This is a genomic window from Streptomyces yangpuensis, from assembly GCF_001005295.1.
In the GTDB taxonomy this organism is placed as follows: domain Bacteria; phylum Actinomycetota; class Actinomycetes; order Streptomycetales; family Streptomycetaceae; genus Streptomyces; species Streptomyces yangpuensis.
Map to the genome: position 1 here is coordinate 1489952 of NZ_LBMK01000002.1, position 57671 is coordinate 1547622.

Consider the following 57671-nt stretch of genomic DNA (forward strand, 5'->3'; position numbering starts at 1 on the left):
TTCGAGAACGGGCCGACCACGTGCTTGCCGATCTGGCGCGGGTCGCTGTGGGTGATCGTGCGACCGTCGAGCGTGTAGACGTTGATGCCGTCCACCCCGGCGATCTTCCGGGCCGCCTGGGCGCTCGGCTGGAGCAGCGCGCTCGGGTTGGGGCTGCGCAGGGCGGCGACGATCCCGGGGGACTCGGCGAACGTGCCGGCGGCGGCGAGCGTACGGTGCCGGGCGTCCAGCATGGCGTCACTGCGGGCCTGCACCACGAGCGCCACCACCGCGGCGGCCACGAGCAGCACCACGACGACGAGCTGGAGGAGGAACACCTCGCCGGCCACGCTGCGCGCGCTCAGCAGCGAGGACAGCCGCTGCGGCCGCCGGACCCTGCCCGCCCGGGGCTGGGCGGGCTCCCGGTGCTCCTGATGGTCTTCCGGGCGGGAACCTCCGGAGCCTGCGGAGGAGCGCTTGGCCGAGCCGGGCAGCACGCGCCGCAGATGTCCCAGGAAGACGCTCATAATCCATCTTCTAACCTCTCCGGCCCGTCGGCAGCGGGGAGCGGCACGCACCGACCCCCGTCCGCCGCGTCCCCGGCAGCCGTCCGCGCAGGTCAGACCCATGCCGCAGGGGTCCCGGCCGCGAGCGCTCCAGCAGGGCGCCCATCGCAGAACCGGGCCATGTCCCGGGCGCCCGCGGGGGCGCCGTCGGTGGTGATCCGCACCGTGCCGTCGGCCGTGACACCGGCCCGGATCCGGCTGCCCGGTCCTGCACCACCCCGCGACCTGGCCGCCTTCATGGACCAGGGTCACCCGGGCCCGGCCACCACCCGGCGAACCACGCGGACCGGGCCCCCGGCGTGACACCGATGTCCCGGCACCACACATCTAGGAGGCGCCCGGCCCGGTGTCCGGGGCGGGCGGCGTCTGGGCCACGGCGTCGAGGCAGCGGGTGGCCTGGGCGCGGAGGGCCTCGGCGAGGCCGGGCGGGGCGTCGGTGAGGGTGAAGTCGGTGTCGACCGAGGTGATCATCCAGGCGAGGTCGCGGCAGCTGTCGGCTCCCAGGTGCAGCACGCACCGGTGGTCGTCCACGGGCTCGACCACCCCCATGCCGGGCCAGAGGCGGTCCGCGACCGCGGCGGCGGATTCGTGCAGCGTGACGGTCGCCTGGAACGGCCAGGTCTGCGCCGACAGACGGCGGGCCAGGTAGGCGGCCGCGTCGTCGCCCGGAAGTGCGCGGGGCGTGAACCGCGGACCGGCCGGAGTGCGCGGGACGAGCCGGTCGACGCGGAAGGTGCGCCAGCCGTCGCGGCCGGTGTCCCAGGCGACCAGGTACCAGTGGCGGTCGAAGCTGACCAGGCTGTGCGGCTCGACCGTGCGGACACTGGGGCCGAGCCGGGGGCTGGTGTAGTCGAAGCGCAGCCGCTCGTGTCGGCGGCACGCCTCGGCGATGACCAGGAGCGTGTCCGCGCAGACCTTGGGGGCGGGAGCCGTGCCGGCCCGGACGGTGGCGGTGTGCAGGGTGGTGACCCGGTGCCGCAACCGTGACGGGAGGACCTGCTCCAGCTTGGTCAGGGCCCGCAGTGCGGACTCCTCGATCCCGAGGACCGACCCGTCGGCTCCGGTGCGCAGGCTGATGGCGACGGCCACGGCCTCCTCGTCGTCGAGCAGCAGCGGTGGCAGCTTGCCGCCGGGGCCGAGCCGGTAGCCGGCGGCGCCCTGGGTCGCGTGGACCGGGTAGCCGAGGTCGCGCAGCCGCTGCACGTCGCGGCGCAGCGTACGGCGGCTGACGCCGAGGCGTTCGGCGAGCTCGGCCCCGGACCACGCGCGCGGGGTCTGCAGCAGGGACAGCAGTTTCAGCAGCCGTCCGGCGGTGTCCAGCATGGCACCAGAGTGCCGCACGCTTAGGAAGGGAACCGGCCTAAGCGATCCGTAGCGTCACGGCCATGACGAACACGATCCCCGAGATCCCCGAGATCCTCGACATTCCCGGCGTCCCCTCGTTCCGTATCGATGTCCCCGGGAGCCGGCTGGACGACCTCCGCTCCCGGCTCGCCGCCACCCGCTGGCCGGAGGAACTGCCCGGTGTCGGCTGGAGCCGCGGCGTACCGGTGGCCTATCTGAAGGAGCTGGCCGATCACTGGCGCACCGCGTACGACTGGCGGGCGCACGAGGCGGCGCTGAACGCCCACCCCCAGTACCTGGCCGACATCGACGGGCAGAACATCCACTTCCTGCACGTACGGTCCCCCGAGCCCGGTGCCACGCCCCTGATGCTGTTGCACGGCTGGCCGGGCTCGGTGGCCGACTTCCTCGACGTCATCGGTCCGTTGACCGATCCCCGGGCACATGGCGGAGAGCCGGCCGACGCCTTCCACCTGGTCGTTCCCTCACTGCCGGGATTCGGCTTCTCCACTCCGCTCGCCGGGCCCGGAATGGGCGCGGCCCGCATGGCGTCGGTGCTCACCGCGCTGATGTCCCGTCTCGGCTACGCGCGGTACGGCGTCCACGGCTACGACACCGGCTCCTGGGTCGCACCCCGGATGGGCACGCAGGCCCCGGAGCAGGTCATCGGCGTCCACGTCAACGCCCTGCTCACCTTCCCGTTGGGGGCGGAGGGCGAGACGGACGGCCTCACCGAGGCCGACCAGGAACGCTGGCAGGCCATGCAGAACGTCAACGACGGCTATCTCCAGTGCAACTCCAAGCGCCCCCAGACGGTCGCCTACGCCCTCACGGACTCCCCGGTCGGCCAGCTCGCCTGGATCGTCGAGAAGTTCAAGGAGCTCACCGCCCCGGCGGACGGGCTGCCCGAGGACAGCATCGACCGGGACCGCATCCTGACCGCGGTCTCGCTGTACTGGCTGACCGGTACCGCCGCCTCGGCCGCGCAGATCTACTACGAGGAGGTCTCCGCCGCCGAGTGGGGCGAGCCGGAGCGCGGGACCGTCCCGACCGCGGTCCTGCTCTCCGCCCACGACGTGACCGTCCGCCGCTGGGCCGAACGCGACCACAACGTCGTGCGCTGGACCGAACTCGGCCGCGGGGGCCATTTCCTCGCGATGGAGGAGCCGGAAGCACTCGTGGACGACGTCCGCCGCTTCTTCGGCGAACTGGTCCGGCCCGTCCCCTGAGCGGAGGCGGAAGCGGCGCCGGCCGCCGGCGCCCAGGCCGGGCGCCCCACGGGCCCGGCCTGACGCGGCTCAGGGCGCCAGGCGGTGGTACGCGGACCGGGCATGGGCGAGCCGGGCGAGAACGGTGCCCGTGCCCGCGGCCGCGAGGAGGCAGATGATCCGGCCCAGGTCGTACGGCGCCTCCCAGGTGAGCGCACCGATGGGGGCGGTGGCGAAGACATTGAGCACGAGCCAGCACAGCAGGGCGGTGCCCGGCGCCGCGGTGAGGCGTGCTCCCGTACTGACCACCGCCACGGTGACGGAGATCGCGACCAGGTCGAGCGTGGGGTCGCCCTGTCCGTCGAGGAAGTTGAACACGGCGACCAGGGCGAAGGCGGTGAGGGCCGCGACGGCCCAGATCCTCGATGTCGCGGCCGGAGCGGGCACGGGACGGATGCCGGAGCGGATCTGCTTCCATTCGAGCATGCAAAGCCTCCTTCGCGCGGTTCCCGCCCCCTTGCGGTCGAACCGACTGACGCCGTCGCTACTGTAACGGCGCCCATAGGGTGCTGATTTCATCCGGATTCGGAAGGATTCGTCCTGAGAGGAAGTCCGCTGCCCTCCCGTGGCCCGTTCCTGCCCCGGAACATCAGCTCTGCCTCAGCCGGCGCTCGTTGTGCGTGACGGCCCAAGCCTCCAGCGCCGTTTCCTCGGCATGGAGGTCGCCCAGTTCCCGGAAGACGGTGGCGGCCCGGGTGTGGGCGTCGATGGCTTCCTCGAAGCGCCGCACCTGCCTCAAGGCGGCGCCGAGGTTGCCCAGTGCGGATCGGGGAACGCGGACGGCGTGGTGGGCGTTGGTGCTACTACGCGAGGACGATGGGCGGAGCCGCCTTCCGCCGACCTTGATGGGGAGGATTCATGAGTACGGCCAAGGACCTGTTCATCATCGCCATGGACCAGGAGCCGGACCGCCTCGTCGGACAGGGGGACCTGTCACTGGCGCTCGCGGGCGCCGAGCTGATCGACCTCCTCGGTGCGGAGGCCGCGGCCCTGGACGGCGACCGCATCGTGCCGGGCGCCGAGACCGAGCCACACGACCCCCTCCTGGTCGAGGCGGCGGTGACGCTCACCCGGCAGGTGCCGTACGAGCGGATCGAGGACTGGCTGTGGCGTCGCGGCCGGGACCTTGCGGCGACGTACCAGGCCGCCCTGGAGGAGGCCGGCCAGCTGACGCGGGGGCGCCGCGGCCTGCTGCCCTTCGGCAACGACCGGCTGAAGCCGGCCGATACACCCGTCCGGCGCCGGGCCCACGGGCGGTGGGAGGAGGGCGAGCCCGTCCTCGCCGCCCTCGGCTCCGCCGTGGGAATCGGGGACACCGGAGCCGGAGCCGGAGCCGGAGCCGGAGCCGGAGCCGGAGCCGACGCCGAAGACCGGACCGGGCCCGGCCTCCCTGACGAGGCGGTGACGACCGTCCTGGCTGTCGTCAACGACGCGGTGATGGAACTCGCGGCCGTACAGCAACGGCGGTCCATCGAGAACGCCGCCTTCGCCAACCTCTGGCGCGTCCCGTGAGGTGACCTCGGTGCCGGTGCCGGTGCCGGTGCCGGCCGCCCGGGCTGACCGGACACGGCGGGCCGATCCGATGCGCCGAGGAAGGGCGCTGAGGCGGGATCCTCAGGTCCAGGGAAGCGTGCGCCACGGGCTGGCCGGGTCCGTGGTCAGCGCGCGGTGGGTCGCGAGGACCGTCTCGTACCACTCGCCGAACTCCTCCTCGTCGAAGTGGAGGCATCGGCCCAGGACATAGGCGGCCGAGAAGTCCTCCCACGAGCGGTAGTTGACCTGGACGAGACGGCCGGCCCGCACCACGGCCGTCTCCGCCTCCTGCAGGGAGCACAGGCGGGCGGCGAGTCCCCAGCGGGCCATGGCGGAGGCCCGGCCGTAGTCCCAGGCTTCGACGCTCCGTATGAAGCCCCCCTCGGGCAGCAGGCCGTCGGCGCGGAACCGCGCCTCGTAGCGGGCGATGCGCCCGATCAGCCGCTGAACGCCGCTCACTTGGCCCTCCAGCTCCGCGGCGCCGACGGTGCGGCCGGGGGCGACGCCGTCCGCGGTCAGGCGGGGTTCGGCGGCGGCCTCGGCGCGCCGGCGCACCACGTTCCCCGCGGCCTGGCGCCAGTGGTCGACATCGACGGGGCCCGCGAAGTCCAGGGCCATGGAGCGGCGAAGTTGCAGGACGAACTCCCAGACCTCGCTGACCATTCCGGCACGCAGCAGCTGTTCCTGCGTGTCCTTCCACTCCTCGCGGGTGGTGACGCCCCACCAGCGTTCCAGCGTGCGCTTCTCGTCGCGGTAGCCGCAGCCGTGGTAGGCCATCGAGTTCCAGTAGCGCCCGTTGCGCACGTTGATGTGCGCGCCGGCCGCGAGACCGAAGGCGACGGGGCCGGTGAGGGGGCCGCCCACCTCCAGGGTGTGGACCACGTCCTGGGCCAGCCCCGGCCGTTCGACCGGGGCGGAGTGACGCTGCCACAGGGCGCGGCCCTCCGGCCCGGCCGGCAGGACGCCCTCGCAGGGGCTGCCGGGGTTGACGACGAGGTACGGCGGGTCGTTCAGGTTCCAGACCTTCGCGAACCAGCCCAGGTCATAGCAGTTGTAGACCGGGTCGGCGACGGGCGGCGGCAGCATGCCGCCGGTGTAGACGGCCAGGCACATGGTCCGGGTCTGCGGGTTCCAGTACGGGTGGAAGCGGGTGTTGCCCGCGTTCGCGTCGGCATACGCCCGCGACTGCATCATGTACAGGTCGGCCCGTGCGACGAGGTCGTAGTACGCGGGCCAGTCGCCGCGCACCTTCGCCTCGTACAGCCCCCGCTCGACCGCGCTCGGCGCCTGCCAGCCCCCCGCCGATGCCGTCGGACCGGGCAGGGCTCCCCCCTCGTGACCTGCTGTCAAGCTCATGGGTCAACCCTAAGGGCTTGTTCGGCTCGGTCGGCGTGCCGGTCCTGTCGGGCGGAGTCGACCGGGGAGCGGCAGGGGAGCGGCAGGGGTGCGCCGCGGCCCGGCCGGCCGTCCTCAGCCCCTGGGCGAAGGCGTCACGCGCGGTCCGGTCGCGGTACCGGCGGTTCGCGGTACTGGGCGGCGTACTCCTCGCTGGGCGGGACGACGGTGATGACGTCGATCAGCACGCCGTCGGGCGCGGCGACGATGAAGTGGCGCTGTCCGAACTCCTCGGTGCGCAGCGGCAGTACGGCGGGCAGGCCGGCCTCGGCCACGAGTCGCCGGTACTCGCGGTCCACGTCGTCCACCTCGAAGTTCAGCAGCAGGCCGCCCTCGACCGCCGACCGGTGGCCCTCGGGGACGCTCGGGTGGGTGTGGTCGAGAAGGGCCAGCTCGTACTGCGGTGCGTCGGGGCGGCGCAGGCTGACGTACCAGTCGGCCTCGAAGGTCACCTCGAACCCGAAATGGCGGGTGTAGAAGTCGCGGGAGGCGGCGACATCGCGTGTGGCCAGCACCGGATAGAAGCCGCCGAGCCCGACGGTGGTGGGTGCGGTGGTCGGTTCGTTCGTCATGGCGGGACCTCCGGATCCGTTTCGCATACCCGGGGTATGTGAACTGTGGAGTTAGCATACCCCGGGTACGCGAAATGGGAAGGGCGGTAGCGCGATGGCGGTCAACCGGGCGGAGCAGCGAACGGCCACGCGGCGGGCGCTGCTCGCCGAAGGACAGCGGCGGTTCGCCGCCGACGGCTACCACCACGTGGTGCTGGCCGAGGTGGCCCGGGCCGCCGGGGTCACCAAGGGCGCCGCCTACCACCACTTCGACAGCAAGGCCGGGCTCTTCCGGGCCGTCGTCGCCCAGGTCCAGCAGGAGCTGGGGGAACGGGTCGCGACCGCCGCCGAGCGGCACGAGGACCTCTGGGAACAGCTCCGGGCCGGCTGCCGGGCCTTCCTCGCTGCGGGGACCGACCCGGCCGTGCGGCAGATCCTGCTGGTCGACGCGCCGACCGTGCTCGGATGGGACGAGTGGCGGACCCTGGACGAGGAGTCCTCCGCCCGGCACCTCGCCGAGGCCCTGTCGGCGCTCGCCGCGGCTGGGATCATCGCCGACCAGCCGGTGGAGCCCCTGGCCCGGCTGCTCTCCGGGGCGATGAACGAGGCCGCGCTGTGGATCGCGCGGGGCGGAGACCCGCAGGGCGCGGAACAGGCACTCGACCGGCTCCTGACGGGGCTGCGCACCCCCGTCTGACCGGCCTGCCCCGCCCGCGACGGGCCGCCGCGAAGAGCTCCCGGCGGATACTGCCGACCGACTGCCCGACGCCTCCGGGCTCGCAGATCCTGTGCACGCATCCCCGGCGGCCGGCAGCCGCAACGACGCCACGGACCGGCGGTCGCAATCGGCGCGGTCTGCCGAACCGGGCGAGCGCCGCTGAACTTCCGCCTGTGACCCCGTAGCGGGCGGTGGCCGTCCCTACCCGTCGCCCCGGGTCGGCAACGGTCACGAGAAGGTCGTGCTGCCCGAACGCCGGAGCTTCCGCAAGCCCGTCGACGGCCACCGGGACACCGGGGAAGCCAGTGACGGCAGCGCGGGAAACGCGGGCAGCGCCCTCATCAGACGGTTCGCACCGGCCGCGTACGCGATGCCGAAGACGAGCGCGACGAGGAAGGCCAGGTGCCGGGAGAATCCGTCGATGAGCGGGAAGATCTGCCAGTGGGTCAGGTAGATGTAGAGCGAGCTGGTGGCCAGCAGGCCCGCCAGCCGGTTGAGGCGCTCCCGGCTGGGCAGTGTGGGCACCCACACCAGCAGGGAGATGCCCGCCATGATGATCACTTCCCTGCCCGGGTCGCCGGGGAAGAACCCCGCCCCCGTGGCCAGCGTCACCGCCGTGACCAGCAGGCGCTCGCGCACCGTGCCCGCCTTCGCCCCGGCCCAGCCGAGCGCGAACAGCCAGAACACGGTGACGGCATCGGGCATTTCGGTGCGGCTCGGGAGGCCGGCGAGGTCGTAGCGGGTGAGGAGCCCCAGGGCGGCGAGGCCCATGGGCAGGGCGTAGGGGAAGCGGCGTTCGATCCGGTCCACGAGGGGGAGGCCGAGGAGCGCGACCGCCGTGATCAGGATGTAGACGAGCGCTTCGATGAACCAGAAGTGCATGCCGGTCCTGAGGTCTTCCGGCCCGATCACACTGTCCAGCAGGAAGAGATTGGCCGGCGTGTAGTCGTCGTTGAGCAGGAGGATGAAGCCGATCCAGATCATGCTCGGCACCGCCACACGGGCGATGCTGTTCCCCACGCGGCGCACGCGCACGCGCCGGTCGGCGTCGGTGAGGTGGAAGCGGGCGAAGTTGTACCCGGCGACGGCGAGCAGGATGTGCGCCCCGCCCTTGATGCCGAACACGTGGATGTGCGAGCCCACGATGCAGAAGATCGCCAGGGCGCGGAGCGCGACGCTGGTCTCCAGCCTGCGTGAGCCGGAGGCGCGCGCGGGCTGCCCGGATGCCCGGAGGTCCCTGATCGGTGTCGTGTGCCAGTCGGCCGGCAGGTGGCCGAGCCGCTCCTCGAGGTGGAGCGACATCTCGACGTACGAGAGCGAGTCGCCGCCCAGGCCGACGAAGGAGCTGTCCTCCGTCACCTCGGCCCCGTCCAGTACCTCGGCGTACAGCCGGCACAGGTCCTCCCGGCTGTTGCCCGGGGGGAGGGGCCGTTCGGCCCGGGATGCGGCGACGGGCCGGCTCAGCGCGCGTACGGCCCCGTAGTCGGGCTTGCCCGTGGGCAGGCGGGGGAGATCCGCCACGAGGTGGACGTGGACCGCGCGTGCGGGCAGGCCGCATTCGTCGGCGACGAGCCTGCGCAGCCGGCCGGCCTGGGAGTCGTCGGTGCCCACGGCGGCAATGGACAGTTTCTCGTCGTCACCGGTGCACAGGGCGGTGACGCCCTCCCGTGCGAGCATCGCCTCGATCTGCTGGGGGTCGATGCGCAGGCCGAGGATCTTGGTGAACCGGCTCAGCCTGCCGGTGATTTCGTACAGCCCGTCCGGTGTGCGGCGCGCGGTGTCGCCGGTGTGGAGTTCGTGCACGGTCCGGCCCAGCCGGAGGTCGTCCGGCGTATGGGCGTAGCCGAGCATGACGTTGGGGCCGCTGTAGATCAACTCGCCGGTGCTCTCGTCGGGCTGGCCGGCTTGGCCGGGTTGGTCCGGCAGTGGCCGGAGCCGGAAGGAGCCGCCGGGTATGGGCATGCCGGTCGCCTCGGGGCGGGTCTCGGCGAGCTCCGGGGGCAGATAGGCCATGCGCGCGGTCGCCTCGGTCTGGCCGTACATCACGAACAGCTCCCAGCCGGCGGTGCGGCCCAGCGCGGCGTACCGCTTGACCCGGTCGGGCGCGAGACGGCCGCCCGCCTGGGTCACGTACCGCAGGTGCGGCAGTTCCATCGAGGCGAAGCCGACCCGGTCCAGCAGGTCGAAGGTGTACGGGACGCCCGCGAAAGCCGTGCCGCGGGCGGTACGGAACAGGTCCCAGAAGCAGCTGTCGGCGACCGACAGGTCGGTCAGGATCAGCCCTGCGCCGCGCAGCAGGTGGCTGTGGATGACGGAAAGGCCGTAGCAGTAGTGCATGGGCAGGGTGGTGGCGGCCCGGTCCGTGGGCCGGATGCCGAGGTACTGGGCGATCGACTCGGCGTTGGACTGCAGGTTCTCGTGCGACAGCCGTACGAGCTTGGGCGACCCGGTGGAGCCGGAGGTGCTCAGCAGCAGCGCGAGGTCGGGGTGCAGGGTGTGCGCGGAGCCCTGGCGGCGCTCGTCGAGCACCCACGCTCCGCCGTCCTGGTGTGCCACCACGTCGGGGTCGTACGCGTCGATCAGCGACCGTACGGCCTCGGGGTGGTCGCCGGGCACGAGCAGAACGGGATGCCCCGCTGACAGTGCCGCCAGGTGGACCACGAGCGCGTCGAGGGTGTTGACCCCGCACAGGAGCACCAGGCGGCGTTCCCGGCCGAGGCGGCGGGCCGTGGCGTCCACTCGTGCGGCGAGCTCGCCGTAGGTCACGGGTCCGTCGGCGGCGATGACCGCGATGCGATCGCCGTGGGCCGCGAGGGCATGGGCGAACGGGACGGTCCGGGTGCCTGGAAGCAGGTCGGGAATAACGCTCACGGGCGCATCTTAGGAAAGCCTTACCTCGCCGGATAGTCACAGGAAAGTCACAGGAGACCCATTGAAGATCCATAAGAAAGCGCCAGGTAGGGTCGGCTCCGCCGAAGCCGCGGCGGAGCCGGATTGTTGCGTGCGTCACCCTTGACCTTTAGGTTAGCTTTACCTTACTTATGATGCGTTCCGTTTCTCTGCTGCACCCGCAGGAAGGCTCCTGATGCGACGCCCCTTGGCCCAACGCCTGACCGTGCTCTTCGCGGCGGCCCTCCTCCCCACGGTCGCCGCCTGTGGAGTCGACGAGGACGATGCGGGACTCGTCATCTACTCGGGGCGCAACGAGAAGCTGATCAAGCCCCTCCTGGACGACCTGGAGAAGGCCGTCGGCACCACGGTCGCCGTCCGGTACGGCGAAAGCGCCGAGCTGGCCGCCCAGATCCAGGAGGAGGGCGACAAGACCAAGGCGGGTCTGTTCTTCTCCCAGGACGCGGGAGCCCTCGGCGCCCTGTCCACCAAGGGCATGCTGGAGAAACTGCCCCAGCCGTCGCTCGACAAGGTCGACCCGGCCTTCCGGGGGGCCGCGGGGGACTGGGTGGGCACCTCCGGGCGCGTCCGCGTCATCGCGTACAACCCGGAGAAGGTCTCCAAGGCGCCCGACAGCGTGCACGACCTGGTCAAGCCGGAATGGAAGGGCAAGATCGGTTACGTCCCGACCAACGCCTCCTTCCAGGCGTTCGTCACCGGAATGCGCGTCCTGGAAGGCGACGACGCCACCCGCGCCTGGCTGAAGGGCCTCAAGGCCAATGATCCGAAGGTCTACGACAACAACCTGAAGGTGCTCGAAGGCGTAGGAAAGGGCGAGGTCTCGCTCGGCCTCGTCAATCACTACTACTGGTACGAACAGGTCGCCGAGAAGGGCGAGTCCAAGGTCAAGTCGAAGATCCACTTCCTGTCGGGCGGCGACCCGGGCGGCCTCGTCAACGCCGCCGGAGTCGGCATCGTCAAAAAGGGCGCCCAGAACCCCGCGGCCCAGAAGGCCGTCGATTTCCTGCTCTCCGAAAAGGCGCAGAAGTACTTCGCCGACGACACCAAGGAATACCCTCTGGCCGCCGGCGTCACCAGCTCGGTCGACGGCCTGCCGCCGCTGGCCTCCCTCGACGCACCGAAGATCGACCTCGGCAAGCTGGAATCACTTCAGGAAACCCTGAAGATGCTGCAGGAAGCCGGGATGGTCTGACCGGCATGACCCCCACGGATCCCGTCCCGCGGACGGATCCGGCCGCCCGTCCGGCCGACGTCACCACGTCGGCCGGACGGCCGCGCGCCGGAGCCCGCCCGCCCGCCGTCCTCCTGCTCCCCGCGGCCGTTGCCGCCGTGTTCGCGCTCCTGCCCCTCGGCTACCTCGCCGTCCGCTCCCTCGAACGCGGACCCGCCTTCGCCTGGGACGTCGTCGCCGACGAGCGCACGGCCCAGCTCCTCGGACGCAGCCTCGCACTGGCTGCCGTGGTCGTCATGGCCTGCCTGCTCCTGGGCGTCTCGCTGGCCTGGCTCACCGTACGCACCGATCTGCCCGGCGCCCGGGCCTGGTCGGTACTGGTCACGCTGCCTCTGGCCGTCCCCAGCTACGTCGCCGCGTTCGCCTGGCTCTCCGCCTTCCCCGACCTCGAAGGGTTCGCCGGAGCCGCCATCGCCCTGACGCTGGTGAGCTTCCCGTACGTGTACCTCCCGGTCACCGCCGCCCTGCGCGGCACCGACCCGGCACAGGAGGAGGTCTCCCGCTCGCTCGGCCACGGGCCGCTCACCACCTTCCTCCGCGTCACCCTGCCGCAGCTGCGCCCCGCGGCCGCCGGCGGATCCGTGCTCGTCGCGCTGTACGTGCTCTCCGACTTCGGAGCCGTCTCGCTGATGCGCTACGACACCTTCACCCGCGGCATCTACACCTCCTACCGGGCCAGCTTCGACCGCACCCCGGCCGCCGCCCTCAGCATCGTCCTCGTCGTGATGACGATCGCACTGGTCGCGGCCGAGGCGCGGACCCGCGGCCGCGCGGGCCATGCCCGCACGGGCACCGGCACCGCACGCCCCGCCGTCCCCGCGGCGCTCGGCCGGTGGCGCACCCCCGCTCTCGCCTGGTGCGGCGCGGTGACCGCGATCTCCGTCCTGACCCCGCTGGCCACCCTCGGCTACTGGCTCGCCGTGGGGAACTCCGCGACCTGGGACCCCGGCTCACTCCTCGACACCGCCGGCACCACCCTCGCCGTCGCCGCCGCGGGCGCCGCGCTCACCACCCTCCTCGCCCTGCCGGTCGGGGTGATCGCCGCCCGCCACCGCGGCCGCACCGCCACCCTGCTGGAGCAGTCGGCCTACGCGGGCCACGCCCTCCCCGGCATCACCGTCGCCCTGTCCCTGGTCTTCTTCGCCGTCCGGTACGCCGAACCGATCTACCAGGAACTCCCCCTGCTCGTCTGCGCGTACGCGGTGCTGTTCCTGCCCGTCGCCGTCGCCGGCACCCGCGCCGCCGTGCTCCAGTCCCCGCCGGTACTGGAGGACCTCGCCCGCTCGCTCGGACGGAGCCCGCTGAGAGTGCTGCGCGAGGTCACCGTGCCGCTGGCCGCCCCGGGTGTGGCCGCCGGAGCCGCCCTCACCTTCGTGGTCTGCATGAAGGAACTCCCCGCGACCCTCCTGCTGCGCCCCACCGGCATGGACACCCTGGCCACCCGCCTCTGGACCGAGACCGGCACCGGATCCTTCGCCGCCGCCGCGCCCTACGCCGCCGCCCTGATCCTGCTGGCCGCCATCCCGTCCTACCTCCTCGGAAGGCACCGCACATGACCGACCTGCAGATCACCGGCCTGGTCAAGGCGTACGGCCCCGGTGCGCCGGTCCTCGACGGCCTCGACCTCACCGTGCCCGCGGGATCCCTGGCGGCCGTACTCGGACCGTCCGGCTGCGGCAAGACCACCCTGCTGAGGATCATCGCCGGATTCCTGCGCGCCGACACCGGCACCGTCACCATCGGAGGGCGCACACTCAGCGGTCCCGGCCTGCACCTCCCGCCCGAGCGCCGCCGCATCGGCATCGTCCCCCAGGAAGGCGCGCTCTTCCCGCACCTGAGCGTGGCCCGCAACGTCGCCTTCGGGCTCACCGGCCTCGACCGTCCCACCCGCCGCCGCCGCACCGAGGAGATGCTCGAACTCGTCGGTCTCGGCGGCTACGGCGACCGCATGCCGCACGAGCTCTCCGGCGGCCAGCAGCAGCGCATCGCGCTGGCCCGGGCCCTGGCCCCGGAACCGGCCCTCGTCCTGCTCGACGAGCCGTTCAACGCCCTCGACAGCGCCCTTCGCACCGGCGTGCGGGCCGATGTGTGCGCGGCACTGCGGGCCACCGGCGCCACCGCCCTGCTGGTCACCCACGACCAGCAGGAAGCCCTCTCGACCGCCGACCTCGTCGCTGTCGTCCGCGGCGGCCGTGTCGCCCAGTGCGGCACACCCCACGAGGTGTACCGCAGGCCCGCCGACCCCTGGGTCGCCGCCTTCGTCGGAGACGCGGTCCTGCTCCCCGGAACCGCCGACCACGGTGCGGCGGCCACCGCCCTGGGGCGCATCCCGCTGGCGGGGGTGCCCGACCCGGTACGCGAAGGTCTGGTGTTGCTCAGGCCCGAGCAGCTCCGGCTGACCGACCCCGACGCTGCCGAAGCCAGGGGCACCGTGACCGACGTACGTTTCTACGGGCACGACGCCATGGTCACCGTCGCGGTCGACGGCATCGACCAGGCGATCGGCGTCCGTGTCCCGGGCCCGACCTCCGCCACCCCCGGCGAGCGGACGGGCATCGAGGTGACGGGGGAGACCACCCTGCACCCCACCGCCGTGTGACCCGCCGACAGCCGTCCGAGCGGGACGGCGGAGCGGATCCGGCGACTGCCGCCGGGCCGGCATCCCGCGTCGGGATCTCCCGCCCGGGCCCGGTGAGCGCCGGAAGAGGCGGGCGCACGCGGGCAGCCTGTGCGATGAATGGCGCCCCCGTGCGCCCTTGGCCGAAAGTGGCGCTGCCCGTACGTTTGGCCCGGTCACGTGACAGCGTGCGGAAGTCCGGTGCAACTCCGGCACGGTCGCGCCACTGTGTACCGGGACCGGCGCCCATACGGGCCGCTGGTGATCGGTGAGTCAGACCCCAGGCTGTCCGCACATGCTCAGCCGAACGGGACGCGTGTTCCCCCGGGAGGGCCAGTGTGCCGCTGCCCACTGCTGTCAGCACCGTTCGCCCACTGCATGTTCGGGCCAGGTCGCGCTCGTTGCGCCCGCGCACGACAGACTGGCTGTGTCCGGCCACCGCTTTCTCTGAGCGCAGCGGACGCTTGACGTTCAGCCGCCTGCGTCGGACGCCGACCGATGACGTGACGCGGATCCGTCCAGCCGGAGGCTGACCCGCCCGCCCGAGGTGAGACCGGCAGGTCCTGCCGCCCCGACCCGGGGCGCTCAGGCATGTCCTGGACAACCATGTCCTGACCAATTCGGCCGGCGGTGGGCAGGCTGCCGGCCCAGGGGGCTTGTCGGCGCGCCGTGACGGCCTGTGCCACCGCGCCTGGTTGCCGACCGTCGCCCCGCAGGGCCGAAGGGCCCTGCGGGGCGACCGAACGGGTCCTCCCGGCGAGTGCCGACCGGCCCGCCACCAGGGACTGTTGCCGCCGGGCACGAGGGGACGCGAGTGACAGAGTTCAAGTGCTCCCCGAGGCGCCCCCAGAGGATGCCCGGCCGGGCGCACGTCCCGATACCGCGCCCGCCGAGCGCACCTTCCTTCTCACCCACGGGGGACCCCATGACCTTTCACGTCGACTCCGAGACCGGCCGGCTGAAGCAGGTCATCCTGCACCGCCCCGACCGCGAACTGACACGCCTCACACCCACCAACAAGGACGAGCTCCTTTTCGACGACGTGCTGTGGGCCAAGCGCGCCCGCGAGGAGCACGACGCCTTCGCCGACGTCCTGCGGGACCGCGGAGTGCGCGTGTACCTCCTCGCCGACCTGCTCACCGAGACGTTGGACGGCATCGAAGCGCGGCAGCTCGTGCTGGACCGGGTCTTCGACGAACGCGAGTTCGGCATCCTCGGCACCGACCGGCTCCGCACGTACTTCGACTCCCTGGAGCCGGCCGCACTGACCGCCTGCCTCATCGGCGGCGTCACCAAGGCCGAACTGCTGGAGCACACGGGCCCGATACCGAGCGTACGACTGCACGCCATGGCGCCCGACGACTTCCTCCTCGCTCCGCTGCCCAACCACCTGTTCACCCGCGACACCTCGTGCTGGGTGTACGACGGCGTGAGCGTCAACCCGATGAACAAGCGGGCACGGCGCCGCGAAACGGTTCACTTCGAAGCCATCTACCGACACCACCCCCTTTTCGAGAAGAGGGAGTTCCACCGGTGGACCGACGGGCAGGAGGCTTATCCCGCCACCGTCGAGGGCGGCGACGTCCTGGTCATCGGCAACGGCGCGGTGCTCATCGGCATGAGCGAGCGCACCACACCTCAGGCCGTGGAGAATCTCGCCCTGCGCATGTTCGCGGCGGGTTCCGCCCAGCGGGTCGTGGCCGTCAGCCTGCCGAAGAGCCGCAGCTTCATGCACCTCGACACGGTCATGACGATGGTCAGCGGTGACACCTTCACCCGCTACGCCGGCCTCGGCATGCTGCCGTCCTCCACGATCGAGCCGGGCACCGGCGGGGAGGGGCTGAGGGTCACCGACCACGCCCCCGAGGACATGGACCGGGCCATCGCCGACGCGCTGGGTCTGCCCTCCATCAACGTCCTCACCCCGAGCCAGGACCTCCGGTCCGCCGAGCGGGAGCAGTGGGACGACGGCTGCAACGTGCTGGCCGTGGAGCCCGGTGTGGTCGTCGCCTACGAGCGCAACGTGACCACCAACACCCACCTGCGCAAGAGCGGGATCGAAGTCATCACCGTGCGAGGCAGCGAACTCGGCCGGGGCCGTGGTGGTCCGCGGTGCATGACCTGCCCCATCGAACGCGAGGCCGTCTGACCGCCCCTCCCGCGCCCCCCGAGTCCCCGTCATCCGCCCGCCGCGCACACCCCGTACCCGTCAAGGAGCCCGCCATGCACGACGACCTGCACCAGCGCCCGTTCGTGAAGGAACTCGACTTCACTCCCGAGGAGTTCCGCCACCTGCTGGAACTCTCCGCCGACATCAAGACCGCCCGCCGCGAGGGGCGCGAGGAACAGCGGCTGCGCGGCAGGAACATCGCGGTCATCTTCGAGAAGACCTCGACGAGGACCCGGTGCGCCTTCGAAGTGGCCGCGCACCAGCAGGGCGCGCACGTGACCTACCTCGACCCGGCCGGATCCCAGCTCGGGCACAAGGAGTCCATCAAGGACACCGCACGCGTCCTCGGCCGCTACTACGACGGGATCGAATACCGGGGCAGCGACCAGCGCCTGGTGGAGGAGCTCGCCCAGCACGCCGGCGTTCCGGTCTGGAACGGCCTGACGGACCAGTGGCACCCCACCCAGTCGCTCGCCGACGTGCTCACCATGTGGGAGCACACCGACAAACCGCTGAACCAGGTGTCCTTCGCCTACCTGGGCGATGCCAGGAACAACGTCGGCAACTCCCTCCTGATCGTCGCGGCGATGCTCGGCATGGACGTACGCATGGTCGGCCCGCGATCGCTGCACAACGCCTCCGACGTCGTCGACCAGGCGCGGCGGGCGGCGGCCGTCAGCGGTGCGCGCATCACCCTGACCGAGGACGTGACCGAAGGCGTGGCCGGCGTCGACTTCGTCTACACCGACGTGTGGCTCTCCATGGGAGAGCCGCCGGAGATGTGGGACGAGCGCATAGCCCTGCTCAAGCCATACCAGGTGACGACGAAGACCCTGGAAGCGACGGGCAACCCGGCCGTCAAGTTCATGCACTGCCTTCCGGCCTTCCACAACAGCGACACCACCGTCGGGGCCAAGATCGCTGCGCGGACCGGCATGACCGCGCTGGAGGTCACCGACGAGGTGTTCGAGTCCTCGCACTCCATCGTGTTCGACCAGGCCGAGAACCGGCTCCACACCATCAAGGCCGTCCTCGTCGCCACCCTCGGCGACTGAACCGGCATCCCCTCGACCTCCGGAGAACACGTCATGCGTGTAGTCGTCGCACTGGGCGGCAACGCCCTTCTGCGCCGCGGGGAGCGGCCGGACGCCGCCGTGCAGCTCGCCAACATCCGCGCCGCCGTGTCCGCGCTCGCCCCCCTCGCGCACGAGCACGAACTCGTCATCACCCACGGCAACGGACCACAGGTCGGCGTACTCGCTCTCCAGAGCGCCGCCGACCGCTCCCTGAGCAGCCCCTACCCCTTCGACGTCCTCGGCGCGGAGACCCAGGGCATGATCGGCTACTGGCTGCTCCAGTCCCTGCAGAACGCCCTGCCGGGACGCCAGGTCTGCGCCCTGCTCAACCAGACCCTTGTCTCCGCGGCCGACCCGGCCTTCGCCGACCCGGCCAAATTCGTGGGCCCCGTCTACGACCGGACCGAAGCGGAGCGACTGGCTGCCGAACGCGGCTGGACGGTCAAGCAGGACGGCGTCCACTGGCGACGCGTCGTACCGTCCCCCCGTCCACAACGCGTCGTGGAGACCCGGCTCATCCGGCTGCTGCTGAACTCGGGAGCGGTGGCCGTGTGCGCCGGAGGCGGCGGCGTGCCGGTGATCCGTGACGAACAGGGGCAGCTGACCGGCGTCGAAGCCGTGGTGGACAAGGACCTCACCGCCGCCCTGCTGGCCGAGGCGCTCGACGCCGACGCGCTCCTGCTGCTCACGGACGTTCCCCACGTCTCGCTCGGCTACGGCACCCCCGGCGCCGAGCCCGTCGGACGGACCACGCCCGCGGCCCTGAGGGCCCAGCAGTTCCCCGCCGGATCCATGGGCCCCAAGGTCGACGCCGTGTGCCGGTTCGTCGAGCTCACCGGCGCAATGGCGGCCATCGGCGCTCTCGAAGACGCCCGAGCCATCCTCGACGGAGCCGCCGGCACCGTCGTCACACCCAGCGGCAGCTACCGCGAAGCCCGCCATGACGGAACACAGGACCTGACATGACTCTGCAGAGCGCACCCGCATCCCCGCAGCCGGCCAGAGCCAGAACGGACTCCGGCGCGCCCGACGCCCCACCGCGGCGGCTTCGGTTCCCGTCCGCCTTCACCGTCCTGATCGTCGTCACTGTCGCGGTCTGGGCCCTGACGTTCGTCATCCCCGCCGGCCGCTACGACACCAAGGACGGCAGCCCCGTACCGGGCACCTACCACTCCGTGGAACTGACCACCGGATTCTGGGAGCGGCTCAAAGACCTGTTCCTCGCCCCGGTCAACGGTCTGTACGGCGTCACCGAGACCGGGACCGGCCTCACCGCACCTGGCGGGACCGGCTCCTTCGCGGGCGCGGCGGGCGTGTTCCTCTTCATCCTGGCCGTGGGCGCGTTCATCACCGTCACGATGCGCACCGGGGCCCTCACGACGGGAGTGGCGCGCCTCGCGCAGCGTCTGCACCACCGCAGGACCCTGCTGCTGGTGGTCCTGCTGACGGTGTTCTCCCTCGGCGGGACCACGTACGGCATGGCCGAGGAAACCCTCGGCTTCTACGGGCTGATGATCCCCCTGATGCTGAGCCTGGGCTACGACCGCATGGTCGCCGCGACGGTCATCATGGTGGGAGCCGGGGTCGGCACCCTCGCCTCGACCGTGAACCCCTTTGCCACCGGTGTGGCTTCCGACAGCGCCGGCATCGGCACAGGAGACGGCATCGTCCTGCGACTGGTGATGTGGGCCTGCCTGACGGCCCTGGCAGCCGCTTACGTCGTGCGCTACGCCCGCCGCATCACCGAGGACCCCTCCCGGTCGCTGACACCCCTCACCGAGGACGACCTCCGCATCAAGGCCGAGGGTGGCGAAGCGGCGAAGCTCACGAGTCGCCAGCGCACGGTCCTGTGCCTTTTCGCGGCCACCTTCCTCTTCATGATCTTCGCCGTGGTGCCCTGGGCCGATCTGCACGTCACCTTCCTGCCCACCCTCGGCTGGTACTTCCCCGAACTCGCCGCCCTGTTCATCGTCGCGGCGGTCGCCGTGGGGCTGGTCGGCGGCCTGGGCGAGAAGGGCACGGTGAACGCCGTCACCGCCGGCGCAGGGGACTTCATCGGAGCGGCGGTGATCGTCATGCTGGCCCGGGGAGTCACGGTGATCATGAACAACGCCAGTGTCACCGACACCATCCTCGACGTCCTGCGCAGTGCGGTGGCCGACACGTCCTCCGGCGTGTTCGCCGTCCTGATGTTCCTGGTGAATCTCCCGCTGGCCTTCTTCGTCCCCTCCTCGTCCGGCCACGCGGCCCTCGCCATGCCCATCCTCGCTCCCCTGGCCGACTTCGCCGGAGTGAGCCGGGCCCTGGTGGTGACCGCGTACCAGTCGGCTTCCGGATGGGTGAACCTCGTCACGCCCACCTCGGCCGTCGTCATGGGCGGCCTCGCCCTGGCCAAGGTCCGCTACGACCAGTACCTGCGCTTCATGGCACCACTGATGGGCGCCCTGCTGGTGGCCGTCGCCGGATTCCTCGCACTCGGTGCGGCCGTGCGCTGAATCGCCACGGGTCACGCAGGAGGCCGGCTGGTCGGGACATCGACCAGCCGGCCACCGTCGTGCGCCCGGTACGACGCGGGCCTCACGGCTCTGCCGGGCGCGGCCGACCGGCCCCTGGGCGCCCCCCGCTCATCCGCGACAGCGAGATCCGGCGGGGCAGGGTGCCCGTTACCCGCTCAAGGAGATGGGCCTCATGCCCGGACTGCCGGCCATCGGAGCCGCTGCAGCCATCGGCCTCGGCGTGATTCTCGCCTTCGCGGTGGACCGGCAGTCGGACGGTGCCGACCGGTCACTGGTGGGGCTGATCATGATGGCGGCCGGGACGCTCGCCCTGTTGCCGCCACCCACATGTCCGCCACGACTCCCCTATGGGGAAGAGGCCGTGAGGCGGGACGCGCCAGGTCGAGGGCGCTGAGCCCCGCCGGGAGACGGGCGGAGCCGCTCAGGCAGCCGTCGGGTGGGGCGCCTGCCCCGGCGGACGGCTTCTCGCTGCGGATGGCCCGTGGACGCGGACCGGTGTCGCGCCCTCCGGACACGCGCCCCTCGCCGCGCCGGCGGCCGTTCCTTCCGGCCGGCATCACGAGCAACCCGCCGACCACTGCGGGCACAGCACACAGGAGTCCTCGTCGCGCGGCTGCGTGACGAGGACTCCTGGTGCAAAGGGGACGACGGTGCCCGCCGAGGGGCCGCGGCCGCGGCGGGACCGGCCTGCCGTGGCTGGTCCCGCGTCCGCGGTGCGGCCCGTGACGGTCAGAGGTGAGGGACGACCGCCACGGGCGTCCTGACGTGGTGCAGCACCGCATGCGTGACCGGGCCGATGTGCGCTCCGATCGCCGCCCGGCGTATGCGCCGTCCGACGACCAGCAGCGAGGCGTCCTTCGACGCTTCCGCAAGATGGCCCGCGGGCCGGCCCACCATGCACTGCTCCTTGACCTCGACCTGGGGGAACTTGCCCCGCCACGACCGCAGTACATCGGTGAGCGTGCCCGCCTCACGGAGTCCCAGCGCGACACCGTGGCCGGGGTCGGCCGCCGCGGGGTCGTACCCGTCGACCACCGGTACGCTCCAGCCGTGCACGACCCGCAGGGTGGCCGCTCGGGCAGCGGCGGCTTCGAAGGCGTACGCGAGCAGTTCGTCGCACGGCCTGGAGAGGTCGAGGCCGAGCACCACGTCGCGGTACTGCCCCTTGTGGTCCCCGTCGTCGCCGCTCCCGGGCCGCAGCTCATCCTCGGCCCGCTCCCCGGCCCGTACGACGACGACCGGGCGCTCGGCGTGTGCGATGACGGGGAGGGACACCGATCCGGCCAGGAAGCCGGCCACGCTGCCCAGCCCTCGTGAACCCACGACCAGGATCTCCGCCTTCTCAGCGGCGGAGAGCAACACCTCCGCAGGGCGGCCGTTCACCTGCTCCACGGTGATCTCCAGACCGGGGTGTCCCTCCCGCAGCCGGTCGGCCGCGTCGCGGGAGACCCGCTGGGCCCACTGCTGTGTGGTGGTCGCCCCCTCACCGGGCGTGGTGTCCACGCCGGTGAACGGGGCGTGGGCGAACGCCGGTGACCAGTCCTGCCAGACGTGCAGGATGTGCAGGGGCAGACGGCGTATCCGCGCCTCGCGGGCGGCCCACTCGGCGGCGGCCAGCGATTCGGCCGAGCCGTCCACGGCGGCGATGACGGTATGTGACATGTTTCCTCCGGGTGAGGGGTCTTCGGATGGTGTGGCACCGGTCCGGGGACAGGCGGGCGGGCGGTGTCGCCCGGAACGTGTCAACGGGACGGAGTGATCAGCCCGTAGTGGCCGTCGTAGCGGTGGTAGAGGACGCAGCCCCGGCCGGTGGCCGTGTCGCTGAAGAAGACGAAGGGCAGCCCGGTGAGGTGCAACCGTGAAACGGCCTCGGCCACACTGCTCGTCGGCACAGGAACCAGGCTCACACCGAGCAGACCGTCGACTTCCCGTTCCCGGCCCAGGGATGCCAGCGAAGCCATGCGGTGCCGCCCGGTGCGGACGTCGCGGTAGACGATGCTGTCGCGCCCGGAGGCCAGGTCCGTGAAGAGCCAGAAGTCGTGGTCCATGGCTTCCAGGTCGATCACGGCGTCCTCCGGCGTCTGGTGGACCAGGCTGAAGGACTTGTGCCGCACGATCCGGCGTTCCTCGGCGGGGAGGTGATGACGGTGCGGGCGGTGGTCGTGCCCCGCGCTGTCCCCCTCTGCCCGTGTGCGCGAGCCGCTGCCGTGGAGGCTGCGCGCCCCGAACCGCCGTGGCCGGGCGAGCCGGGCGGCCAGACGCTCCTGCAGGAGGTCGACCGCCTCGAACATGGTGCTCGCGGCCACGTGGGCGCGGACGGGCAGGCCGTTGACGTCCACCACGGCCTGAGCCGTGGCCGGACGGTTCGCCGAAGTGCTGACGGCTTGCGTGAGCTTCACCCGCACGGCCAGCACAGGTTCGCGCACGCGGCCGATCACCGCGAGTATCTTTCCCTGGGCGTACACGTCCGCGCCGTCGGGCACCTGCCCGCGGTTGCGGACCTGAACGTCGGCTGTCCGGCTGGTCTTGGGACCGCTCATGAGAACTCCTCCTCGATCGCTCCCAGCCTGTACGCCGGCGGTCGCTCCGGGGCAGAGCCGTCCGGGCCCCGTCACAGCGCCATTGGTACCCGCAGCACCCACGGGCCCTGGGACCTCAGGACGGCCGGACAAGGCCTTTCGGCCTACAGACCACGGACGGGCGAGTCGACGAGCCCCGGCCCGGCATCGCGTGGCGTCCCGGCCGGGCAGCACGGCTCGGGCCGGCGGCCCGGGTCGGCGCACAGGGCGGCGTGGAGCGAAGCGCGGCAGCGAGCGGGTACTTCCGCTGCAGCCCAGCAGCCCAGCAGCCCAGCACCCCAGCACCCCACGGCGCCCGGCCGCCCACCTGCGACGGCAGGGCAGTGGCCGGGGAAGGTGTGCGCGAGGAGCCGTCCGGCGAAGGGGCGTACCGGCCCGTGAGCGTCGCGGCTCGGTCGGCGCAAGAGCGCCGCGGTGTCCCGCCCCGGTGTCAGTGATCGCTCTCGCCGCGGGCCGTCAGCTGGTTCACCACACCGACCACGCCGTCCACGCGCCATACGGCTCGGAGCAACACCGCTGTATCGAGCACTGGTTCAGGCGAGCCCGACAGGGTGACCGTCCCGTCGCGGACGTCGATGCGGAGCCCGTCGATCCGGTGCGCGGCCGACGCCCGGCCAAAGACGGCACCGGCGACGTCCGCGAGGATCTCTTCGTCCGTCCTCAGGAAGACGCGCAGCAGATCACGTCGCGTGGTGATGCCGATGAGGCGGTCCTCCTCGTCCACCACCGGCAACCGGTCGACGTGGCGGCGTTCCATGATGCGCGCGGCGTCGACGACGCGCTGTTCCGGATGCACGGTGACAGCCGGGCTGGTCATCAGCTCGCCGGCCGCCGGGGAAGGTCCCGCGACGGGGTGGGTGCCGGCTGGCCGCCGCAGTGTCGGCACCATCCGGCGCCGCCCCGATCCGTCCTGGCCGAGACCTGCCCGGTGTCCGGTGAGGTCTGCAAGGGAGACCACTCCCATGACCTTGTCGTCGTCGTCCACCACCGGCAGGCCGCTGATCCGGTAGGTGGTGAGCATGCCGGCCAGTTCCTCGAAGGAGGTGTCCGGGCGTGCCTGGACCACCTCGCTGGTCATGACTTCGCCCACCGTCCGCTTTCCGATCACGGCACTCAATCTCCACTCGTTTCGCAGGTTTCCGGGTACCGCCGAAGACGACCCGAGCTCCGACTGCGCCGACCGCTCTGCGCAGAGCGCCGGGCCGGAAGCCACGGAGCCGTCCGCTCTCCGTGCTTGCCGTCGCTTCCAGCGTGGTGCGCAGGACGGGCAGGGGACAGAACCGGTCAGGACCCCTACGCCGGGCCGTTCGGCCCGTGACAGGCCGGGCAGGGCGGTGCCCGTCGCAAGAGGGCCCAATGGCCCTGGGGCGCCCCCCGTTCGACCCCTGCCCCCGGCGCGGCAGGGCCCTCAGGCTGGCACCACTCGCATCGGCACCTACGGGCGCCACCCATACCCAGGGAGCTTCCCATGACTCAGCCGACCAGCGTCTCCCGCACCACCCCCGACGCCGCCCCGTCGGACACACGCATCGCCGTGAACCTCCTGGTCGACAACGCTTCCAAGGCGCTCGCCGACTTCGATTCCTTCACACAGGAGATGATCGACCACATCGTCGCCAAGGCGTCGGTGGCCGCCCTGGACCAGCACACCGCCCTGGCGCGCCTGGCGGTGGAGGAGACCGGGCGGGGTGTTTTCGAGGACAAGGCGGCGAAGAACATGTTCGCCTGCGAGCACGTCACCCACAGCATGTCCCGGGTGAAAACGGTCGGCGTCGTCGGCCGCGACGACATCGAGGGCATCATCGAGATCGCCGAGCCCGTCGGCGTGCTGTGCGCGGTCACGCCCGTCACCAACCCGACGTCCACCACCATCTTCAAGGCGCTGCTGGCGCTGAAGACACGCAACCCCGTCGTGTTCGCCTTCCACCCTTCCGCGCAGGTGTGCAGCACCGCGGCCGCGCGCATCGTGCGGGACGCCGCCGTCGCCGCCGGAGCGCCCGAGCACTGCGTGCAGTGGATCGAGGCCCCCTCCATCGAGGCCACGAGCCTCCTCATGCGCCACCCAGGCGTCGCGCTGATCCTGGCGACCGGCGGCAACGCCATGGTCAAGGCCGCGTACTCGGCCGGCAAGCCCGCAGTCGGCGTGGGCGCCGGCAACGTGCCCGCCTACGTGCACCACAGCGCGGACGTGCGCCGGGCGGTCAACGACCTCGTCCTGTCCAAGTCCTTCGACAACGGCATGATCTGCGCGTCCGAGCAGGCGGTCATCCTGGACACCGACGTGTACGACGAGGCGCTCGCCGAGTTCCGGCGCCTGCACGCGTACGTCGCGACGGCCGAGGAGAAGCGGAAGCTGGAGACCTATCTGTTCCCGCCGGACCCGGCCGGCCGACAGGGCCGCGTCAACCCGGCGGCCGTCGGGCAGAGCCCCGACCGGATCGCGGAGCAGGCCGGGTTCACCGTCCCGGCGGACACCTCGCTCATCCTGGCCGAGGCGAGCCACGTCGGGCCCGACGAGCCGCTGACGCGGGAGAAACTCTGCCCGGTCCTCACCGTGCTGCGAGCCGAGTCGACGCAGGAGGGCTTCGACCTCGCGGCCGACATGGTCGACTTCCACGGACAGGGACACAGCGCGGTGATCCACACCGGTGACCCGGCCCTCGCCGAGCGCTACGGCCGCCGTATGAGGACCGTACGGATCATCGTCAACTCGCCGTCCTCGCAGGGGGCGATCGGCGGCATCTACAACCGTCTGGTTCCGTCCCTGACCCTGGGCTGCGGTTCCTGGGGCAGCACGTCGGTCTCGGACAACGTCTCGGCTGCCCAGCTGCTCAACATCAAGCGCGTCACCACCCGGCAGAACAACATGCAGTGGTTCAAGGTGCCGCCGAAGATCTACTTCGAGCCCCAGGCCATCCGGTACCTCGCCGCGATGCCCGAGGTCCACCGCGTCACCGTGGTCACCGACGCCACCATGACCCGGCTCGGCTACGTGGAGCGCGTCAGCCGCGTCCTGCAACAGCGGCAGCAGCCCGTGACCATCCAGGTCATCGACGACGTCGAACCGGAGCCGAGCATCGACTCCGTACAGCGCGGTGCCGCCCTCATGCGCGGCTTCCGGCCGGACACCATCATCGCCCTGGGCGGCGGATCCCCCATGGACGCGGCGAAGGTGATGTGGCTGCTGTACGAACAGCCGGATGTCGACTTCGCCGACATGCGCCAGAAGTTCTCCGACATCCGCAAGCGCGCCTTCCGCTTCCCCGTGCTCGGCAAGCAGGCCCGCCTGGTCTGCGTCCCCACCACCTCGGGCACCGGTGCCGAGGTCACCCCCTTCGCGGTGATCTCCGACCCGGCGACCGGCAAGAAGTATCCGCTGGCCGACTACGCCCTGACCCCCAGCGTCGCGATCGTCGACCCCGCCCTGACCGCCGAGCTGCCCTCGTCGCTCGCCGCCGACAGCGGCTTCGACGCCCTTACCCATGCCACCGAGGCGTACGTCTCCGTCTACGCCAACGACTTCACCGACGGTCTGGCGCTGCACGCCATCAGGCTGGTCTTCGACCACCTGGAGGCTGCGGTCACCGGCGAGGCGGCACGTCTGAGCCGGGCACGGGAGAAGATGCACAACGCGGGCACCATCGCCGGCATGGCCTTCGGCAACGCCTTCCTCGGCATCGTCCACGCGATGTCCCACACCCTGGGCGCCACCTTCCACATCGCCCACGGGCGGACCAACGCGATCCTCCTGCCGCACGTGATCCGCTACAACGGGACCGTTCCCGGCAAGCTGACGGGATGGCCCAAGTACGAGAGCTACCGGGCGCCCGAGCGCTTCCAGGACATCGCCCGTGCCCTCGGGCTCCCGGCATCAACTCCCGCCGAGGGTGTGGCCTCGTACGCCGCCGCGGTGGAACGCCTGCGGGACGCCGTGGGCATAGAACCGTCCTTCCGCGCCCTGGGCCTCGACGAGACCGCCTTCATCGGTGCGCTGCCGCAGCAGGCACTGAACGCCTATGAGGACCAGTGCGCCCCGGCCAACCCGCGCATGCCGATGCTGGACGACATGGAGGACATCATGCGCACGGCCTACTACGCCGGGCCCCGGCCACTTCCCTCCTTCTGACCGCAGGTTCACCCGCGCGGGCCGATACCCTGTCCGCGTCAGCGGGTGATCGAGGTCAGGAGGCCCAGTGGGGGTGCAGGAGCCGTTGTCGCGGATGCCTCAGATGCGGCTCGACGAGCTGCTGGAGGAGCTGCAGGCGCGTATCAACGCCGCCCGCGGCACCAGGGACCGGGTGCACAGCCTGCTGGAGGCGGTCGTCTCGGTGGGGCGCGAACTGGATCTCTCCCAGGTTCTGCGGCGCATCGTGGAAGCCGCCGCGCTGCTGGTCGACGCACAGTACGGAGCCCTCGGGGTCATCGGTCCCGACGGCAAAACCTTGTCGCAGTTCCTCACCTACGGGCTGACGGACGAGGAGATCGCCCGGATCGGGCCACTTCCCGCCGGGCACGGGATCCTGGGAGAGCTCATCCGTGATCCCGAGCCGCTCCGGCTGACCGACCTGGGCGCGGACGAGGCGTCGTACGGATTCCCTCCCCATCATCCGCCCATGCGGACGTTCCTGGGTGTGCCGATCCGTGTACGGGACGAGGTGTTCGGCAACCTCTACCTGACCGACAAGCGCGGTGGCCAGGACTTCGACGCCGAGGACGAATCGGTGATCTCCACCCTGTCCGTCGCGGCCGGAGTCGCCATCGACAACGCCCGGCTCTACGAGGGCTCCCAGCGCCAGCAGCGGTGGCTGCAGGCGAACGCGGAGATCACCAACAGCCTGCTTTCCGGTAGTCCGCGCCTGGAGGTGCTGGAGCTCATCGCCCACCGCGCCCAGGAGATCACGGGTGCGGCACTCGCCGATGTGTCCGTCCCCGTCGCCGGGACCGACGACCTCGTCGTCGAGCTGGCCATCGGTGCGGACGGTGCGGACGGTGCGGACGGGAAGACCCGCCGTGGCCTGGTGATCCCGGTGGAGGGCACCCTCTCCGGTGCCGCCTATCAAGCCGGTGCGCCCGTGACCACGGCCGGCCTCGCGGAGGACGACCGGTACACCTCCGGTCCCGGCCGCTTCGACGGCCTGGGTCCGGCGGTCGCCGTTCCCCTGGGCACCGCCGCCAAGGACACCCGGGGCGTGCTGCTGCTGGCCCGGCACCTGGGAGAGCCCGTCTTCACGGAAGGTGAACTGGAGCCGCTGCTGGCCTTCGCGGGCCAAGCCGCACTCGCTCTGGAGCTGGCCGAACGACGGAGCGGCGCCGAGCAGCTCGCGCTCCTGGAGGACCGCGACCGGATCGCCCGGGACCTGCACGATCTGGCGATCCAGCGGCTGTTCGCGACGGGGATGACCCTGCAGAGCGCCGGCCGGCTCGTGCAGAACGAGGGCGCCGCCGAACGCATTTCCCGCGCCGTGGGGGACCTTGACGAAACCATCAAGATCATCCGCTCCACCATTTTCGGTCTCCGCGCGCGCGAGGAGGACACCCGGCCGAGCCTGCGGGCACACGTGGCCCGCGCCGTGGGCGAGACGGCGACCACGCTCGGTTTCCCGCCGCGTCTCAGCATGGAAGGGCTCCTCGACACCGACGTTCCGGCGCAGGTGGCCGAACACGTCGTGGCGGCCCTCACGGAAATGCTGAGCAACGCCGCCCGCCACGCCCACGCGACGCGGGTCGAGGTCTCCTTGCAGGCCACCAGCGACGAGGTCATCCTCACCGTGACGGACAACGGCCGGGGCATACCCGCCGAGGGCAGGCGCAGTGGCCTGCGCAACCTCGAAGAGCGGGCCCAGAGCCTGTGCGGCACGCTGGACATCGCGCGCCCGGACGAGGGCGGCAGCCGACTCGTGTGGCGGGCGCCGCTCGCTGCCGGCGTCGACACCCCGTGACGTCGTTCCCGGACAGCGCCGGCGCATGCGGAGGAAGAGCGCGACGCCGGAGCTGTCGCAGGAACATGGCGGCGGCCTCTCTTCGTCCCGGCAGGGCCCGGGGTACTGATCATGCCGGCCGTGCCGGTCCATGGCAGTCCATCAGAAAGCGCGCGCAGGCAGCAGATCCGGCCGGTCCCTCCGCGCGGGGGTCGAAGGTCCCGCGCCGACGGCGCCTCGCGCGCGGGCGGGCAGGCCCGGATCCGAGCTGCCGTCAGCGCCGGCCGCGGGGTTCCCCGTCCGCACCCGCGCGGGGCCGCCGTGATCCCATGCGACCTGGTGGCCCTGGGCAGCCATATGGGGGTGCGGCCGCGTATGAGGGCCATCCGGCCCTGGCTGAAGGTCCCGCTCGTACGGCACGATGCGGTGGATCCGCCGGCGGGCGGAAGAACCGGCGAACACGGAGTGTGCGATGACGGACAGCAGCAGCGGCCCCACGGGGAAGGAACCGGTCAGGGTCTTCCTCCTCGACGATCACGAGGTCGTGCGCCGCGGTGTGCACGATCTGCTGGACGCCGAGCCGGACCTGACCGTGGTCGGTGAGGCGGGCACGGCCGAGCAGGCGCTCATCCGCGTGCCCGCGCTGCGCCCCCAGGTCGCCGTCCTGGATGTGCGTCTGCCGGACGGGGACGGCGTGAGCGTCTGCCGGGAGCTGCGCTCCCGCATGCCCGACCTCGCCTGCCTGATGCTGACGTCGTTCGACGACGAGGAGGCGCTGCTCGACGCGATCATGGCCGGAGCGTCCGGCTACGTGCTCAAGCAGATCACCGGCACCGACCTGGTCAATGCCGTGCGGACGGTCGCTTCCGGCCAGTCCATGCTGGACCCCGGCGCCACGGCCCGGGTGATGGCCCGGCTGCGCGGCGGGCCTGCCCAGGAGGAGCTTCCGCAGGGTCTGCTGCCCGGCCTGACGGAGCGCGAGCGCGAGATCCTCACCCTGGTCGGGGAAGGGCTGACCAACCGCGAGATCGGTCAGCGGCTCTACCTGGCGGAGAAGACGGTCAAGAACAACATCTCCCGGCTGCTGGCCAAACTGGGCGTCGAACGGCGGGTGCAGGCTGCCGTCATCGCCACCCAGGCCCTGGCCGCCCAGGGCGATCAGAGCGGGCGGCTCGGCAGGGTATGACGGCCGTCCGGAGGACCTGAGCGCGCAGGTCCACCCGCCCGCGAACCGGCCGAACGGCCAGGCCCGGCGTCCTTCACAGGCGCCGGGCAGGGCCGTTTGCGCAGGTCCGCCGGAGAGGCCGGCCGTGCCGGGTTCCCGTCGGACACCGCAGCGCGCGCACGAAGGAGCTGCGCCGCGCCGGGGGCGGGCAAGGCCGTCCCCGGCGCGTGGCGGAGCCGTCAGGCGTGCGGTACGACGGCGACGGGGCAGCGGGCGTGGTGCAGCGCGGCGTGGGCGACCGACCCGATGCGGGTACCGACGGGCGTGTGGCGCGCCCGGCGGCCGACCACGAGCAACCGCGCGTTCGAGGCGGCCGACAGCAGCACCTGCCCGCCGCTGCCGATCTCGACGTGCTCGACGACCGGCACGCCGGGGTACCGCGCGCGCCACGGAGCGAGTGCCTGCGCCAGCGCCGTCTTCTCGAACGGCTCCAGTCCTCCGGCCTCGTCGACCAGGCGCATCGAGCCCGCCCCGTAGGCGTAGAAGGGTGGCAGGCTCCAGGCCCGTACCGCCCGAACGGCGGCGCCGCGTGCGGCCGCAGCCTCGAAGGCGAACCCGAGTACGGCGGCGCAGTCCTCGGGCGTGCCCTGCTGGCCCACGACGACCTCGCCGCCCTCCGCGGGAGGCGTCCGCTCGTCCCGGGGCCGGACGGACACCACCGGCCGGGTCGCGGAGGCGATCACCTGCTGTCCGTACGAGCCCAGCACGAAGCCCATCAGAGCGCCGTGCCCGCGTGAACCGAGCACCAGCATGTCGGACCGTTCCGCCTCACGGAGCAGTGCGGCGACCGCGGTGTCGTGCACCACTTCAGCCGTGACGGTCAGGTCCGGGTACCGCCCGGTCACGTGCGTCTCGGCCTGACGCAGCACGGCGTTGGCGGACTCGGCCTGGGCCTTCTCGTCCTGGACGACGGGTACGTCCAGCGGATGCCACAGCCAGGCGTGCACGATGCGCAGCGGGACCCTGCGGATCTCGGCCTCGCGTGCCGCCCAGTCGGCCGCTGCCAGGCTCTCCTGTGATCCGTCCACTCCGACCGTGATAGCGCGGGTCATGGGGCTGCCTCCCTGTGGTTCGACGGGCACGGCCGGGCCGTCCGGGCCGCCCCTTTCTCCTCCCCAGCATCGGCGGGGCGGGCACCCTCGGCGCAGGGCCACTTGGCCCTGCGTCCCCGNGTGACATGTGTCACGGCATTCATTCAATCGGACGGAAGCCCGCGGCCCGAGCTCACCCGAGCTGGGCGCTCGGCGAGACAAGGGTGGAGCAGGGGTGTTGGACAGCGTCAGCGGCCACGGGTTCTAGCGGTGGGCGGTGGGCCGGCTGTCGGTCAAGGACGCACGCAGGTCTGCCGTGACGGTTTCTGCCAGGTCACGTGCCAGATCAATTCCAAGGTCATGGACGGCGCGTACGGCTGTGGTGAATTCCGCGATGGATCGGAAGGTGTGGCCGTACGCGCGTTGCTGGTCGATCGGTGGCAGCGGAATCCGTACTCGGCGTGGATCAACCCGGTAGCGGGTGCTGGGGGAGCTTGTCACGGAGGCTGCTTGCCGGCCGCCCTCGGCGCTGGACAAGAACCCGGCGAGATACCACGGGTCGACCAGCTCGGGGTCGGTGACCCGCAAATGGTGGACACCGGAGCCCGCGTACGTCCCGACGTCCTCCCCGGTGGCGACCCGTGCCACGACCTCGCGCGCCAGCACGGGGAGGAGGACGTCGCCCGCCCGGATGAGCGGGTACAGCAACGGCTCCTCCGGCGCCGGTCCGATGCCGGAGGCGGGGCGGCCCGAGGCGATGTCCCGGACGAGGAGGTAACGGGCTTCCTCCGGCTGGGCGGGTGCCTCGTCGGGGCCGCTCTTCGGGCCCGGGCGGTGGTGGACGATCGCGCCGCTCTTGATCAGGTCTGCCGCACGCCCTCGTCACCTCCGCCGGCACGGCCCGGGCCACGGCCCGGAGGACCGCGGCCGAGCTGCCAGGCCCGAGGTCCGGGCGCGCGGGCGCGGTGTCCACTCCTCAGACTCCCCTTCCGAACCTTGAATATTGGTCTATATTGCGCAGCCGAGGGGGTGACTTCGTCGACCCCGGAGAAGACGAGAAGCAAGGACCAGTGTGACGATTGCGGGCTCCTTCGGTGGCGGTGACGAGCTGGAACAGCTCAAGGCGAAGCTGGCTCAGTACCGGACTTCGCTGGTGGATCTGAGCGGTCGCAACCGGCTGCTCAACTTCCGGCACACCAGGGCCTCCACGTTGGAGATTCTCCACCCGGTGGCGGAAGAGCTGGTCGCGGGGCTGGAGAAGGGGTGGGAGTTCGCCCCACTTCCCGATGATGAGCCTGACGACGACCGCGAGTTCCCGGAAGATGCCGACGGGATCCTCACCCAGCGGAAGACCACCCCCGCCCTGCAGCGGGCGCTGCTCCAACTGCGGCGCAAGTCTACGCAGCTGTTCAACGACTACGGTCTGTGGACCCTGCAGCTCGGCGTCGGCATGCTCAACTGGAGGGAGGACGGGGCCCTGTCGGGTAGCGATGCCCCGCTCGTCCTAGTGCCCGTGAACCTCGAGCGCACCGAGGACGGCAGGGTCCTGCTGACGGCCAACACCGACGAAGATCCCCGGCTCAACCCGGCCCTGAAGGTAAAGCTGGAGCAGTTCCACATCGACTGGTCGACCGTGGCCGCCCAGGATCCCACCGACATCCGCGCCGTGTTCCGTGCGGCTGCCGCCTCGATCGCGGGCAAGACCGGCTGGACACTCGAGGAGCGGGTGGTCGTCGCGCTCTTCGCCTCCCACAAGGAGGCCATGTACCAGGACTTGCTGGAGAACGAGGGCCACCTGCTGGCCAGCGATCTGGTGCGCGCCGTCGCCCTCGGGCGCAAGGCGGGCCTGGCATCCGACCGGTTCGACTTCGAGGAGGTCGAGCTGGACAGGATCGACGAGCTCAGCCCGCCCGAGGACAGCCCGCTCGTGCTCGACGCCGACGCCTCGCAGCGCCAGGCGGTCGCCGCGGCTGTGGCCGGCCGTTCCTTCGTACTCGACGGGCCGCCCGGAACCGGCAAGAGCCAGACGATCACCAATATGATTGCCGGCCTGATGCACTCCGGCCGCAGCGTCCTGTTCGTGAGCGAGAAGGCCGCGGCCCTCGACGTCGTCCTGGACCGGCTGCGCTCCGTCGGCCTGGATTCGTACGCCCTGCCCCTGCACAGCCACAACACGAGCCGGCGGGCCGTCGCCCAGGAGCTGGGCCGGGCCCTCGTCGAGGAGCCGCGCGCCCCGCAGCTCAGCGAGCAGGTTGTGGCGCAGGCCCGGGATTCCCGCGAGGCGCTCAGCCGCTACGCGAGCGCGATGAACGAGGTGCGCGAGCCGTTCGGGCAGACCCTGCACGATGTCATCGGCCGCGTCGGACACCTGCACAACGCCCCGGTCGCCTTCCTGCCGACGCGGTCGGAAGACTCGGAGGAAGACGGGCCGAAGGACGGGCCGAAGGACGGGGACAAGGGCAGAGGGGAGCGCGGTGAGAAGGACGGGAAGAGGAACGGCGAGAAGGCCGCGTTCCGGCCCGAGGCCCTCAGCAGCCGGGACCTCCAGGACATCGTCGGCGCGACCAAGGCGATCTCCAGGGCCTGGAACGCCGTGGCCGACCCCACCTTCCCCTGGCGGCAGTTGCGCGCCGGCCTGCCGCATCCGCGCGCGGCGCTGGATCAGGCCATGGCCGCACGCGACGGGCTGGCCGCGGCCATCGCCCCCTACCCGGACCTCGCACCCGCCGGTGAGGCCGTCGATGACGAGGCGGGCGTCTACCGGCTGGCCGCACTGCTCAAGCTGATCGATTCCCGCAGGCCCGTGCCCGAGGAGTGGCTGACGAGCGAGCAGTTCGCCGACGAGGTCGAAGGGCCCGTCGAGGTGTTCGCCTCGCAGCTGCGGCGGCTGAACCGGGCCCGGATCGCTGCCCGCAGTGCCGGCGGACCCCGCTGGGAAGAGCTGTCGCAGCGCTGGACCGCGGAGACCGGTGAGGCGGAGCGCGCGCTCGCCGCGCTCACCCCTCCCGGGCTCGACCCCGCCGCCCTGACCGAGGAGCGGGCGGCGAAGCTCGCGCAGGAGTTCCAGAGCACGGCCGAGGATCTGGAGCGGACGCACGGCGCCCTCGCCGGGATCGCCCGGACGGCCGGCCTCGACCTCGCGGCAGGCGCCGAGGCCGCCGGATCGGTGTGCGAGATCGTCGCGCTCGCCGCCGGGGCGCACCGTCCGCCGGCCGAGTGGCTCGGCCCCGACGGCCCGGAGGAGGCGGCGGAGGCGGCCGTGATGGTCGTGGCGGACGCACTGCACGAGTTCCTCGAACGGCGCGAGCGCGCGCTCGGCGCCCGTTCGCAGGCGGAGTCCGACGCGGGACCGGGCTGGGCCGACCTCGGTCCGGAGCTGAGCGCGGCGACTCCCGCCCCTGAGGCGGGCCTGGCCGCACTGGACCCGCCCGGCCTGGACATCACTCCGCTGACCGGGCCGCAGATCGCCACGCTCGCCGACTGGTTCGCTCCCCTCGTACGGAGCCTGGAGTCCGCCGAGCGCTCTGCCCGCGCCCTCGCCGCCCAGCTGGGCTGCACGGACCCGGAGACCACGGCGGACGCCGAGGCGCTGGCCGCTCTCGTCGAACTGAGCCAGGCCGCGGACCGGGCCCCGGCCCCGTGGTTCGATCCGCAGGTGCTGGCGCGCGTACGGGCGGCCGTCGCGGAGATCGAGTCGGCCGCGCACGTGCTGGCGCAGGCCGAGCAGGCCGGCCGCGAGGTGTTCCTGCCCGAGACACTCGAGACCCCGGGCCTCACCGAAGCCGTCCGACGGCTCCAGGAGGGCCCGGCGGGCCTCGGAGGCGCGCTGAACGGCGAGATACGCGCCGGCCGGAAGCTGATCGGCCGGCTCACCCCCGCGGGCTCCTGGAAGAAGGACCTGGGCGGCAAGCTGGACCTCGCCCTCGACTGGTACACCGCCCACCACCGGCTGCTCGCGCTCGCGGGCACCCACGCGGAACTGCTCGGCCGCCATGCCGGCCCCGGCGGCCTCCCTGACGTCCCCCGGCTCCGGGGCGCCCTCGAACACGCCGAGCAGGTGCACCGGCTCGCCCCGGCGGCCACCGCCGACGCGCACCGCCGGGGCCTGCTGGCCGATCAGCTGGCAGACGGCCGTACGCCGAAGCCCGAACTGCTCGAGGCGGGCGCCGGGTTGCGCACGGACCTGGCGGCGTGGCGCCGCGGCCTGGACCACCCTCACCTGCCCCTTCACGCGGTGGACCTCACCACGCGCCGGCTTACGTTCCGGCCGCTCGATGCCGCCGCCCGCTGGCTGCACGCGCACCTGGAACCGGCCCGGCAGGCCTGCGCGCTGCTGGACGGCGTCGCGTCCGTGACCCGTTGCGGTACGGAGGAGGACGCCCGGTCCACCCTCGCCGACGCCCGTACGGCCATCGCCTCCGGGCTGGCCGCCCGGCGCGAGACCGCGGAGTTCAGGGCACGGGAGGCCGCCGACCGGAGCCTGCTGGGCCCCTGGTACCAGGGTCTCGACACCGACCCGGCTGCCTTCGCCGAGGACACACCCGGCGGCGCGCCCGGCTTCGAGGCCACCGGCCGGCTGCTGCGCCTGGCCCTCGACCTGACCCGGCAGCGGCCGGCCCCGTACGCATCGGGGCAGCACATCGCGCTCCTGGGTCGGTACGCCGCCGACGGCCACCCCGACAGCCACGCTCTGATGGGCGCGGTGACGGCCGCCCGCACCATCGCCCGGCTCGCGCCAGGGACCCTCGGCGACCCGGTACGGCGGGCCCGCCTCGCCGAGGTCGTCGCCGACGGCCGCCCCCTACCGCACGAGTTGCTGCGGCAGGCCGAGCGGACCCGTACCGAGCTGGCCGACTGGGCGCGGCATGCACGGCTCCCGCACCTCGCGGCGGCCGGGCCCGAGCTCATCGCCGCCCCGCTGGACGCCGCGGCACGCTGGTTCCGTGCGCACGTCGAGCCCTTCGAGGACGCCGCCGAACTGCTGCACGCGGTCTCCCGTCTGGCGGACCAGGACACCGAGCCGACGCTGGCCGAAGCGCGTGAAGCGGTGGGGGCGATCCGCGCGGCGGACGCGGTCAAGGACAGCTTCGAGCAGGACGCCGCCGGCCACCGCGCGCTCCTGGGCGAGCTCTACCGGGGCGCCGACACCGACCGGAGCGAGGTCCTCGACGCCCTCGACTGGGCGCAGCGCGTCCGCAGGACCGCCCACGGCTCCCGCTCCGCGCCACTGCCCGGAGCGGCCGCGCGCGTGATGCGTACGGCCGCCCCCGATCCGGCGGTCGCCGCCCGCCACACCGACTGGATCCGCCAGCGCGAGGCACTCGCTGCGTACTTCGAACCGCGCCGGGAGAAGCCGCTGCTGGCCGAGCTGGCGGCTTCGCTGGCCGCGGCCGGTGCCCTGCTGACCCGGCTCGACAGGGACCCGTACGGCCCGGCCGCCTGGACGGACCGCGCCGAGGCGCTGACCCTGCTGGCCGGGCACGGACTGGACGGCCTGCCCGCCCAGCTCGCCGGACGCGGGGTCTCGGCCGAGGACTTCCCCGACGCGGTGGCGCGGGCCGTGCTCACCGGCTGGGTCGAGCACCAGCTCGCCACCGATCCCCGGCTGAACCCGATCCGGGCGATCGAGCGCGACCAACTGGTGGAGCGGTTCCGGGAGGCCGACGAGGCCCTGGTCGAGAGCGCGAACGCCGAGGTCATCGCTGCCTGCAACGCCCGCCGGCCGCGCCGCACCTCGCTGGGAGCGGCCAGCCTGATCCGCAACGAGGCGCAGAAGCAGCGCAAGCACATGCCGGTACGCGTCCTCCTGCGGGAGGCCCAGGACGTCGTCCGGCGGATCAAGCCCTGCTTCATGATGAGCCCTCTGACGGTCAGCCAGTACCTGCCGCCGGACTTCCGCTTCGACGTGGTCATCTTCGACGAGGCGTCGCAGGTGCTGCCGGAGGACGCCGTGAACTCGGTGTACCGCGGCGACCAGCTGATCGTGGCCGGTGACCAGAAGCAGCTGCCGCCCACGTCGTTCTTCAGCGCGACGGGTGACGGCGATGACGACGACGAATGGGACGAGAACGGCGGCGACGGTTTCGAGTCCGTGCTCGACGCCTGCAAGGCCAGCGGTCTGCTGCGCGGTCTGCCGCTGCGCTGGCACTACCGGAGCCGGCACGAGAACCTCATCGCCTTCAGCAACCACGAGTTCTACGAGGGCGGGATGGTGACCTTCCCGGGGGCCTTGGAGGAGGGCCCCGACGTAGGCGTGGAGTTCTTCAAGGCGGACGGGGTCTACGACCGCGGCGGCCGCAGCAACAACGTGGGCGAGGCCGAGGCCGTGGCCGCACGGGTCATCCACCACTTCGAGACCCGGCCCGACCAGTCGCTCGGCGTGGTGGCCCTGTCGAAGTCCCAGGCCGATGCGATCGAGACGGCAGTGCAGCAGGCCCGCTCCGCACGCCCCGACCTCGACCCCTTCTTCACCGAGGGCCGTCTGCACGGGTTCTTCGTCAAGAACCTGGAGTCCGTGCAGGGCGACGAGCGCGATGTGATCATCCTGTCGGTCGGCTACGGCCGGGACCACCAGGGCAAGCTGACCACCTCCTTCGGCCCCATCAACAAGGACGGCGGCTGGCGACGGCTCAACGTGGCCGTGACCCGGGCCCGGCAGCGGATGGAAGTGGTCGCCTCCTTCCACGGCGGCGAGCTCCCGGAGAGCCAGAACAAGAGCGTCCGACACCTCAAGCGCTACCTGGAGTACGCGGCGCAGGGTCCGCAGATCCTGCAGACCGCGGCTGCGGACCCCGACGCCGAGCCGGAGAGCCCTTTCGAGGAGGAGGTCCTCGGCGTGCTCCGCGGCTGGGGCTATTCCGTGCAGCCGCAGGTCGGCGTCGCTGGGTTCCGAATCGACATGGCCGTACGGCACCCGGACGCGCTGGGCTCCTACGCCCTGGGCATCGAGTGCGACGGCGTGATGTACCACTCCTCGCGGGCCGCCCGGGACCGCGACCGGCTGCGCGAGGGCGTCCTGCGGGACCTGGGCTGGGAGCTGCACCGCATCTGGGGCACCGATTGGTACCGCAACCGGCGCGATGCGATCGAGCGGCTGCGGGCCGCGGTGGAAGCGGCGTGCGCCGCGGACCCGCACGCGCGGAAGCGGCCGGCGCGGGAGGCGGCCCCGGTCGCGCAAGCACCCCTCCCCGAGGTGGCCATCCCCGCACCCGCACCTGCGCCGACGCCCGCGCCCACGGGGGCCGGCACCGTCCCGACCGGTCCGTACGAGGAGCCCCTGCGGCCCGCCTCGGCGGCGCGGCCGGCTCCCGCACCGGTCGAGTTCGCGCCGGTGGTGAGCGGTCCGCCGGAGTGGAGCCGCCCCTACCAGGTGGCCGACCACGCGGAGCTGATCGACGCCCGCTTCTGCGGTGCGCGACGGCTGGGCCGGGATGACATCCCGCTCCAGGACCCCGACGCGATGAAGATCGTGGCGGACGTCGCCCTGCGCGTCATCACGGCCGAGGGGCCGATCGAGGAAGAGCTGGTCTTCACGCGCGTCCGCCAGGCGTGGAACGTGGCCAGTTCCGGAACCGTCGTCAAGGACCGGATCCGCAGGGCGCTCACGCACCTGGTCAGGCAGCGCAAGGCGGTGGCCGTCGCAACGGCGTACGACCTGCCGGGCCGTGAGGTCGAGTTCGCCCGCAAACCCATCCCGCGATGCGACCGCAAGGTGGCACTGGTGCCGCCGGTCGAGCGCCGGCTGGTCATCTGCCAGGTGGTGGCCGAGGGACCGGGGGTCGGCCGCGAGGAGCTGCTGCGCGAGGTGGCCCGCTTCTTCGGCTGGACCCGGCTGGGCCCGGAGATCAGAACCACGTTGACCGGCGACATCGACGAACTGGTCACCCTTGGCGCCCTCGTGGAGACCCCCCGCGGCCTGACCCGCGGAAAGGACCGGGCATAGCCCGATACCGCCGGCCTGGAGGAACCCAGGCTTCGAGGGAGGGGGCTTGGTCGTGGAAATCCCCATGCAGATTTCGGAACATGGGACCGAGGCGAGGCGAGGCGATAGCGTCTCGGGCTCGGCGCCACAGAGCGGCCTTCAGTCACCGACGGTGCTGGTATGCCGACGATGCCGACCGCCCCCTCGCCCTGCCTGGCCGACCCGGGAAGCCCGGTTCCGAGCGATTTTGGCGTGGTGCGGCTGCGGCTGGTGCCTCGGCGAGGGAGGCGTGTCATTGGGCCAGACGGCGGGCGCCGCGGTTGGCGAGGTGCAACGCGTTGGCGGCCACGGACAGGGCGGCGCGTAGACCGACGATCGCCGGCTTCGAAGGAGTTGACCTGCGTCCCATCTCTACACCGTGCCGACCGGTCCCGCCCGAGTTCTGCCCGGGCCCAGGTTGCTGTCCGGCGGATCGCAGCCGGACAGCCGAGGGACCCAACCCGTTTGTTTCGGCGGGTCGTTGGCGTAACGATTCGAACTGACCGCCTCCGGTCTGATCCGGAGAACGGATGTGAGGAACGGCAGTAGCATGCATCACAGGAGCCGGGACCGACGGTGGGGGGTACATGTCCGTACAACGGGCAACGGCATGTGTCGTTTTCGATGTCGAGGGGCTGGGGGACGGACCACCGGCGGTTGACTGGACGGAGGGTCCCCTGCCGGTGCGCTTAGCCGCCGGAGTGGCCGACCGGGAACGGCGGATGACGTACTTCGAGCCACGCGTCGGAGAGTCCGTCTACGGGTCGACCGGTCACCCCTCCCGCTGGCACCGTTCCGTTTCCCCTGTCCCTCATGCTTCCGCCGGGACGCCCGCTGCGCCGGTGGTGGAGGCGATGGAGATGCTGCGCCTGCCCCCGGTCCTGGCCTCGGACGCGCCCCGGCGGGCCGTCGTCGTCCTGCACATGCGACTGTCCGGCGATCCGCTGAACGACCTTCCGAGGCTCCGCGACCTGACGGCGATGCCCGCGGAGTACGCGGGACTGCTGCCCGCCGGGGTCCGGCTTCTCGAATCCGAGCGCAAGGCATGGGTCCTGTCGCACATCACGTTCGACGACGGAGCCTTGCCCGAAGTGATGCCGCCGCCGTACGCGGGGTGGGGTGCCCGTGACCAATGGCTGTGGCTGGCGGCGTCCGCTACGCCGGTCGTTCACTTCCCGCCCGATCCGGAGGACGACGGGCTGTTCGCCGGGAGGGTTCGGCTCTCCGCGGACTGGCAGGCGCTGGTGTTACGGGACGGCGCGGCCTTCATCGGCACCTCACCGGACTCAGGCGACGACGCCGGCTTCCACCCGACGGCCGCGTCACTTGTCCACACCATCTACCTCGATGCGTTCCTCCTCGGGCGTTGGCAGGTGCTGGGCGTCAACTTCCTGGCCAATTCGCTGGCCCGGCTGCCTGCGCGGCAGGCGGAGGCCCGTCGCCTGCTCGACCTGGAGCGAAAGCAGATCGAACTGCGGCGGGCGCTGTGGTCCTCACACATCACCGTGCACGGCAACGCCAACACGCTCCTGGAGCGCTTCCAGGAACAGCACCGGCTCCCCGGACTCCTCGCACAGGCCGGGACGGCGCTCGCCGACGCCGCCCGCTACGTGGAGACCGCCCGTGCCCGGCGCAGCGCCCTCGCAGTCGGGCTGCTGACCACCGTAGGGCTGCCGTTCGCCGTCGCCTATGCGGCCGGGGCGCTGTGGGGGGAGCCCGGGCCGAAGACGCTGCTGTTCAGCACGCTCGCGGCGCTCGCGATAACGGTCGGGCTGTTCCTCGCGATCCCCGCCGTACGCGGGCTCGCGTCTGCCGAACTTCGAAGGCCGGAGGTCTGATTTCCCGTGCTCGTCACGCTTTACCGTTCGGGACCGCTCAGGCAGCGGTTGGCCAAGGGGTACACGGTGATCGGCCGGTCCCGTGACCGGGACCGGTACGGCCTGGAGACCCGGGCGGCGATCACGGATCGGCTGCTGGCCAAGCCGCCACGCCTCCCCGTCCTGCCCACCGGTGTGCCCTTGACCCTGCGTCCTGTCCCGCGGGCCGCGGCCGCGGTGTGGATCGACACGGGGCAGGTCGTGCTGCACGACCAGGCCATGCGCAGGGCCGTGGCCGGGGCGTTGGCCGAGGCCGTCGCCGTCCTGGCCGGAGAGACGCAGAAGGCCGGCGGTGTCCTGGTGCCGAGCGGATGGGTCCCCGGCGGAGGTGACGATCCGGCGGGAGGGCTGTGTGCGGACCTGCATTCCCTTGAGGTGGTCAGTGACGTGCAGCGCGAACTCCTCTGCAACCTGGTCCGCGAGTACTCGCCTTCCTTGATCTCCCTGACCGCACGCCAGCTCCACGGTCCCGCGTACGCCTCGGCCCGGGGTTCCGCCCGCCTCTCCCGGGCCACCGACCAGGTCGCGACGCGCTACATCGCCTCCTTCTCCCCTCAGCACCTCGACCGTGTGCGGGCGGGGCTGAAGCGCAACGAGCGGCTGGCCCGGCTTGAGGCGATGGACGTCAACCCGCTGGGGGAGGCGAGCCTGGCGGCGGAGGGCGACGTGGCCCTCCGCCTCTTCGACGCCCAGATGTCCGTCTCCTCGGCCATGACCCACGCGCTCGTCGTGCAGGCGATCGCCATGCGGGTCCGGGATCTGGAACGAACGGGCCAGCGGGTGCGCTCCGTCCCGCAGCCTGTACTGGAGCGCAACCGCTCACGGGCGATCGCCCACGGCCTGGCGGCTCAGTTCGATGTCGAGCAGCGGTCGTCGGTCGGCGGAGCGGCGAAGTCGAACGGCGCTCGGGCGAGCACGACCGCCATGGTCACGGCAGGTCAGGCGGCGTCGGCGATGCTCGCCGAACTCCTGCCTTACTTCCGCCAGCTCGACACGCACCCCCGCGAGCTCTCCCAGATCTTCCTGGGTCTGGAACTCACCGCCGACGCGTCTTGCGACGGCTTCGTGCGCAACGAGAACGACCTTCTCGCCAGGTGGCACGAGCAGGACACCGGCCTGCTCGCGGCCGACCGGCTGGCGCAGGGGCTGAGGTCACCCGAGTGGCTGATCAAGGACCATGTCAGCGCCGCCAACCTGGAGCGTGCGGCGGGCAGTACCTCGGCCGCCCGCGTCTGGCTGGCCGGACAGCTGGCCCCCGCACGGGCCGTGCCGGACCGGCAGAACGCCACCGGGACGCCGGGGCAGCGCCGGCCGGCCGCGGCGGCCAGCCGCCCGGCACCCCGTTCGGACGGACGCCGCGGGTCCCAGGCCGATCTATCCGCCGACCGGCTTCTCGACCTGGTGGCGGGTGCGGACAGGACACCGGCCGAGATCGTCGAGGCGCTACGCGCGTACTGCCGCTCGGCCACCGAGGCCGACCTCACCCGGCCGTTGCGGCAGCGGGACCGCGATGAGGCGAAGGCCCTGCGTCGTGTGCTGCGCCCGCGGCGCGCCCAGCAGGTGAGCTGCGACACCCCGTTATCGTCGTGGGACGAACCCGCGGCCGGTCGTGCGCTGAACAGCGCAGGTGAGTCGGGTCTCGCGCTCCTGCACTGGGACGTGTCCGAAGCCGACCGTCCGCGGGTACGGGCGGGACTCCGGGCTCTCGGCCGGCCGCCGGGCGGCGTCAGATCCGTCCTGCTCACCGACACCACGTACACCGGAAAGGCGAGGGAACGCCGCGGCACGGTGGAGCTTCTGCTGGTCGCACCGGCTGGAGAGGACAGGACCGAGGCCACCGAGGAGGCCACACGATGACCACGGCACATGTTGCGGCCGCCGTGCCCGTCATGCTGGATCTGCGCGCCCACCGGAAGGTGCCCGGATCGCCCGGTGGCTACATGGCGTTGTGGGAGCTGCTGGAGCCCGTCCTGGTGACGCTCGACCCCCGGTCGGGACCGCGGGTGCGGCTTGACCTCGGGGAGGAGGGGGAGGTCGGGGTCTGGTTCCTCAGTCCGGCTACGGCGCCCGTACCCTTCAGCTCGGCGACCCCCTTCGCCGTACGCGGAGTTTTGGAGCCGCCGAGGGTCAGGTACGTCTGCGACACGTGCCGGGCCTCCGGAACGACCACCTACGCCCCGTTCACCTGCACCGGCTGCGGCACCAAGGAGAGGCCCGGCCGGGTGTGCGACGCTCACGCGGTCTTCCTGGAAGGCAGCCTCCGGGCGTCCTGCGTCCGGCACGAACCCACCTGCCGGTGTGGCCGGCCGGGCCGCGTCTGGTGCGGGGGCCCGCGCTGTCGTTCTGGGCGGGCGTGGTGCGACGACCACCTCGTTCCGCACCCCGGGGATGCCTCGCTGGCCTACTGCGTGGACTGCCACACCGATCGCTTCCCCGACTGTGAACAGCCCGGTTGCCCGGCCACGGGTCACATCCGCTGCGAGCACCTCGGCCTGGATGACGCGCGCGCCTGCGGCCGTCGCGTCTGTGGCGAGCACGTAATGCGGTGGCAGATCTACGGAGCGCGGAGCAAGGGGCTCGCGCTGTGCGCCCGGCACCACAGGGACTTGCGCGGTTCCGCTCCCGAGGCCCTGGTCGCCCTCGTCGTGGCGGGTACCGCGGCGCGTTCCCAGGCTCGCCGTGGCAACCGGTCCGGCGGACGCAGGGCGGCGTTCCTGCCGCGGATCGGCATCGTCCGGCACATCTTCATCAACACCTGCCAGCGCGTCCTCGACATGGGGGCCGTTGACGCCCTGTTCGTACGGCTCCAGGACGATCTGCGGCGCCGCGGCGGCCGGGACGGCGGCAACCTCGTACAGACAGCTCTGCGCCTGCTCGACGAACAGGCGGCGTCGCGCCGCGAGGACGTGCAGCGGTTCCGCGACAGCCACGAAGAAGGACGGGGGCACTTCGCACGGCTGCGGACGCTGCTGCAGCAGTCCGGAAAGCACGAGCTCGCGGATGCCGTCAGGTTCTCCGACTACAGGCGCAAGAGCAACATCCTCTTCGTACGAGTCCCCCAGGAAATGCGCAGCCGGTTCATCGGCACCGGCGGCGCGGTGGTGCAGGAACTGCGGACGCGGCTCGGTATCAACATCCAATTGGAGCGGGAATGAGTCTCCCCGGTTTTGCGCCGGACAACACGCGGCTGATCACGGCGACCGGGCAGGGGCTCGTGGCAGGCAACCGGCTGGCCCTGTCCACGCGCCGGCTCCCGGCGGAGACCGCGGGTGTGCTCCTGGCGCGCGGCGTCGGCTCCGACCGGTCCGTGGCCGTACGGCTGGTCCCCGTCCCCCAGCTGCCCGAGGACATACTGGTCGTTCCGGAACAGCTGGCCCTGGAGTACGGGCTGGCGGAGGCGCCGTGGAAACTGAGGCCCGTGGAAGCGGCGGTGCCGGCGACGGTGGAGCTGGAGTCACCGGCCGAACTCTCCCTGGACGAGGCCACCCGACGCGTACAGAACTCGACGCTGCTGTCCGGCCATGTCTTCGTACATGGGGACGGTCAGGGACACGCGGACGAGTGGATCGACATCGACGGGCACCCCTTCCGGGTGCGCTCCGTTGCCGATCGGTCCGGTCAGGCGCTGAACGGACTGGTCAGCATCGGCGCGCAGACGAGGATCAGCGTGTTCGCCCCGGGGGTGCGGAGCGCTGTCGACATCGTGGTGCTGGCCGACTGCAGCGGCTCCATGGGGGCCAACGACATCCCCGATGCGCGGGAAGGCTTCCGCATCCGGAGGGATCTCCGGGTGACCCGGATGGAAGCACTCAAGAGGGCCCTGCGCACCATGATCGACGCGCGGGCTCAGGTGGACGGCCTGGTCACGCGGTTCGCCCTCGTGCGGTTCGACCTCACCACCCAGGTGCTCTTCCCCGGCCGGGACGGCATGGCCGAGGTGACGACCGCTCCCGGCGACCGGAGTCTGGAGCAGCTGCGTGGCGCCGTCACCTTACTCAAACACGGTGATCAGCCCACCGACATCGGAAAGGCCCTGCACCGGGCCGGAGAACTGCTCTACCGGCACGGAGTCCCCGACAACGACAAGCTCATCGTCCTCGTGAGCGACGGTGCGCACTGGGCGCCGATGAGCGAGGACCGCAGCGGTGAGTCGGTCTTCGGTACGGAGGACCCGGTGTCAACGATGGAGGAACTCCACACCGAGCTCGGTATTCGGCTCCACGCGGTGGGGATCAGCGACCAGACGCTCTTCGGCCGTTGGTGGGAGGACTACTGCAAGCAGCAGAAGGCACGTGTCGAGCCGCCCCAGCACCTGGTCCCCAACCACGAACTGCTCCAGCAGCTGACCGACGTCGCCGGCGGCGACCGGCACCGCATCGGCGGGGTGGAAGTGCTGGAGGAGTACTTTGCGGAGCTGGGCAGCGGCGTCGTCAGGTCGGTCGGCTCCCCGGCGCAGAGACGGCTGCCCGCGCTGCAGCTCGACCTCGGCGCCGTCGCCGCCGCGCCCGGCCGGCCGATGGTCGACCCCTCCCGGCGGGAGCGCTGGGAGGCGCGGGTGGAGACCGTCCTCGGGCTCTACTCGGAGATCTGCGCGGCGTCGGTGCCCCGGCTCGGTTACGCGCTGTTCGACGCGGCGCCGCCGGTGGATCTGCAGCGGCTGCGCCGGATCACCATGAGCCACATGGACTTCACCGCTTGGCTGGCGGCCGCCGACAAGGTGTTCCACGAGCGCATCCACACATCCGTCCGTTTCCCCAAGCAGGACCCGAAGTACGTGGCGAAACTCCCCTTGCCCGCCCTCGCGGAGCCTTTGTGGGACGGGCGGTTGGGAGAAGTACACGGATTGCGCAACTTCTTCCTCCACAACCCGGAACACGAGAAGCGGACGGAGGAGAAGAACCGCCAGGTCGGCGAAGTGCTCTTGAAACACACGGGGATGTACGCAGTGGGCGAGGAGGACGCCGAGGGCTGGCAGCGGCTACAGGGAGGCCTCCTCGGCAACCTGGAGGGGATGCTGAGCGAAGTCCTCGAACTGCTGGTCTCCCCGCCGCCCGGCCAGGGGGAGCCCGCTCCCTCGCGCGTCGTGTCGGCCGCCCCTGCCGCCCAGGCATCCTCCGTGCCAACGAGCGTACTCGGTGTCGTACAGCAGGGCTGGTGACTTGACCGACCGCCACCGGTCAAGCGGACTCGCCTATGCTCGCTGCCGGAACAGCGCCACGACCCAACGCAGGAGCCGCCGCCACGTCGACCGTCCGTCTCCCGCGCCGAGCACGGGAGACGTCGCGGCGGTCTCGTGCTGTGCCCGCTCCGTCCTCCTCAGTCGCCTGGCGTGGTACAACTCCCTGTCCGCTGCCACCTTGTACGAGGTGTACTGCAGGACTCGGGCCACCTCCTCGTCCATCCGGGCAGTCGTGTGACCGTACGGAAGGACAGCGGTCGCGGAGCGGAGCAGCTCAGCGTCCCTGCCTCGCTGTTTCTGACGCAGCTGCCGGAGGATGTCCGGCAGGCATCCGGGACGCCTTTCCACGGCGGCGAAGAGCACCGCGACGGCGCAGTGTTGCAGGCTGCGCACGCGGAGATGGTCGTAGAGGTCCAGCGCCCCGTCGAGGTCTTCGGCGGCCTGTTGGACGGTCGATACGAGCAGTTGACGGTCCCGCCGGGCCCGAAGGTTCTTCATGACCTTCGCGGTCCGCGCGGGCCCGCTTCTGAAGAGTCGCGAGATGTCACGCCGCAGCAGTTTCCGGTTGCCCTCCCGCATGACGCTCCGCAGGTGCTCCGCCTGGCCGATGGCCGAGCCCGGAAGGGGTGTGCGATGGACGGGCACGCTCGAAGGTGCCTTGGGTGCGCGCGGGCGCGGCGTCTGCTTCTTCGGGCGGACGCCTTCCGTCTGCTGCTGGAGTGGTCTGCCCGGTGGGAGCGGTTTCTCCTGCGGGGGCTGGATCTTCGGCGGCGTCGGCACCTCGGCACAGGGCCGGGGGCCCGGCGACGCGGGCGTGGCGGGCGAGCCGCCGCCCGACGGCGTGGCTCCGCGCTCGACGGGCAGGATGATTCTGTCCACCGGGTGCTGCGTTCCAGACTTCCGCGGCTTTCGCGCCATGAAGCCTCGTCCTTCCCGTTCCGTTCCGAAGGTCGCTGCCGTGCACCCCTCATGATGCCCAAGAGAGCCCACGGGTGAGATGGGGTTGCTGCCGCGGTGCGGCGCCGGCTGTCGCGCCTGGAGCGCGGCCACCAGGCGCCGTCCAGGAGCCCTTGGCGGGACTGTGTGGTCTCCAGCCGGAGCAGGGCGGCGCCCGGCTTGACCGCTTGGTGGATCGCGTTCGGGAGGAGCTTCAAAGGGGCGGGCTTGTCGGATTCGGCCATGGTGATTCCGCCTGTCTCACGGTGCGACGGCACCCCGTTCGACGGCCGGCAGTGGCGTCGAAAGGGCTGTTGAGCCGGGAACGTCTCCGCCGTTTCACGGTACTCCGGCCACCCTCGCGGTGCGGTGAGGACAACCGACTGCGCCGCTCTCGCCGCCCGCGCCGGAAAAATACCTGGTCAGAAGCGGCTTTGTGGATCGCGAACCGGAGTACGGTGAAGAGACCGGGAGCATTTCGCACACCCGCTCCCACGCGGACGTCGTTTCCGGCGATCACTGCACCGGGCCGTTCACGAACGGCCCGGGGACGGGTCCGCGACGTGACCACGAGGACCCCGACAAGCTGATCCTGCTCTCCGCCCTGCCGCTGCCCGGACACGGCCGGAGGTGAGCTCCGTGGAGACCGTCGTCCTCATCGCGGTGATCATCCTCGTGATCGGCATCGGAATGCGCTGGCTCCACCTGCTGAACCCCAGCGCGCCGCACGGATCGAGGCCTACCGCTTCAGTGACCCCCTGTCGAGGCCGCCCGGCCTGCCGGACGACACCGGTCGTCGAGCCCACCACGCGAGTGCCGACCGGTGAGGAACGGACCTTCCTCCGACCGGGGGCAGCGGTCGGGGCGCCTCGGCGCCCCGACCCGCCGTCCTCCTCACCCGCCCTGCAGGGAACCACGCCCATGTGAAGTACATCGAGACCCAGACACTGCCCTCGCTCGGGCACGCCGAGGTCCGGATCATCGCGCACACTCCAGAAGCCGCCCGAGCGGTCGCGGAGGCGCTCCGCCGCTGTTTAGCAGGCGCGGAACAGCGCAGCTACCCCGCCCTTGACGGCAACACCAGCCTCCACCTCACCGTGGACACGGCGACACCCGCGGGCTTGGGCCGCTCCCGGCCTGCCGCCATCAGGCCCTCCGTCGGCACCGGCGCACACTCCGACGAGATCTGAGAAGCCCCGACCGGCACCGGAGCCCACCCCACCCGCACACGAAAGGACGCGGTCGTGGTCACACTGCACGAACGCAAGACCTACCGCGACCAGGTGCTCCAAGTCCTGCACGAAGCCGTCGAGGGCAACCGCCTTCTCGGCATCACCGGAGCACAGCTGCGGCGCGACCTCCACGTACCGGAACCGGCCCTGGCCGCCGCCTGCACCTACCTGGCGGGCGAAGGACTGATCACCGTCGACCGGGAACCCGGCAACACCCCGGCGATGGTCACCCTCACCCACGAGGGAATCCGGCGCATGGAGGCCGAGGAGGAGGGGACGGCCAAGGGCCCGGCCTGATCCGGGGCAGCACACCTGGATGCGGGCGAACTTCAACCCGCCATCGCCCTTCAGGCCGGCGGCAGTGGACGGCACAGCGGCACCTCGCGGCGGCAGAGCCCCGCCGCGGCTGCCGTCCTCCGCTCCGTGAGGGAGCCCCAGGTCAGCGACGGGCTGGCTTGTCGCCAGGCGGCTCCTTCCTCACCACCGACGGCCGGAAATACCTGGTTGCCGACCTGCTGCAGACCAAGAACGGCTACACGGACCTCTTCTTCCGGACCCGCCGCAGGGAACCGATGAGCGTGGCCGCGGAGATCCAGTGGTCCCTGCTGCCCCCGCTGTCGATGGTGATGCCGCACGTCGCGGTCGCCGGGGTCCTGGAGCCCGCCTACGCCGTGGCGGGAGACAGCTTCGACTACGCCCTGAACGGCGACGTCCTGCACCTCGCCGTGGTCCACGCCATGGGGCACGGCCTGGACGCGGCTACGATGGCCACGGTAGCCATCGGCGCCTACCGCCACGCCCGCCGGATCAGCATCGAGCTGTCCGAGATCTACCTCTTCATGGACCGGGCGGTCGCGGAGCAGTTCGACCCGGACCACTTCGTGACCGCCCAGGTGATGCGGCTGGACACGGCCACGGGGCGCCTCCAGTGGGTCAACGCGGGGCATCCCGCGCCCATGCTGATCCGCGCGCACCGAGTCGTACGCCGTCTGGACAGCCCCACGACCCTCCCTGTCGGCTTCGGAGGGGCTCAGCCACAGGTCAGCGCGGTGGCGCTGGAGCCCGGCGACCGCGTCCTCTGCTTCACCGACGGCCTGATCGAAGAACACAAAAGCGGGCAGGAGCAGTTCGGCGAAGAGCAGCTGATCGACTGGGTGAACCAACTGGAGCAGGCCGACCACGGGACGGTGGCACGGGACCTGTCTCACACGCTCAAGCGGGCACGAGGCGAAGTCACCTCGGACGACGCCACCCTCGTCCTGGTCGAGTGGCGCGGATAACGGGGCGCGTGGGCACTTCGCCCCACAGGCGTCGCCGCCCAGGCCGACTCTCGAAACCTCTCGTCTGACCCTGCCGCGGAGTAAGCTGAGATTACCGGGAGTAACTCGTGCACCCGCGCCCACGCGGACGTCGTTTCCGGCGATCAAGACATTGCTCCGCCCGGCAGGGCGGTCCGGGAACGAGTCCGCGATCATGACCACTACCGCTTCCCTGTTCTCCGCACGTTTGACCCTGACACCGAAGACCGTCCTCGCCGGCCTGTTGGACGGCGCGTGGTGGCCCAGGTCCCGCGATCTCGCAGCTGAGCTTCCGTCGCTGGTCGAGGCGCTGGAGGGCCGCTTCGGACGCATCACACGCGTCGTGGTGAACCCCACCTGCTGGCCCGTCGTCCCGCACAAGGTTTTCGTTGCGGGGCACATCGTGCACGTGGGCTGGTTCACGGAACAGGATTCCGACAAGCTGATCCTGCTCTCCTACGCCGTCGGCCGCTGCGACCTGCTGGTGATCCCGCCCGAGACCGAGCCGACCGCAGCAGACCGGCTCATGACCGCCGCCGCCCTCCCCGGCAACGTCCGGGCCGTCGGCACCCTGATGACCGACGAAGCCGCGAACGGCCTCCGCATCCGAAACGCGCGAAGCGGTGAGGATGCCCGGGAGACCGATGGCGGAACCCCCGCGACGCCCCGTCGGCACCCCGTCGTCGGAGCACGGATGATCCCGCTGCCGTGGAACATGCGGAGGTGACGGCGCAGACCGTGCACCCTTCCGGCACGGGCCGCGTGGACTTGTGGGACGTTCAGACGCGATCCCGCAGAGCCGAAGGCGACTCCTGAACGGGCTGTTCGGAGGGGGCGGGGTTCCCGGCCGGCGCCCACCCTGGGATGGGGGCCGGCCAGTCAGGCGTTGACCTGCGCCATGTCGACGTACGCGGTGCTGTCACTCAGGGCGGCGAGGTAGCGCTCGGCGTCGAGGGCCGCGGCGCAGCCGGAGCCGGCTGCCGTGATGGCTTGGCGGTAGGTGTGGTCGACGACGTCGCCGGCGGCGAAGACGCCGGGGATGTTCGTGCGGGTCGAGGGTGAGGCGACCTGGATGTAGCCCTCGTCGTCGACGTCGACCTGGCCGGTGAAGAGCTCGGTGCGCGGGTCGTGTCCGATGGCGATGAACAGGCCGGTGACGTCGAGGTCGCGGAGCTTTCCGGTGAAGGTGTCGCGCAGGACGACGCCGGAGAGCATGCCGTTCGTGTCCTTGATCTCGGCGATTTCGCTGTCGAAGGCGAAGGAGATCTTGTCGTCGGTGAAGGCCCGGTTCTGCATGACCTTGGAGGCGCGCAGGGTGGAGCGGCGGTGGACGATGGTGACCGAGCGGGCGAAGCGGGTGAGGAAGGTGGCCTCTTCCATGGCGGTGTCGCCGCCGCCGACCACGACGATGTCGCGGCCCTTGAAGAAGAATCCGTCGCAGGTGGCGCACCAGGACACGCCGCGGCCGGAGAGCTCGTCCTCCTTGGGCAGGCCGAGCTTGCGGTAGCCGGAGCCGGTCGCGATGATCACGGACTTCGCGCGGTGGACGGTGCCCTCGGAGTCGGTGACTTCCTTGATGGCGCCGGTGAGGTTCACGGAGACGATGTCGTCGTCGATCATCTCGGCGCCGAACTTCTCGGCCTGGGCCCGCATGTTGACCATGAGGTCCGGGCCGTCGATCCCGTCGGGGAAGCCGGGGAAGTTCTCCACCTCGGTGGTCGTGGTGAGGGAGCCGCCGACGAAGATGGAGCTGCCGAAGAGCAGGGGCTTCAGCTGCGCGCGGGCGGTGTAGAGGGCGGCGGTGTATCCGGCGGGGCCGGAGCCTATGACGATGACGTCGCGGACGTCGTCGGTCGGGGTCCTCTCGGTCACGTCAGGTGCCTCAGGCCTTCGGCTTGGCGTCGATTTCGGCGATCAGGCCCTCGATGAGGCCCTTGATCTCGTCGCGGATGGGGCGGACGGCTTCGACGCCCTGGCCGGCCGGGTCCTCGAGCTGCCAGTCGAGGTAGGTCTTGCCGGGGAAGTAGGGGCATGCGTCGCCGCAGCCCATGGTGATGATGTAGTCGGAGGCCTGAGCGGCCTCGGGGGTGAGGACCTTCGGCTTCTGGTCGGAGATGTCGATTCCCAGCTCGGCCATGGCGGCGACGGCGGAGGGGTTGATCTGTTCGCCGGGCATGGAGCCGGCGGAGCGGACCTCGACGCGGTCGCCCGCGAGGTGGCGCAGGAACCCGGCCGCCATCTGGGAGCGGCCCGCGTTGTGGATGCAGACGAACAGGACGGAGGCGGCAGGAGCGGAGGACATCTGTTCTTCCTTGGGGTGAGGGGACTGGGGTCGGGATCTGTGGGGCTTCAGGGGGCGAGCAGGATGAGCAGCTCGGTGATGTGGGCGTCGATGGCGTCGCGGATGTCGCGAACGACGGCGATCGGCGCTCCGTCGGGGTCGGGCACGGGCCAGTCGAGGTAGCGGCGGCCGGGCACGACGGGGCAGGCATCGCCGCAGCCCATCGTGATCACGATGTCGGCGGCTTGGACGACCTCTTCGGTCAGCGGCTTGGGGTAGGCGTCGGCCAGGTCCACGCCGGCCTCGGTGAGTGCCTGGGCGATGTGCGGCGCCACCTCGCCTGCGGGGTGGGTGCCCGCGGAGGAGACGGTGACCCGCTCGCCTGCCCGGTGGGCGAGGAGGGCGGCGGCCATCTGGGAGCGGCCGGCGTTCTGGCTGCACACGAACAGCACCCGAGCCGGTCCGCTCGTCAGCCCCCGGGCGTGGGCGAGGGCGTCGAGGCGGTCGGCGGTCAGCCGTTCCGCCAGCACGACCAAGTGCCTACGGATGCCCGCCTGCTCGGCGAGACGCGTGTAGGAGTCGGCGAGCAGGCCCAGCACGGTTTCCGGAGCGAAGTGGCCGGCGTACCGGGTGGCGAGACGGGCGGCCCCGGCGGCCAGGCGTTCGTCCGGCAGGAGGGGCGAGGAAGGCAAGGGCATGGCGATCCCGTTCAAAGGAGCCAATAGGATCAGCTCGGGCTGGTGTCAGCCCCAACTGATGTGACAGTATCAGTCCATGATGACGTCAGTCGACACTGATCTGATCCGGGTTCTGGCCGACCCGCTCAGGCTCCAGATCGTGACCCTGCTCGCCCGCGAGACGCTCTGCACCACCCACCTCGTGGAGGAAACGGGCGCCAAGCAGACGAACCTCTCCAACCACCTGAAGGTGCTGCGCGAGGCCGGGGTCGTCGAGACGGAGCCATGCGGAAGGTACATCTACTACCGCCTGCGCCCGGAAGTCATCGAAGCCCTCGCCGGTCAGTTCGCCGACCTCGCCCAGACCGCGCGAGCCACCGCAGAAGCGAACCTCAAGCGGTCCTGTCCATAGCCCTCCGCGCTTTGCCTCACCTGCCCGAGGAGAACCTGCCTTGACCGCCACCGAGCCCGTTGCCGCCCCCGAAGTGGAGAGCGGCATAGCTGCCGCCACGTCGCCGCAGCCCGCGCCCGGCGCGACTCCGCCCCGTACCCCGCTGATCGCCCGCGCGGCGGCCGAGCTGGTCGGGACCGCCGCCCTGGTCGCGATCGTGGTCGGCTCCGGCATCCAGGCCACCAAGCTCACCGACGACGTAGCCCTCCAGCTCCTGGCCAACTCCACCGCCACCGTCTTCGGCCTCGGCGTCCTGATCGCCCTCCTCGGCCCGGTCTCCGGCGCCCACTTCAACCCGGCCGTCACGTTGGCCGAGTGGTGGACCGCCCGCCGCGGCGGCGCCGGCGTCAACACCCGCGAGCTCGCCGTCTACGTCCCCTCGCAGATCGCCGGCGCGATCGCGGGTGCGATCCTCGCGGACGCGATGTTCGGTGAGCCGCTCGTGAAGTGGTCGCAGCACGACCGCTCCGCCGGCAACCTCCTCCTCGGCGAGGTCGTCGCCACCGCAGGCCTGATCCTGTTGATCTTCGGCCTCGCACGCACCGACCGCCTGCGCTTCGCGCCCGTCGCCGTCGCCTCGTACATCGGCGCCGCGTACTGGTTCACCTCCTCCACCTCCTTCGCCAACCCGGCCGTCACCATCGGCCGCGCCTTCACCGACACCTTCGCGGGCATCGCCCCAGCCTCGGTGCCCGGCTTCATCGCCATGCAGCTGATCGGCGCCGTGGTGGGCCTTGCCCTGGTGGCGGTCATCTTCATGCGCGGCAAGACGGACTCCGGGACGCTTTCGGCATGACACAGCGCGCGGATGTGGTGGTGATCGGCGGCGGCCAGTCCGGGCTCGCCGCCGGCTACCACCTGCGCCGACTCGGCATCGAGCACGTCATCCTCGACGCCCAGACGGCCCCTGGCGGAGCCTGGCAGCACACATGGGACTCCCTGCGCCTGTTCTCCCCGGCGGAGTACTCGTCCCTGCCCGGTCGGCTCATGCCGGTGCAGCCCGGCCAGACCTACCCCGACGCGCAGCATGTCGTCGACTACCTCGCCGACTACGAGAAGCGGTACGACCTGCCCGTGCAACGCGGGGTGTGGGTGGAAGCGGTCCACCGCCAAGGCGCCTTCCTGCGGGTTGCGACGGACAGCGGCGACTGGCAGGCTCGCGCGGTCGTCAGCGCCACCGGCACCTGGACCCGCCCCTTCCTCCCGGCGGTTCCCGGCCGTCGGGAGTACACCGGCCGCCAGCTCCACACCGTCCAGTACCAGAGCCCCGCAGAGTTCACCGGAGAGCGGGTCATCGTCGTCGGTGGCGGCAACTCCGGCGCGCAGATCGCAGCCGACCTCGCCCGTGCCGACGTCGACCTGACCTGGGTCACCCAGCGTCCGCCCCGCTACCTCGCCGACGACATCGACGGCCGCGCCCTCTTCGACCACGCCACTGCGCGCCGCCGCGCCCTGGACGAAGGCCGCGCCGACACCGGCGGCGTCGCCTCCCTCGGCGACATCGTCGCCGTCCCGCCCGTACGAGCGGCCCGCGACGCCGGATTCCTGGCCGCGAAGCCGATGTTCAGCCGTCTCACCGCCTCCGGCGTTCAGTGGGTCGATGGCACTGTCACGGAAGTCGACGCGATCATCTGGTGCACCGGCTTCCGGCCCGCTCTTGCCCCCTTCGCCGCCCTCCGCCTGCGCGGCACCCGAGGGCACATCGCCACCGTCGGCACCGGAGCGGTGGACGAACCGCGCCTGCACCTGCTCGGCTACGGCGACTGGACCGGCCCCGCCTCCGCCACCCTCATCGGCGTCGGTCGCCCCGCACGCGACGCAGCCAGGCAGATCCGCGACCTGCTGACCTGACTCTCACCCCCGACTCAGCGGGGGGTGAGAGGTACTGAGAGCTCCGATGACGTCAGTCGTGCCGGGCCAGCTTGTACGCGGACACGAGAAGCATCACGGCCAGCGCGGGGATCAGGACCAGGTCCGGGAACACTCCGAGGAGCAAGCCGCCCAAGACCGCGCCGGCGATCGAGCCCGCAGCCATGATCGTGGTGAACCGGAGGTTGGCACCCAGGACGGCGAAGCTGCCGTCGCGGCTGTAGCGGGCGAACGCGACGAGCATGGTCGGCAGGGACACCAGCAGGGAGAGGCTGCCGGCGGTCTTGATGTCCTGTCCGAAGAGCAGCACGATCGTCGGGATCAGCAGTTCTCCGCCGGCGACGCCCATGATGGCCGCGACCACGCCGATGCCGAAGCCGGCCGCGATCCCGGCGGGAATCTGTGCCCACAGCGGCAGGTCGAGTGTGCCCAGGGTGGTGGTGTGCGTGAGGACCAGGGCGGCCGCCATCAGCACCATCAGCGCGGCGAGGACCTTGTAGAGGTTGGCGGAGCGCATCCGGACGGCCCAGGAGGCTCCGGCCCACGCGCCAAGCAGGCTGCCGGCCAGGAGGTTGGCCGCGACGGGCCAGCGGGCGGCCACCTCGGCGGCCGGGACCGCGGCCAGCCGGGCGGGGAGCGCGACCAGGACGACGACCAGGCTCATCGCCTTGTTCAGGATGACCGCCGAGAGGGCGGCGAAGCCGAAGAGGCCGATCAGCAGCGGCAGGCGGAACTCGGCGCCGCCCAGCCCGATCATCCCGCCCAGAACACCGATCGCCGAGCCTGCCGCGAACACCGCGGGTGCTGTGTGTGTCGGGCGGAGGCTGTCGAGGCTCGGTTCGGTACGCATCACGGCATCCTCGCTGGTCACCGACCCTCCCGCTACGCCCAGGCCACAGCTTCGGGGAATGCCACCGGCTGGCGGAACGGGACTCGTCGAGACATCCGAGCCGTAGATCCCTCAGCCCTGCCCGGCACCCGCAGCCCTCGGCGCTGCCTGACCCACCTGTGCCTGCGTGAGCCGTCTACGTCAGGACGGGGCTGCGGCGCTCCAGCAGGATCACGTCCCGCCAGACCCCATGGTGGCGGCCGATCCGTTCGCGGGTGCCGATGATCCGGAACCCGGCGCGCGCGTGCAGGGCGAGACTGACGGTGTTCTCGGGAAAAATCCCTGACTGGATCGTCCAGACCCCCGCCGCCTCCGTGGAAGCGATCAGCGCATCCAAGAGGGCGCGGGCGACACCGAGGCCGCGGGCTTCGGGGTGGACGTACACGGAGTGCTCGACCACACCCGCGTACGCACACCGGTCAGAGACCGTGCTCGCAGCGACCCAGCCCAGCACCCGGCCGCCGTCGTCGAGGGCGACGAAGCGGTGGCCGGGCAGCTTGGCCTTGTCGAAGGCGGCCCAGTCGGGGGCATGGGTCTCGAACGTGGCGTTGCCCTCGTCGATGCCAGCCTGGTAGATACCCAGTACCTGTTCGGCGTGCTCCGGGAGGAGTACCTCGATCCGCATCCCGGTCACGCGGCCTTCGCCGCGCCGGACAGCAGCGCGCCCATGGCGGCGAGAACGGACGGCTCGACCCGGTAGTAGACCCAGGTCCCGCGCCGTTCGGAGGACAGCAGGCCGGCTTCCTTGAGCTTCTTGAGGTGGTGGGAGACGGTGGGCTGGGAGACGCCGACGTCGGAGATGTCGCACACGCAGGCCTCGCCGCCCTCGTGGGAGGCGACGGCGGAGAAGAGGCGCAGGCGCACGGGGTCACCCAGGGCCTTGAACATCTTCGCCGCGACCTCGGCCTCGTCCGCCGACATGGGGCGCTCGTTCAGCGGCGGGCAGCAGGGCGCGACGGCCTCGGGCTCCAGGAGCGGCAGTACCTTCGCATTCGACATACGTCTATGTTGACACATGTCGAACTAGAGTGACAGAGGTCTCACGCGCGGGCCAGGTAGGCGGCCAGGCGGCGGGCCGCCCGCTCGGAGTCCCGGCCGACGCCTCGCAGGGAGTTCGAAGACAGGCTGCGCTGCCACTCCAGGCCGACGAGAGCCAGGCCCGGGTGTGCGGGTGAAGCGCCGTCCCGGTGCCGGGGCCGGCCGGAGGTGTCGAGGGCGCCGCCGAGACCGGCCAGGTACGGCAGATCCGGGCGGTAGCCAGTGGCCAGGATCAGCGCATCCAGCCTCTCGGTGGCGCCGTCGGCCCATGTGACTTCGTCGCCGTCCAGGCGCTGGAACATCGGGCGCCGGTCAGGGCTGCCGGCCGCCAGGGCGGCGCGGTAGCGGCCGTCGTCCAGGACCGGCTGGGCGGGCGGGGTCCGCAACAGGCGCCCGAGCGGTGCGGTGTCGAGACCGGTGCGGGTGAGCCAGAAGTGCAGATCCTTCCCCAGCAGGTGCTGGCGGGCGAACTTCACCGGCGCCCGCGTGGCCAGTGTGGTCCGGCTTTCCCGGGCGAGCTCGGCGGCTATCTGCACTGCGGAGTTCCCTGCCCCGACCACCACGACGCGCTGCCCGGCAAAGGGAGCCGGGCTGCGGTAGTCAGCGGCATGCAGGACCTGCCCGGCAAAGGTCTCCAGGCCCGGCAGGTCCGGGCGGTGGGGGCGGCCGAAGCTGCCCGAGGCGGCGACCACCGCCCGGGCCGACAGCAGCGTGCCGCATTCCAGCTCAACGATGAATCCTCCGCCCTCGGCCCGGACTGCGGCCACCCGCTGCCCGGTGCGGATGTCGGCCGACAGGCGATCGGCGTACCTGGTCAGGTAGGCGACGACCTCGTCCCGGTGCGGGTAGCGGTCCGGATCCCCGCCGAACGGCACACCGGGCAGTGCGCTGAACCGGGACGGGGAGAACAGGGTCAGGCTGTCGTAGTAGTGCGGCCACGATCCCGCCGCCCGGTCCGACGCCTCCAGTACCACCGGCTTCAGCCCCGCCCGGACCAGGGCGTCTGCGGACGCCAGCCCCGACTGCCCGCCTCCGATGACGACAGCTTCCACGTGCTCCACAGCAGCTCCCGAGAATTAGATGAATGTCTATGTTGACGTCTATCGAAACAGGTGCCATGCTGATCACGCAAGCCATAGACATACGTCGAAACACCAGGGAGTCGTCATGAACGAGTCGGTCAACCCCAGCCCGAACCACGCCGAGACGGCGGCTTCCTGCTGTAACGCCGCCCCGGCCGCGCCCACGGCGGAGGCGGCTGCTGCCGAGTCCTCTCCGTGCTGTGGCACCAGCGAGGGCGCGGAATCTGCCGGAGCCTGCTGCGACCCCCAGTCCAAGCGCGAGGCCGTTGCTACCG

44 protein-coding genes and 1 pseudogene (1 of these 45 cut by a window edge) are annotated in these 57671 nt (G+C 71.6%); 25 read left to right on the top strand and 20 right to left on the bottom strand.

Annotated elements, in window-relative coordinates; all coding sequences use genetic code 11:
- Positions 1 to 506 carry the beginning of a SpoIIE family protein phosphatase gene (locus AAT21_RS11910; RefSeq protein WP_079025574.1) on the bottom strand. 2341 nt of this gene lie to the left of the window's left edge, so 506 of the gene's 2847 nt are visible here — the first part of the coding sequence; its start codon is at positions 504 to 506; its stop codon lies off the left edge, out of view.
- Positions 507 to 872: 366 nt separating this feature from the next.
- Positions 873 to 1868 (bottom strand): helix-turn-helix transcriptional regulator, encoded by a 996-nt coding sequence (locus tag AAT21_RS11915; RefSeq protein ID WP_046776591.1) that lies wholly within the window; start codon positions 1866 to 1868, stop codon positions 873 to 875.
- A 62-nt stretch (positions 1869 to 1930) separates the two neighbouring features.
- On the opposite strand from AAT21_RS11915, the gene AAT21_RS11920 reads away from it, so the two are divergent.
- Positions 1931 to 3118: an epoxide hydrolase family protein gene (locus tag AAT21_RS11920; RefSeq protein ID WP_046776592.1), complete on the top strand. Its 1188-nt coding sequence runs from the start codon at positions 1931 to 1933 to the stop codon at positions 3116 to 3118.
- A gap of 69 nt (positions 3119 to 3187) precedes the next feature.
- Here the strand turns inward: AAT21_RS11920 and AAT21_RS36655 are convergent, their stop codons facing one another.
- Both AAT21_RS36655 and AAT21_RS37415 read right to left on the bottom strand, forming a co-directional pair.
- Positions 3188 to 3583 (bottom strand): hypothetical protein, encoded by a 396-nt coding sequence (locus tag AAT21_RS36655; RefSeq protein ID WP_046776593.1) that lies wholly within the window; start codon positions 3581 to 3583, stop codon positions 3188 to 3190.
- A gap of 163 nt (positions 3584 to 3746) precedes the next feature.
- Positions 3747 to 3896, bottom strand: a complete 150-nt coding sequence (locus AAT21_RS37415) for a hypothetical protein (protein ID WP_157879666.1) — start codon at positions 3894 to 3896, stop codon at positions 3747 to 3749.
- Positions 3897 to 4015: 119 nt separating this feature from the next.
- Here AAT21_RS37415 and AAT21_RS11930 point away from each other — a divergent pair, with 119 nt between their 5' ends.
- Complete coding sequence (locus AAT21_RS11930; protein WP_046776594.1) at positions 4016 to 4669, top strand: GOLPH3/VPS74 family protein; 654 nt, start codon at positions 4016 to 4018, stop codon at positions 4667 to 4669.
- 102 nt (positions 4670 to 4771) lie between these two features.
- Here AAT21_RS11930 and AAT21_RS11935 read toward each other — a convergent pair whose 3' ends face one another.
- Together AAT21_RS11935 and AAT21_RS11940 are read right to left on the bottom strand one after the other, a co-directional pair.
- A complete protein-coding gene (locus AAT21_RS11935; RefSeq protein ID WP_046776595.1) occupies positions 4772 to 6046 on the bottom strand; it encodes a DUF1266 domain-containing protein in 1275 nt (424 codons plus the stop codon).
- Positions 6047 to 6180: 134 nt separating this feature from the next.
- Positions 6181 to 6657, bottom strand: coding sequence for a VOC family protein (locus AAT21_RS11940; RefSeq protein WP_046776596.1), 477 nt, complete (start codon positions 6655 to 6657; stop codon positions 6181 to 6183).
- Positions 6658 to 6751: 94 nt separating this feature from the next.
- On the opposite strand from AAT21_RS11940, the gene AAT21_RS11945 reads away from it, so the two are divergent.
- Positions 6752 to 7333, top strand: a complete 582-nt coding sequence (locus AAT21_RS11945) for a TetR/AcrR family transcriptional regulator (protein ID WP_046776597.1) — start codon at positions 6752 to 6754, stop codon at positions 7331 to 7333.
- A gap of 249 nt (positions 7334 to 7582) precedes the next feature.
- Here the strand turns inward: AAT21_RS11945 and AAT21_RS11950 are convergent, their stop codons facing one another.
- Positions 7583 to 10225 (bottom strand): AMP-binding protein, encoded by a 2643-nt coding sequence (locus tag AAT21_RS11950; protein WP_063838088.1) that lies wholly within the window; start codon positions 10223 to 10225, stop codon positions 7583 to 7585.
- A gap of 214 nt (positions 10226 to 10439) precedes the next feature.
- Between AAT21_RS11950 and AAT21_RS11955 the strand changes: the two genes are divergently transcribed.
- The 7 genes from AAT21_RS11955 (at position 10440) to AAT21_RS11985 (ending at position 19853) form a co-directional block, all read left to right on the top strand.
- On the top strand, positions 10440 to 11456 hold the full coding sequence (locus AAT21_RS11955; RefSeq protein WP_046776598.1) for an iron ABC transporter substrate-binding protein: 1017 nt from the start codon (positions 10440 to 10442) through the stop codon (positions 11454 to 11456).
- A gap of 5 nt (positions 11457 to 11461) precedes the next feature.
- Positions 11462 to 13051 (top strand): ABC transporter permease, encoded by a 1590-nt coding sequence (locus AAT21_RS11960; protein WP_046776599.1) that lies wholly within the window; start codon positions 11462 to 11464, stop codon positions 13049 to 13051.
- The gene (locus AAT21_RS11965; protein ID WP_046776600.1) at positions 13048 to 14094 is read left to right on the top strand and encodes an ABC transporter ATP-binding protein; all 1047 of its coding nucleotides are present in this window, start codon (positions 13048 to 13050) and stop codon (positions 14092 to 14094) included. Before AAT21_RS11960 ends, AAT21_RS11965 begins: the two co-directional genes overlap by 4 nt.
- Positions 14095 to 15037: 943 nt before the next feature.
- Positions 15038 to 16261 carry an arginine deiminase gene (locus AAT21_RS11970; RefSeq protein ID WP_046776601.1) on the top strand — a complete coding sequence of 408 codons (1224 nt, stop codon included), beginning with the start codon at positions 15038 to 15040 and terminating at the stop codon, positions 16259 to 16261.
- Between the two features lie 74 nt (positions 16262 to 16335).
- Entirely contained in the window at positions 16336 to 17337 is a 1002-nt protein-coding gene (argF, locus tag AAT21_RS11975) for an ornithine carbamoyltransferase (protein ID WP_046776602.1), read from the top strand.
- Between the two features lie 33 nt (positions 17338 to 17370).
- Positions 17371 to 18324: a carbamate kinase gene (gene arcC, locus AAT21_RS11980; RefSeq protein ID WP_046776603.1), complete on the top strand. Its 954-nt coding sequence runs from the start codon at positions 17371 to 17373 to the stop codon at positions 18322 to 18324.
- Positions 18321 to 19853 (top strand): YfcC family protein, encoded by a 1533-nt coding sequence (locus AAT21_RS11985; RefSeq protein ID WP_046776604.1) that lies wholly within the window; start codon positions 18321 to 18323, stop codon positions 19851 to 19853. The genes arcC and AAT21_RS11985 overlap by 4 nt, the downstream gene beginning before the upstream one ends.
- A gap of 750 nt (positions 19854 to 20603) precedes the next feature.
- Here the strand turns inward: AAT21_RS11985 and AAT21_RS11995 are convergent.
- The 3 genes from AAT21_RS11995 to AAT21_RS12005 form a co-directional block, all read right to left on the bottom strand.
- Positions 20604 to 21536: a universal stress protein gene (locus tag AAT21_RS11995; protein ID WP_046776606.1), complete on the bottom strand. Its 933-nt coding sequence runs from the start codon at positions 21534 to 21536 to the stop codon at positions 20604 to 20606.
- Between the two features lie 80 nt (positions 21537 to 21616).
- Complete coding sequence (locus tag AAT21_RS12000) at positions 21617 to 22414, bottom strand: sigma 54 modulation/S30EA ribosomal C-terminal domain-containing protein (protein ID WP_046776607.1); 798 nt, start codon at positions 22412 to 22414, stop codon at positions 21617 to 21619.
- A 469-nt stretch (positions 22415 to 22883) separates the two neighbouring features.
- A complete protein-coding gene (locus tag AAT21_RS12005; RefSeq protein WP_046777291.1) occupies positions 22884 to 23531 on the bottom strand; it encodes a CBS domain-containing protein in 648 nt (215 codons plus the stop codon).
- 390 nt (positions 23532 to 23921) lie between these two features.
- On the opposite strand from AAT21_RS12005, the gene adhE reads away from it, so the two are divergent.
- The 3 genes from adhE to AAT21_RS12020 all read left to right on the top strand — a co-directional run bounded on the left by adhE (position 23922) and on the right by AAT21_RS12020 (position 29557).
- Positions 23922 to 26579 carry a bifunctional acetaldehyde-CoA/alcohol dehydrogenase gene (gene adhE / locus AAT21_RS12010; RefSeq protein ID WP_046776608.1) on the top strand — a complete coding sequence of 886 codons (2658 nt, stop codon included), beginning with the start codon at positions 23922 to 23924 and terminating at the stop codon, positions 26577 to 26579.
- Positions 26580 to 26673: 94 nt separating this feature from the next.
- A complete protein-coding gene (locus tag AAT21_RS12015) occupies positions 26674 to 28392 on the top strand; it encodes a sensor histidine kinase (RefSeq protein ID WP_412180309.1) in 1719 nt (572 codons plus the stop codon).
- Positions 28393 to 28843: 451 nt separating this feature from the next.
- Positions 28844 to 29557 (top strand): response regulator, encoded by a 714-nt coding sequence (locus AAT21_RS12020; RefSeq protein WP_046776610.1) that lies wholly within the window; start codon positions 28844 to 28846, stop codon positions 29555 to 29557.
- A 218-nt stretch (positions 29558 to 29775) separates the two neighbouring features.
- Here AAT21_RS12020 and AAT21_RS12025 read toward each other — a convergent pair whose 3' ends face one another.
- Positions 29776 to 30648, bottom strand: a complete 873-nt coding sequence (locus tag AAT21_RS12025; protein ID WP_046776611.1) for a universal stress protein — start codon at positions 30646 to 30648, stop codon at positions 29776 to 29778.
- A 243-nt stretch (positions 30649 to 30891) separates the two neighbouring features.
- Positions 30892 to 31335 (bottom strand): restriction endonuclease subunit S domain-containing protein, encoded by a 444-nt coding sequence (locus AAT21_RS12030; RefSeq protein WP_046776612.1) that lies wholly within the window; start codon positions 31333 to 31335, stop codon positions 30892 to 30894.
- A gap of 364 nt (positions 31336 to 31699) precedes the next feature.
- Here AAT21_RS12030 and AAT21_RS12035 point away from each other — a divergent pair, with 364 nt between their 5' ends.
- From AAT21_RS12035 to AAT21_RS12055, 5 genes are all read left to right on the top strand, one after another.
- Positions 31700 to 38569, top strand: coding sequence for a DUF3320 domain-containing protein (locus AAT21_RS12035; protein WP_046776613.1), 6870 nt, complete (start codon positions 31700 to 31702; stop codon positions 38567 to 38569).
- Positions 38570 to 39441: 872 nt separating this feature from the next.
- Positions 39442 to 40425, top strand: a complete 984-nt coding sequence (locus AAT21_RS12040; protein WP_235438755.1) for a hypothetical protein — start codon at positions 39442 to 39444, stop codon at positions 40423 to 40425.
- Positions 40426 to 40491: 66 nt separating this feature from the next.
- Positions 40492 to 42321 (top strand): hypothetical protein, encoded by a 1830-nt coding sequence (locus AAT21_RS12045; RefSeq protein WP_235438756.1) that lies wholly within the window; start codon positions 40492 to 40494, stop codon positions 42319 to 42321.
- Positions 42322 to 43070: 749 nt separating this feature from the next.
- Positions 43071 to 43619 (top strand): KH domain-containing protein, encoded by a 549-nt coding sequence (locus AAT21_RS38825; protein WP_235438757.1) that lies wholly within the window; start codon positions 43071 to 43073, stop codon positions 43617 to 43619.
- Positions 43616 to 45622: a vWA domain-containing protein gene (locus tag AAT21_RS12055; RefSeq protein ID WP_052757725.1), complete on the top strand. Its 2007-nt coding sequence runs from the start codon at positions 43616 to 43618 to the stop codon at positions 45620 to 45622. Before AAT21_RS38825 ends, AAT21_RS12055 begins: the two co-directional genes overlap by 4 nt.
- 33 nt (positions 45623 to 45655) lie before the next feature.
- Here the strand turns inward: AAT21_RS12055 and AAT21_RS12060 are convergent, their stop codons facing one another.
- Complete coding sequence (locus AAT21_RS12060; protein ID WP_046776617.1) at positions 45656 to 46222, bottom strand: hypothetical protein; 567 nt, start codon at positions 46220 to 46222, stop codon at positions 45656 to 45658.
- A gap of 1280 nt (positions 46223 to 47502) precedes the next feature.
- Here AAT21_RS12060 and AAT21_RS12070 point away from each other — a divergent pair.
- The 4 genes and pseudogenes from AAT21_RS12070 to AAT21_RS12085 all read left to right on the top strand — a co-directional run bounded on the left by AAT21_RS12070 (position 47503) and on the right by AAT21_RS12085 (position 49836).
- Entirely contained in the window at positions 47503 to 47769 is a 267-nt protein-coding gene (locus tag AAT21_RS12070; RefSeq protein ID WP_079025579.1) for a hypothetical protein, read from the top strand.
- A 54-nt stretch (positions 47770 to 47823) separates the two neighbouring features.
- Positions 47824 to 48108 (top strand): hypothetical protein, encoded by a 285-nt coding sequence (locus AAT21_RS12075; RefSeq protein ID WP_046776619.1) that lies wholly within the window; start codon positions 47824 to 47826, stop codon positions 48106 to 48108.
- Positions 48109 to 48311: 203 nt separating this feature from the next.
- A pseudogene (locus AAT21_RS12080) lies at positions 48312 to 49091 on the top strand (PP2C family protein-serine/threonine phosphatase); the annotation flags it as partial.
- A gap of 193 nt (positions 49092 to 49284) precedes the next feature.
- Positions 49285 to 49836: a DUF5994 family protein gene (locus AAT21_RS12085; RefSeq protein ID WP_046776620.1), complete on the top strand. Its 552-nt coding sequence runs from the start codon at positions 49285 to 49287 to the stop codon at positions 49834 to 49836.
- A gap of 152 nt (positions 49837 to 49988) precedes the next feature.
- Here the strand turns inward: AAT21_RS12085 and trxB are convergent, their stop codons facing one another.
- From trxB to AAT21_RS12100, 3 genes are read right to left on the bottom strand one after another with little or no spacing between them, the layout of a single operon-like run.
- Positions 49989 to 50981 carry a thioredoxin-disulfide reductase gene (trxB, locus tag AAT21_RS12090; protein ID WP_046776621.1) on the bottom strand — a complete coding sequence of 331 codons (993 nt, stop codon included), beginning with the start codon at positions 50979 to 50981 and terminating at the stop codon, positions 49989 to 49991.
- Positions 50982 to 50991: 10 nt separating this feature from the next.
- Positions 50992 to 51411 (bottom strand): arsenate reductase ArsC, encoded by a 420-nt coding sequence (locus AAT21_RS12095; protein WP_046776622.1) that lies wholly within the window; start codon positions 51409 to 51411, stop codon positions 50992 to 50994.
- A 47-nt stretch (positions 51412 to 51458) separates the two neighbouring features.
- Positions 51459 to 52088, bottom strand: a complete 630-nt coding sequence (locus AAT21_RS12100) for an arsenate-mycothiol transferase ArsC (protein WP_046776623.1) — start codon at positions 52086 to 52088, stop codon at positions 51459 to 51461.
- Between the two features lie 76 nt (positions 52089 to 52164).
- Between AAT21_RS12100 and AAT21_RS12105 the strand changes: the two genes are divergently transcribed.
- Genes AAT21_RS12105 through AAT21_RS12115 form a run of 3 tightly spaced genes read left to right on the top strand, consistent with a single transcriptional unit; the run spans position 52165 to position 54369 of the window.
- Positions 52165 to 52479 (top strand): ArsR/SmtB family transcription factor, encoded by a 315-nt coding sequence (locus AAT21_RS12105; protein WP_046776624.1) that lies wholly within the window; start codon positions 52165 to 52167, stop codon positions 52477 to 52479.
- 40 nt (positions 52480 to 52519) lie between these two features.
- The gene (locus AAT21_RS12110; RefSeq protein ID WP_046776625.1) at positions 52520 to 53314 is read left to right on the top strand and encodes an aquaporin; all 795 of its coding nucleotides are present in this window, start codon (positions 52520 to 52522) and stop codon (positions 53312 to 53314) included.
- Positions 53311 to 54369 carry an ArsO family NAD(P)H-dependent flavin-containing monooxygenase gene (locus AAT21_RS12115; RefSeq protein WP_046776626.1) on the top strand — a complete coding sequence of 353 codons (1059 nt, stop codon included), beginning with the start codon at positions 53311 to 53313 and terminating at the stop codon, positions 54367 to 54369. Before AAT21_RS12110 ends, AAT21_RS12115 begins: the two co-directional genes overlap by 4 nt.
- A gap of 52 nt (positions 54370 to 54421) precedes the next feature.
- Here AAT21_RS12115 and AAT21_RS12120 read toward each other — a convergent pair whose 3' ends face one another.
- The 4 genes from AAT21_RS12120 to AAT21_RS12135 all read right to left on the bottom strand — a co-directional run bounded on the left by AAT21_RS12120 (position 54422) and on the right by AAT21_RS12135 (position 57375).
- Positions 54422 to 55237 carry a sulfite exporter TauE/SafE family protein gene (locus AAT21_RS12120; protein WP_046777295.1) on the bottom strand — a complete coding sequence of 272 codons (816 nt, stop codon included), beginning with the start codon at positions 55235 to 55237 and terminating at the stop codon, positions 54422 to 54424.
- A gap of 175 nt (positions 55238 to 55412) precedes the next feature.
- The gene (locus tag AAT21_RS12125; protein ID WP_046777296.1) at positions 55413 to 55901 is read right to left on the bottom strand and encodes a GNAT family N-acetyltransferase; all 489 of its coding nucleotides are present in this window, start codon (positions 55899 to 55901) and stop codon (positions 55413 to 55415) included.
- A gap of 5 nt (positions 55902 to 55906) precedes the next feature.
- Positions 55907 to 56275 (bottom strand): ArsR/SmtB family transcription factor, encoded by a 369-nt coding sequence (locus tag AAT21_RS12130; RefSeq protein WP_046776627.1) that lies wholly within the window; start codon positions 56273 to 56275, stop codon positions 55907 to 55909.
- A gap of 41 nt (positions 56276 to 56316) precedes the next feature.
- Positions 56317 to 57375: a flavin-containing monooxygenase gene (locus AAT21_RS12135; protein WP_046776628.1), complete on the bottom strand. Its 1059-nt coding sequence runs from the start codon at positions 57373 to 57375 to the stop codon at positions 56317 to 56319.
- Positions 57376 to 57671 lie beyond the last annotated feature (296 nt).

Excerpts from the sequence above, each read along its gene's own strand:
- AAT21_RS11915 (WP_046776591.1), bottom strand. The coding sequence starts at position 1,868 with ATGCTGGACACCGCCGGACGGCTGCTGAAACTGCTGTCCCTGCTGCAG.
- argF (WP_046776602.1), top strand. The coding sequence starts at position 16,336 with ATGCACGACGACCTGCACCAGCGCCCGTTCGTGAAGGAACTCGACTTC.
- AAT21_RS12000 (WP_046776607.1), bottom strand. The coding sequence starts at position 22,414 with ATGAGCGGTCCCAAGACCAGCCGGACAGCCGACGTTCAGGTCCGCAAC.
- AAT21_RS12040 (WP_235438755.1), top strand. The coding sequence starts at position 39,442 with ATGGAGATGCTGCGCCTGCCCCCGGTCCTGGCCTCGGACGCGCCCCGG.
- AAT21_RS11985 (WP_046776604.1), top strand. The coding sequence starts at position 18,321 with ATGACTCTGCAGAGCGCACCCGCATCCCCGCAGCCGGCCAGAGCCAGA.
- AAT21_RS11960 (WP_046776599.1), top strand. The coding sequence starts at position 11,462 with ATGACCCCCACGGATCCCGTCCCGCGGACGGATCCGGCCGCCCGTCCG.
- AAT21_RS11995 (WP_046776606.1), bottom strand. The coding sequence starts at position 21,536 with ATGTCACATACCGTCATCGCCGCCGTGGACGGCTCGGCCGAATCGCTG.
- AAT21_RS11955 (WP_046776598.1), top strand. The coding sequence starts at position 10,440 with ATGCGACGCCCCTTGGCCCAACGCCTGACCGTGCTCTTCGCGGCGGCC.
- AAT21_RS11930 (WP_046776594.1), top strand. The coding sequence starts at position 4,016 with ATGAGTACGGCCAAGGACCTGTTCATCATCGCCATGGACCAGGAGCCG.
- AAT21_RS12015 (WP_412180309.1), top strand. The coding sequence starts at position 26,674 with ATGCCTCAGATGCGGCTCGACGAGCTGCTGGAGGAGCTGCAGGCGCGT.
- adhE (WP_046776608.1), top strand. The coding sequence starts at position 23,922 with ATGACTCAGCCGACCAGCGTCTCCCGCACCACCCCCGACGCCGCCCCG.
- AAT21_RS11940 (WP_046776596.1), bottom strand. The coding sequence starts at position 6,657 with ATGACGAACGAACCGACCACCGCACCCACCACCGTCGGGCTCGGCGGC.
- AAT21_RS11945 (WP_046776597.1), top strand. The coding sequence starts at position 6,752 with ATGGCGGTCAACCGGGCGGAGCAGCGAACGGCCACGCGGCGGGCGCTG.
- AAT21_RS12100 (WP_046776623.1), bottom strand. The coding sequence starts at position 52,088 with ATGCCCTTGCCTTCCTCGCCCCTCCTGCCGGACGAACGCCTGGCCGCC.
- AAT21_RS11970 (WP_046776601.1), top strand. The coding sequence starts at position 15,038 with ATGACCTTTCACGTCGACTCCGAGACCGGCCGGCTGAAGCAGGTCATC.
- AAT21_RS12020 (WP_046776610.1), top strand. The coding sequence starts at position 28,844 with ATGACGGACAGCAGCAGCGGCCCCACGGGGAAGGAACCGGTCAGGGTC.
- AAT21_RS12130 (WP_046776627.1), bottom strand. The coding sequence starts at position 56,275 with ATGTCGAATGCGAAGGTACTGCCGCTCCTGGAGCCCGAGGCCGTCGCG.
- AAT21_RS12095 (WP_046776622.1), bottom strand. The coding sequence starts at position 51,411 with ATGTCCTCCGCTCCTGCCGCCTCCGTCCTGTTCGTCTGCATCCACAAC.
- AAT21_RS11965 (WP_046776600.1), top strand. The coding sequence starts at position 13,048 with ATGACCGACCTGCAGATCACCGGCCTGGTCAAGGCGTACGGCCCCGGT.
- AAT21_RS12105 (WP_046776624.1), top strand. The coding sequence starts at position 52,165 with ATGATGACGTCAGTCGACACTGATCTGATCCGGGTTCTGGCCGACCCG.
- AAT21_RS36655 (WP_046776593.1), bottom strand. The coding sequence starts at position 3,583 with ATGCTCGAATGGAAGCAGATCCGCTCCGGCATCCGTCCCGTGCCCGCT.
- AAT21_RS12060 (WP_046776617.1), bottom strand. The coding sequence starts at position 46,222 with ATGCGGGAGGGCAACCGGAAACTGCTGCGGCGTGACATCTCGCGACTC.
- AAT21_RS12055 (WP_052757725.1), top strand. The coding sequence starts at position 43,616 with ATGAGTCTCCCCGGTTTTGCGCCGGACAACACGCGGCTGATCACGGCG.
- AAT21_RS11920 (WP_046776592.1), top strand. The coding sequence starts at position 1,931 with ATGACGAACACGATCCCCGAGATCCCCGAGATCCTCGACATTCCCGGC.
- AAT21_RS12085 (WP_046776620.1), top strand. The coding sequence starts at position 49,285 with ATGACCACTACCGCTTCCCTGTTCTCCGCACGTTTGACCCTGACACCG.
- AAT21_RS12120 (WP_046777295.1), bottom strand. The coding sequence starts at position 55,237 with ATGCGTACCGAACCGAGCCTCGACAGCCTCCGCCCGACACACACAGCA.
- arcC (WP_046776603.1), top strand. The coding sequence starts at position 17,371 with ATGCGTGTAGTCGTCGCACTGGGCGGCAACGCCCTTCTGCGCCGCGGG.
- AAT21_RS12025 (WP_046776611.1), bottom strand. The coding sequence starts at position 30,648 with ATGACCCGCGCTATCACGGTCGGAGTGGACGGATCACAGGAGAGCCTG.
- AAT21_RS12115 (WP_046776626.1), top strand. The coding sequence starts at position 53,311 with ATGACACAGCGCGCGGATGTGGTGGTGATCGGCGGCGGCCAGTCCGGG.
- AAT21_RS12005 (WP_046777291.1), bottom strand. The coding sequence starts at position 23,531 with ATGACCAGCGAGGTGGTCCAGGCACGCCCGGACACCTCCTTCGAGGAA.
- AAT21_RS11935 (WP_046776595.1), bottom strand. The coding sequence starts at position 6,046 with ATGAGCTTGACAGCAGGTCACGAGGGGGGAGCCCTGCCCGGTCCGACG.
- AAT21_RS12125 (WP_046777296.1), bottom strand. The coding sequence starts at position 55,901 with ATGCGGATCGAGGTACTCCTCCCGGAGCACGCCGAACAGGTACTGGGT.